Below are 53,088 nucleotides of genomic sequence, written 5' to 3' on the forward strand. Positions count from 1 at the left end.
CATCCGCAGTGCCTGGCGGAAGACCATCACCGGCCATGTGAAGGGCAGCATGCCCTATCCCTGGGGCGTGCGCCCGGCGTGACGTGACGTTAGCCCCTCTCCCCCCGACGGGGGGAGAGGGCTTCGCCTTACGCCGCCGGCATCGCCTGGCTCAGCCGCCCGCCCATCCGCAGCGGCTCAATCCGCTTCGCCAGGCCTGTGGCATCGTCCGTCTCCACGAACACGCCGCAGACCGTCGCCACGCCCTCCGCCGGCGCCAGCTTCTCGCCGGGCACTTTCTTCCAGAAGCGCAGCGCGGCGCCGCCCTTCTGCATGCCGATGACGCTGTCATAGTCACCGCACATGCCGGCATCGGTCATGTAGCCGGTGCCGCCGACCAGGATCTGATGGTCGGCGCTCGGTGTATGGGTATGGGTGCCCACCACCAGAGAGACCTTGCCGTCGAAGCTATGGCCCATGGCCAGCTTTTCGGAGGAGGCCTCGGCGTGGAAATCCACCAGGATCGCCTGCACCGTGCCGCCTGGGCCCATGCGATGCGAGGCCAGGGCGGCCTGGACGCCGCGGAACGGATCATCCAGCGCATCCATGAACAGCCGCCCCATAGCCTGCACCACCAGCGCCTTGCGGCCATCCGACAGCACCGCGACGAAGGCCCCCTTCCCCGGCGTACCCGGCGGATAGTTGATCGGCCGGATCAGCCGGGGTTCCGTTTCGATATAGGAAAAAATTTCCTTGCGGTCCCAGGCGTGGTTGCCCAGCGTCAGCACATCGGCACCGGCGGTGAACAGGGCACGTGCCATTTCGGGGGCCAGGCCGAAGCCATGACTGGCGTTTTCCGCATTCACCACCACCAGATCGAGCGCCAGGCGCTGGCGCAGTTCGGGGATAGCGGCGCCGGCGGCGTCGCGGCCGCTGCGGCCGACGAGGTCGCCGAGGAACAGGATTCTCAAACCGCGCGGGCTCCGCAGAAGATGACGCCGCCTTCCGTCACGATGGCGGCCAAGGGGGCGTCGTCCACGCCCACGGGCACTTCGTCAACCTCCTGGCAGGCATAGGCGACCCCGATCGCCGTGGCGCTGGGCAAAGCGGCCAGCGTCCGGTCGTAATAGCCGCCGCCATAGCCGAGGCGTTGGCCGGCGCGGTCGAAGGCCAGAAGCGGGACCAGCAACCAGTCCGGCGTCAGCGGCGGCGCCTCCGGCCCGGGATGGCGGGTGCCCATGGGGCCGGGTGCGAGGGTGTCGCCGGGTGCCCAGGCGCGGAAATGCAGCGGGTTGCCGCGCCGGGGCGTGACCGGCAGGGCGATGCGGTGGCCCTTTTCGTGCAGAGCGAGCAGCAGGGGGCGGATGTCGATCTCGGCGCCCATGGGCCAGAAGCCGGCGACAATGGCGCCGGGCGGCGGTGGGCAGTCGCGCAGGAGGTGGGTGGTGAGGCGCGCGCCCAGGGCGGGGTCGCAGGCGGCGCGGCGGGTGAGCGCGGCCTTGCGGGCTTGGGCCTTCAGGGCGGCGAGGAGGTCGGGACAGAGCATCATGAGGCGGGGTGTGCCCGGCCGGAGCAGGCCCTCCCACCCCGACCCTCCCCCCAAAGCGGAGGGGAGGGAGAAGCAGGCGAAGAGTGGTCCGACCTGCGGCGCGCACGGCGCGCCGAGGCCGCGAATGCGGCCCGCGCCCAGAGGGAGCGCAGGCCGGGCGCCCGAGCGCACGGCGCGAAGGCAAGCGCGCGGAGCGCGCGCCCGCCGTCTGAGGGTATAAAGAAGCGCGGAGCCACCATGGCCGTGGGCTTGATAACCCTCCTGAGACCTGCTGGTGCAGGTGGGAGCCAGATACTCGGACCACGGCCCGAACAGCGCCAGCCCCCGGAGGATGCTCATTGGCCCCGGGGGTTAAAGTGCCTCACCAACCGGGCAGCCCCGCAGGGCCTCACTTAGGGTCGGTCGAGGGTCTGGGCAATGCCCTCGATGCGGTCGGCGATGCGCGCCAGACGTTCCGCCAGCTTCGGGTCCGGCTGCGGGGCCGCCATGTTCTGGCCGGCGCGGGCCTGGGACAGGGCGACCTTCAGGTCGTGCACCTCATCCGCCAGCAGCAGCGCGCCCAGCAGCAGCAGGCGGCTTTCGCCGAACTGGCCGCCCATCGCCTTGATGGAATTGACCCTTTTATCCACCTCGGCGGCCAGGGAAACGAGATGCGCCTCCTGCCCATCCTCGCAGGATACGGGGTGGCTGTAGCCGCCGACGCGGACGGTGACCTGACCCATCTACTGATCCTCTCCGAGCGCCGCGCGCAGGCGCGCAATCGTCTCGTCCAGCCGGTCGGCGATGGCGGTCACCGCGGCGCGCGGCACCCCTTCCCCGGGCGCCGCCACGACGCGCGGCTGGGCCGCGGCTTCCGCCAGGCGCTCGACGGCCTGTTCCAGCCGCGCCAAGGCATGGCTGGTCGGGTCGCCCGTCTCCACGCGTGTGCCTGACACCCGAAACCCCCAGCTCAAAAACCCAGATTCGCCCAGCGGCAGCCTATGCGCCACGCGCGCCTTGTCGCCACCGGTTCCGGCATGCTGCAACGCTTTACATGCACGGCGCGGCGGGTCAACGGTGAGCGATGGGTCGGTGCGGGGGCTGCCGCCTGCCGTGATACTGCGCGGCGGGGCGGAGCTGGCGTGGCTGCGGGCGGCGGCGCCGGCGGGCGGCGTGCTGCTGCTCTCCGCCCCCGGCGCGGCCGGCTTTCTCGGCCCCGGTCCCTGGCGGGCGCTGGTGGCGCAGGCGCCTGGATTCGCCGATGCGCTGTGCTGCGGCGATGCGGCCGGGGACGCGCTGACGGCCTTGCGAGCAGGCTGCCGGCTATTGGTGCTCGACATCGCCTGCCCGGCTTACCAGATGGTGAAGGGCGCCGCGGCGGAGATCGGGGCCAGCCTACTACCCGCCCGCCCACCGGCCCTGGACCTTGCGGGACTCGACCTGCGGCGATCCGGCGCACGCACAAAACTGACCGCCTGGCTGGCGATTTCCGCCGTGCCGGACGCATGACACCGCCGCCACCCTGCGCTAAACGCGCGCAGAGCCGCCCACCGCCGAGAGGAATTCGAACAGATGCGCCTGACGCCCAAGGTCCAGGAAATCCTGTCCTGGTATGAGAGCGACAATCCCGGGACCAAGGCGAACCTCGCCCGCATCCTGATGGCCGGCAAGCTGGGCGGCACCGGCCGCATGGTCATCCTGCCGGTCGACCAGGGCTTTGAACACGGCCCCGCCCGCAGCTTCGCCCCGAACCCCGCCGCCTACGACCCCCGCTACCTGTTCGAGCTGGCGCTGGAAGCCGGGCTGAACGCCTATGCCGCCCCGCTCGGCATGATCGAGGCCGGCGCCGCGCATTATGCCGGCTCTATCCCGACCATCCTGAAGATGAACAGCAGCAACAGCCTGTCCACCACCAAGGACCAGGGCGTGACGGCCAGCGTCGGCGATGCGCTGCGCCTGGGCTGCTCCGCCATCGGCTTCACCATCTACCCCGGCTCCGAATACCAGTTCGAGATGATCGAGGAGCTGCGCGAGCTGGCCGAGGAGGCCAAGTCGGTCGGCCTCGCCGTGGTGGTGTGGAGCTATCCGCGCGGCCCGATGCTGGACAAGGTGGGTGAGACGGCGCTCGATATCTGCGCCTATGCCGCGCATATGGCGGCGCTGATCGGTGCCCACATCATCAAGGTGAAGCCGCCGACCTCCGCCATCAGCCTCGATGCGGCGAAGAAGACCTACCAGACGAGCCCGATCGAGGACGACGCCACGGCGCGCTTCAAGCACATCGTGAACGCCTGCTTCGGCGGCCGTCGCCTGGTGGTGTTCTCCGGCGGCGAGGCCAAGGGCACGGAGGCGATCCTGGAGGAAGTCCGCGCCATCCACGCCGCCGGCGGTAACGGCTCCATCATGGGCCGCAATGCCTTCCAGCGTTCCAAGGAAGATGCGCTGGCCCTGCTGGCCGCGATCATCAACGTCTACAAGCACTGAGAGCCAGGGCCGCGCCCCGGGGAGACCTGGGGCGCGGCCTCAGCGCGGTGCGAGGCTGGCCACATAGGCCAGTAGATTCGTCTTCTCCTCCGCCGCCATCTCGATCGGCGGCATGGTGGCATGCGGGCTTTGCAGGACATTCAGCAGCGCCCGCTGCCCGGTCGGAGTGGCGGCGATCATGACGAAGCTCGGCGCGCCGCCACGGCGCACCGCCTGCGCCGTCCGCGCCACGTCATGGCAGCCGCCACAGCGATTCTCCGCGGTCCAGCGCCCCGCGGCCACCGCCGGATCATCGCCCAGATTGTTATAGGCCAGGATGCTGATGGCGAGCGCCGCCACGACCAGCGCGGCAAGGACGCCGATGCGCCGGGATTGCCGCTCGGGACGGGTGAGGTCGGACATGCTGGAGGGCCTCCTTGCACTTGACCGGCCAGCCGCCAGCCGGTGAGGCCGCAGACTGGATCGTTTCGCGCTGGCAATCCGTGATCTGAATCAAGCCGGCGCCGGAAGGCTTCGGTGGCGACCGAAGCCTTTCCAGCCGATCCACGGCAGATTGCGGCCATGGACCACCTTCCCCTCCTGACCTTCATCTTCCTGGTCTTCCTCCTCGCCGGCGCGGTGAAGGGGCTGATCGGGCTTGGCCTGCCCACCATCTCCATCGGCCTGCTGGCACTGGCCATGCCACCGGCCGAGGCCGCGGCGCTGCTGCTGGTGCCCTCCCTCGTCACCAATGTCGTGCAGGCCATGGGGCCGGGCTGGCGGGACCTGCTGCGGCGGTTCTGGCCGATGTTGCTCGCCCTGCTGCCGGGCACGCTGGCGGGGATCGGCCTGCTGACAGGCAGCAGTGCGCTGGCGCTGGGGCTGCTCGGCCTGGCACTGGCGATCTATGGCGGCTGGGGGCTTTGGGCGCCGCCCTTCCGGCTGACGCCGCGCGCCGAGGCGTTCAGCGCGCTGCCAGTCGGGCTGTTGGGTGGGGTCATCACCGGGGCGACAGGGGTCTTCGTCATGCCGGTGGTGCCCTGGCTCGGCGCGCTGGGGCTTGCGCGGGACCAGCTGGTGCAGGCGCTGGGCCTCGCCTTCCTGGCGTCGACCCTGGCGCTCGGCTTGGCCCTGGCATGGGCCGGGCAGGTCACGCCGCTGGCGGCCGGGGCCTCGCTGCTCGCCTTGCCGCCGGCCTTGCTGGGCCAGGCGATCGGCGGAAGGCTGCGCGGGCGCATCCCGCCGCTGGCCTTCCGGCGGATCTTTTTCGGCAGCCTGCTGCTGCTCGGCGCACACCTGGCGTGGCGGGGGCTTGCCTGAGGGGGCCGCTTGGCGCCACAGACCGCGGCATGTCCGATCCCGCCGGCTGCCGCCTGTATCTCATCACCCCGCCCGCCATCCCGGACCTGCCGGGTTTTGCCGAATCCCTCGCCCGTGCGCTGGACGCGGGCGATGTGGCGGCGCTGCAATTGCGGCTGAAGGGCGCAGCTGATGAGGCCGTACTGCGCGCGGCGGAAGTGCTGATTCCCATTGCCCAGGCGCGCGACGTCGCAGTGCTGATGAACGACCGGATGGACCTGGCGAAGCGCGCCGGCTGCGACGGCGTGCATCTCGGCCAGGGCGATGGCGACCCCGTGGCCGCCCGCAAGCTGTTGGGGGCGGAGGCGATGATCGGCGTGACCTGCCATGCCTCCCGCCACCTGGCGATGGAAGCGGGCGAGAATGGCGCGGATTACGTCGCCTTCGGCGCCTTCTTCCCGACCGGCACCAAGGAAACCGTCCACACCGCAGAGACCGAGCTGCTGGAATGGTGGTCCGACATGTTCGAGATCCCCTGCGTCGCCATCGGCGGAATCACCGCCGCCAATTGCCCGCCGTTGGTCCGCGCCGGAGCGGATTTCCTGGCCGTGGTCGGCGCCGTCTGGAACCATCCCGAAGGCCCGGCCGCCGGGGTGCGGGCGATGAATGCCGCGATCGCCTCAGCCTGAGGCGGGCAGCGGCCGCCAGATGGCGCGGAAGACCAGCGCCGCCGCGAGGCCCGTGGCGGCGCCGAGCACGGGCATGGCCAGGCTGAGCTCCGCCCGCAGCGTGCCGATCCAGCCCAGCGCCAGCAGGCCGGCCAGCGCGCCACCCAGCGCATAGAGCCAGGGCGAGGATCGGCGCAGGCCGACCAGCAGCAGATGCACCGGCAGCCCAGCGGCCAGGGTCAGCATCAGGGCCAATGGAAAAGCCGGCAGCACGCCGATGACGGCCTGCAGCACGTCGCCTAGTGGCACCGCCGGCTCAGCACCGAGGGTCAGGACCAGCACCAGGATCACCGGCACCAGATTGGCCAGCAGCGATGCCGCCAGCACCCCCAGCAGCAGCCGCCCCGCCTTCGCGCCCAGCAGCCTCCGCCCGAAGCCCATCCCTTCCGCCATGCCGCACCCTTCCATCCATGCCGGAGCATAGGCGCAGCGCTGGCCGGGCGACACCGAGGGCGGCGCCGTTCAGGGTGCGCGGAAGCGGGCGCCGTCGTCGCGCAGGAAGACGCGCAGCGGCGTGGTGCCGCCGGACTGCCCATCCCGGCCGCGCCAGCGCCCGTCGCGGCACAGCACGCCGCCCGCCATTGGTACGGCCTGCCATTCCACGACATTGGCGACGCGCTCGCCATTCGGGCCGATGGCGGTGAAATCGGTGCGGCACAGCGTCCCGATCCGCACCGGCTCATAATCGTCGATGATCCAGCCGCCCCCGCCGGTGCTTTCAAACCGCCGCTCCAGCACCGGCCAGCCGGCCGGCTCCTCCGCCAGGGCCGAGGCGGCCAGGCAGGAGGCGGTGAGGCTGGCCAGGGCCAGGCCAGGCAAGGCGGCGCCGAGCAAAGCGGTCCATCGCATCGCGATCTCTCCAAAAAGTGATGAAGGACCTATGCAGGGCCTCCGCAGGCGCTACGCTGCGGATGGCCGGGTGGATGCGGCGGATGTTGGGGTCCGCGCAATCTCATCCAGGCCATGCCCTCCGCCACACGGTCCAAGAAAAAAACCGGAGACATCCCATGCTGTCCCGCCGCCTCGCCATGATCCTGGCGCTGTCCGTGGTGCCCGCGCTTGCCCTCGCGCAGGACTACAACCGCCGCCCCTCCTTCGGCACCGTCAACCTCAGCGCCAATTTCGCGCCGGACCCGACCACGGTGAACGTCACCGCCGGCGGCACGCTGCCGGCCGAGCGGCTGGGCGGGTCGCAATGCGTCGGCTCCATCGCCAATGCGCCGGATGTGCGGCTGAACTACCGCGCCGGGCAGGGCCTGCCGCTGTATCTTTCCGCCACTTCGCGCAGCGATGTGACGCTGGTGGTGAACCTTCCGGACGGAAGCTGGGCCTGCAATGACGACTTCCAGGGCACCGACCCCGGCTTGGTCTTCCGCCGCCCGCAATCCGGCCAGTATGACATCTGGATCGGCCATTACGACCGCGGGTCGCGCGTGCCGGCGCAGCTGCGCATTTCGGAAGTGCCGCCGAACTGAGGCTGCGCCTTTCGGTCCGCGCCCCCACATGCCGGGCTTCCCCAGGCGGAGGCCCGGCACCTTTGGACGAACTGACCTTCCACCGCAGCCTGCACCGCCCCGGCACCATCCTGGATGTCGGCGCGCATGACGGGCTGCTGACTTTGCCGCTGTCGCGCCTGCCCGGCGTGCGGATTCTGGCCTTCGAACCCCTGCCCAGCGCCTTTTCCCGGTTGGAGGCGGCGGTCCGCGCGGCCTACGGCGCGATCCCGCCGCATATCGCCCTGCGGACCGAGGCCCTTGGTGCCATACCGGGCCAGCTCACCCTCTCCGTCCCCGTCCTCGACGGCGTGGCGCAGGAACAATGGGCCTCCACCGCCAAGGATTATGCCGGCTTCACCTCCGTCACCGTGATCCGGCACGAGGTGGCGGTGGTGACCATCGACTCCCTTGGTCTGACCGACCTGCAACACATCAAGCTCGACGCCGAGGGCTTTGAACAGGAAGTCCTGGAAGGCGCCCGCGCCACGCTGACCCGCTGCCGCCCGTTGCTGAGCCTGGAGCTGGAGGAGCGCCACCGCCCCGGCAGCTCCCGCGACGTGCCGGCGCTGCTCGCCAGCCTCGGCTACGAGAGCTGGTTCATGCTGGATGGCGGCTGGCGCCCGCATGCGGCGTTCAATGCGGCGACAATGCAGGTCGCCTCCCCCGACCCGGCGGTCTTCGCGGCCAGCGATCCTTACGTCTTCACTTTCTACGCCTGGCCGGCGGAACGGTCGGCGGAGATCAGGGCGGTGCTGGCGGGCTGAGCTACTCCGCCGCCTCGGCCGGGGCTGCCAGCAGTTTTGGCGGCGCCGCCAGGGCCTGTTGCGCCTGGCGCGGCAAGGCGGGCAGCCAGAGCACATCCTCGATGTCGCTCGCGCCGCTGGCCAACATCGCCAGCCGGTCGAAACCGAGCGCGAGGCCGGAGGCGGGCGGCATGCCGGCCTCCAGCGCCGCCAGGAAATCCTCATCCACGTCCCAGCCGGCCTCGCCGGTTTCCGCGCGGCGCTGGGCGACGTCGCGTTCGAAGCGGGCGCGCTGTTCCACTGGGTCGGTCAGTTCCTCGAAGGCATTGGCGAGTTCCAGCCCGGCCGCGAACAGCTCGAAGCGCAGCGCCACACGGCCGTCCCGCGGATCGCGCCGGGCGAGGGCCGCCTGGGGGGTCGGCCAATGGGTGAGGAAGGTGGCGCGGCCCTTTCCGATCGCCGGTTCGACGTAGCGCATCATCAGTCGAAAAAAGCCATCTTCCCAGCTGTCGCTCTCCGGCACATGCAGCCCGGCCTTCGCCGCACTGGCACGCAGCTTCGCCGCGTCCCCCTCCCCGGTCGCGGCATCCACCGTGCCCAGAATGTCCATGCCTCGGCAGTGGCGCCCAAAAGCCTCCGCCATGGTCAGGCGCTCGAAGGGCAGCGAGAGGTCCGCCGTCGCCTCCCCATGGCCCACCAGGCCGGGACAGACGGAGCGCAGCAGCAGCTCCGTCTCCTCCATCAGCCCAGCAAGGTCGAGGCTCGGCGCGTACCATTCCAGCATGGTGAATTCCGGCGCATGGCGCGGACTCGCCTCCCCATTGCGCCAGACCCGGGCGAGTTCGAAGACGCGCCCCGCGCCCCCCACCAGCAGCCGCTTCAGTGCCAGCTCCGGCGAGGTGCGCAGCCATAGCGTGCGGTCCTGGCCGATGCCGAGATGGGGGCGGTAGTCGGTGGCGAAGCCGCGCAGATGCACCTCCATCCCCGGCACCGGCACCAGGCAGGGGGTCTCGACCTCCAGATAGCCGCGGCTGGTGAAGAAGTGGCGGGTGGCGGCGGTCAGCTCCGCCCGGCGGCGCAGGAAGGGCAGGCGCGCGGCGAGGCTTTCGCGGCTCCAGGCGCGGCGCGGGGATTCGGGCATGGACGCGGTTTCCCCTGGATTGGGGCGCCCCTTGTTGCGGCGCCCGGGTTGAGGTTTAGCACCCGCAACCATGCCCGATCACGCCCCCGCCCGAAACCTTCAACCGCCCCATCGCACCCTGCGGGATGCCTCCGCCCTGGCCGAGGCCGGGCTGCTGCCGCCGGGCACCGACCTGGCGGGGCTGGAGGCGGTGGCGGCGCGCTATGCCATCGCGGTGACGCCCGCCATGGCCGCGCTGATCGACCCCACCGACGCGCGCGACCCGATCGCCGCGCAATACATCCCCGACCCGGCGGAGCTGCACACCGCGCCGCATGAGATCGAGGACCCCACCGCCGACGCGCCCTTCACCCCCGTGCCCGGCGTGGTGCATCGCTACCCCGACCGCGCGCTTCTGAAACCGCTGCTGGCCTGCCCCGTCTATTGCCGCTTCTGCTTCCGGCGGGAGGTGGTAGGGCCGGATGGCGGGCTGCTTTCGACCGAGCAGTTGGAGGAGGCCCTCGCCTGGTTCGAACGCACGCAACAGGTGCGGGAGGTGATTTTGACCGGCGGCGACCCGCTGATGCTGAGCCCACGCCGCCTGTCCTGGCTGCTGGAACGGCTATCCGCCATTCCGCATATCGAGATTCTGCGCATCCACAGCCGGGTTCCGGTGGCCGATCCGGGGCGGGTGAATGCGGCGCTGGCGGCGGCGCTGACTTTGGAAAAGCCGCTGTATCTGTGCGTGCATGCGAACCACGCGCGGGAATTTTCCTCGGACGCCATGGGCGCGCTGCGGCGACTGACCGGAGCGGGGGTGGTGCTGCTGGGGCAGAGCGTGCTGCTGCGGGGGGTGAATGATTCGGCCGAAGCGCTGGAGGAGCTGTTCCGGGCGATGCTGCGGGGGCGGGTGAAACCCTACTACCTGCACCAGTTGGACCCGGCGCCGGGGACGGCGCGTTTTGCAGTGCCGGTGGAGGAAGGGCGGGCGATCCTTTCCGCGTTGCGCTTCCGGGTGACGGGGCTGGCCTGGCCGACCTATGTGCAGGAACGGCCGAATGGCGGGGGGAAGGCGCCGATTGGGCCGGGATGGGCCGGCAGCTTCTGATGGACCGGGCGTCGCCTCATCCCATATAGTCATCTCAGATGACCAGTCAGGCTCCGCCCATGCCCAAGCTCATCACCGCCACCGAGTTCAAGGCCACCTGCCTCGACATCCTCGACCGCGTCGGCGCCGGCGAATGGGATCGGGTGGAGGTCACCAAGCGTGGTCGTGTCGTGGCCGTGCTGATCCCGCCGACCCCCACCGTCACCGCCGTCGCCGGGTTGCACGGCTTCATGCGGGACAGTGTGGTGATGTCGGACAGCCTCGACCTGACCGCGCCCATCGCCGACGAGCCTTTCGCCGCCGCCGAGGGCAAGCTGCACCAGTGAGCCAGGACGGCGTGCTGCTGGACACCTGCGCGGTGATCTGGCTGGCGACCGGCGCGCCGATGGCCGCCGCCGCTTTGGCCGCGATCCAGCAGGCCGGCAATGGCGCGGGCATCTTCGTCTCGCCGGTCTCCGCCTGGGAAATCGGGCTGCTGAGCCGCCCCCGGCCCACCCGCCCCCCGGCACTTACCTTGCTGCCGGACCCCAAAACCTGGTTCGCCCGGTTGATGGCGGGCCCCGGCATCCGGGAAGCGCCGCTGTCACCAGGCGCGGCCGTGGATGCCAGCTTCCTGCCCGGCGACCTGCACGGCGACCCCGGCGACCGCCTCATCATCGCCACTGCCCGCGACCGCGGCCTGCCTCTGGTCACGCGGGATGGGCTGATCCTGGCCTATGGCCGTGCCGGGCACCTGGCCACCATCGCCTGCTGAACTCGGCCCGAAAGGTTGCCCCTGGCCGCCCGGCGTTGTATCCGCGCCCCCTCAATTCCCCACCGCTCATTCAGGACGACGCAAGCCATGGCGAAGATGCAGGCCAACCAGATGCGCGCCGGCATGGTCATCGAGTTCGAGGGCCAGCGCTACACCATCATCCGCCAGAACATCATGATCCCGGGCAAGGGCAACGCGATCATCCAGGTGGACATGCGGAACATCAAGACCGGCGCCAAGAAGGACCAGCGCTGGCGCACCGCCGACACGGTCGAGCGTCTGCAGACCGAGGACAAGGAGTTCACCTTCTCCTACGCCGAGGGCGACATGATCGTCCTGATGGACCCGGAAACCTACGAGCAGACCCAGGTGCCGAAGGATATCCTGGGTGAGCGCCTGCCCTTCCTGGTCGAGAACATGACCGTCGGCGTGCGCCTGATCGAGGGCGAGCCCGTGGCCATGACCCTGCCGGAACAGGTGACGCTGGAAGTGGTGGAGGCCGATCCCGTCGTGAAGGGCCAGACCGCCACCAGCAGCTACAAGCCCGCCATGCTGTCCAACGGCGTGAAGACCATGGTGCCGCCCTTCATCACCGTCGGCGAGAAGATCGTGGTGAAGACCGAGGACGGCAGCTACTACGAGCGCGCCAAGAGCTAAGACCAAAGCTACCGCTTCTACGCGCAGCCCCCCTCACCCGCTTCGGCTAGGCGCTGCACGCCAAGCCTGCGCAGCCCTCTCCCCCCGACGGGGGGTGAGGGTTGGGTGAAGGGGGGCTTCGCCACATCTGCTCATTCAATCCGGAATCGCTTCTCCCATGGCCGTCTCCCCCCGCCTGTCCGCCTCCATGTCGGTGCTGCAGGCCGCCGTCCAGAAGGCCGCGCGCCGTCTGCTGCGCGACTTCGCCGATGTCGAATCCTTGCAGGTCACCTCCAAGGGCGCCGGCGATTTCGTCAGCCAGGCGGATATCCGCGCCGAACAGACCCTGCGGGAGGAACTGTCCCGCGCGCGTCCCGGCTGGGGCTTCCTGATGGAGGAGTCGGGCACCTCCGGCGCGGATGACTGGGAATGGCGCTGGGTTGTCGACCCGCTGGATGGCACCACCAACTTCCTGCACGGCATCCCGCATTGGGCGATCTCGGTCGGCGTGGAAAAGCGCACCGGCGAAAACACCTCCGAACTCATGGCCGGCTGCATCTACAACCCGGCGGGCAACGAGCTGTTCTGGGCCGAGAAGGGCATGGGCGCCTATCTCAACGACAAGCGCCTGCGCGTCTCCGCCCGCCGCGACATGACCTCCGCCCTCTTCGCCACCGGCATCCCCTTCGCCAAGATCCCCCGCAAGGCGGAATTCGCCGCCACCCTCGGCCGGCTGATGCCGCAGGTGGCCGGCGTGCGGCGCTTCGGCGCTGCCGCGCTCGACCTCGCCTGGGTCGCGGCCGGCCGCTATGACGGCTTCTGGGAACTCGGCCTGAACAAGTGGGACATCGCGGCGGGGCTGGTCATCGTGAAGGAAGCCGGCGGCTTCGTCTCCGACCCCGCGGGCGGCGAAACCCATTACGAAACCGGCGATGTCGTCGCCGGCAACCAGGCGCTGCACCCGAAGCTGCGGGAAGTGGTGGCGGAGGGTATCGCCGCCGCCCAGGCCCACCGCGCCGCCAGCGCAGGCTGAGACGCCCGAAGGATATCCCCAAAGGATATCATTGAATCACAAGCATAGCGCCGCGCCGGATGATTTCATCCGCGCGGCGTTTGCTTTAGCCTGCCCGGCATGACCCGCCGGATGCATCTCGCCACCCTTCTGCTGCTGCTCGCTTTGCCCGCGCAGGCCGATCAGGCGCTGTCCACGCGCGCCGCGGGCGGCTGGCGGATCGGCTTCGACCCTGGCCAGGCCACACTGACCGAGCCGAGCCGCACCGCCCTGGTCCGCCTCGCCCCGCAGCTCGCCGCCACGCCGCGCGGCCGCATCACCGTCGAAGCCCAGGCGAGCGGCCCCACCAACGACGCCTCCGCCGCCCGCCGCCTGTCCCTGGCCCGCGCCGGCGCGGTGCGGGACGCCCTGGTGGCGGGGGGGCTGGAGGCGACCCGCGTCGATATCCGCGCCCTCGGCCTGCTGACCCCGCCGGCGGATGCCGCGGATATCCTGCCCCCCGGCGTCGCGCGATCCGGTTCCACGAGGTAGACGCATGACCAACCCCACCGTCTTCCTCTGGCGCATGCTCGCCTTCCTCGCCGCGGTCGCGGTGCTGGTCGGACTGCTGGCCGGCGAACTCACCACCGCTTTCGCCGCCAACCCCATGCTGAACGGCGTGATCGCCCTGGTGCTGCTGCTCGGCATCGCCTGGAACATCCGCCAGGTGTTGGTGCTGACCGCCGAAGTCGAATGGCTGGAAGCCTTCCGCAACCCCACCCCCGGCGCACCCGCCCGCAAAGCTCCCCGCCTGCTCGCCGCCATGGCCAGCATGCTCTCCGGCCGCCGCTCCGAGCGCCTGTCCCTCTCCGCCATGGCCATGCGCAGCGTGCTGGACGGCATCTCCTCCCGCCTCGATGAAAGCCGCGAACTGTCCCGGTATGCCACCGGCCTGCTGATCTTCCTTGGCCTGCTCGGCACCTTCTGGGGGCTGCTGATGACCATCGCCGCCGTCTCCGACGTGATCGGCGGCATGTCGGTGGGCTCGGGCGACATCAACGCGTTGTTCAACCAGCTCAAGACCGGCCTCGCCCAGCCGCTGCGGGGCATGTCGATCGCCTTCTCCTCCTCCATGCTCGGCCTCGCCGGCGCCCTGGTGCTCGGCTTCCTCGACCTCACCGCCGGGCAGGCGCAGAACCGCTTCTATTCCGAGCTCGAGGACTGGCTGGCCGGCGCCACACGCCTGTCCTCCGGCGCCCTCGGCGGCGACGGCGAAGGCTCCATGCCCGCCTACGTCCAAGCCCTGCTCGAACAATCCGCTGAAAACATGGAAGAACTCCAGCGCGCCATCGGCCGCGGGGAAGACGGCCGCGCCCAGTCCAACCAGGCGCTGATGACCCTCACCGAACGCCTCTCCATCCTCGCCGACCAAATGCGCGCCGCCCAAGTCCTGATGAGCCGCATGGCCGAAAGTCAGTCCCAGCTGGCCCCCACCCTGCAACGCATGGCCGACGCCACCAGCCAAGGCGCCCTCGACGACGCCTCCCGCAACCACATCCGCAACCAAGAACTCTACCTGGCGCGAATCCTGGAAGAAATGACCCAGGGCCGCATGCAAGCCACCACCGAAATCCGCAACGAAATCAAAATCCTCGCCCGCACCATCGCCGCCCTGGCGGAAGAACCGCCGCGATGAGGGGGGAGGGTTGCGCTGGTGATTGCCAGGGGGCTTTGCCCCCCGGCACCCCCCACCAAAGGGACAGTGGTCCCTTTGGAATCCCATCAAGGAGCAGGAGGGAGGAGGGGCACAGCGCGCGTGCTTGGCCCGTCGGTACCGCCTCGCCCCTCCTCCCTCCTGCTCCTCCATACCGGGGTTCGAAGGGTCCACTGACCCTTCGTGGGGGGAGCGCGAGGGGGGCAACGCCCCTCTCGCATCGCCCGCGCGACCTCCCCTCCTCCTCCCGGCGGATCTAGCGCCATGGCGATGGGGGGGCGCAGGCGGCGGGGTGGGGGGGAGATGAATGCGTGGCCGGGTTATGTGGATGCGTTGTCCACGTTGCTCATGGTCATTATTTTCGTCTTGTTGGTGTTTGTTTTGGGGCAGGGGTTTTTGTCGGTGGCTTTGTCCTCGCGGGACAGGGCGTTGGATCGGTTGAATCGGCAGGTCAGTGAGTTGTCGGAGTTGCTTTCCCTGGAGCGGGGGCAGGCGGAGGAGTTGCGGGGGTCGCTGGGTCGGCTGACGGAGGATTTGCGGGCGGCGATCGCGGCGCGGGATGGGGCGCTGGAGGGGTTGTCGGCGCTGCGCGAGGAGCGGGACCGGCTGTTGGGGGAGCGGGACGCGGCGCGGGGGGAGAGGTCGCGGCTTTCGGCGCGGCTGGCGGATCTGGAGGTGTCGGCGCGGGACGGCGGGGCGCGGATTGCGGAGTTGGAGGCCAGGCTGGCGGAGGCTCAGGCGCGGGCTGAGGCGGCGGGGGGTGACACGGCGCGGACGGTGCGGACGCTGACGGATGCGCAGCGGCTGCTGGCGGCGGAGCGTGCGGCGCTGGAGGCGGTGCGGCGCGATCTGGCGACGGTGCGGGGCGAGGTGCAGGTGCTGGGCCAGGAGCTGGCTGGGGAGCGTCAGGCGCTGGCGACGGTGCAGCGTGATCTGGCGGAGACTCGCGCGGCGCGGGATGCGGCCGCGCAGGAGTTGGCGACGCGGCGGCAGCAGGCGGAGGCTCTGGCGAGGGATCTGGCCGGGGAGCGTCAGGCACGCGGCGCGACGGAGCGGGAATTGGCGGAGGCCCGGGCGCTGTCGGCGGCGGAGCTGGCGGCCAGGCGCCGGGAGCTGGCGGCGCTGTCGAGCGATCTCGCGGCGACGCGTTCGGCGCTGGAGGTGGCGCGGCGCGACCTGGATGCGCAGACCCAGGCGCGCGCGGCAACGGCGCGGGAGCTGGCCGAGGTGCGGGCGCTGACCGCGCAGCAGTTGGAGGCCAGGCGGCGGGAGGCGGAGGCGCTGGCGGCGCAGCTTGCCGAGGCGCGGGCCAGCCTCGAAGGTGCGCGGCGCGATGTGGCGGCGCTGCGGGCAGAGGCGGAGCGGATGGACCAGACGGTCACCGCCGATCGCGCCACGATCCAGGCGCGGCTGTCCGACATCGCGCGGCTCACCGCGCAGATCCAGGGGCTGGAGGCGCTGCGCGAGCAGTTGGAGCGCCAGGCGGAACAGGCACTGGCCCGTGCAGGGGATGAGGCGCGGCGGCGCGCCACGGCGGAGACGGCGCGGCGGGAGGCGCTGACGATGCTGGAGCAGATGACGGGCCGCGCCACGCAGGCGGAACGCGCGCGTGACGCCGCGGCGCAGCTCGCGACCGAGTCCGGTCGGCGCGCGGCGGAGGAGGAGCGCCGGCGCGTGGCGGCGGAGGCGCAGGCCGGGGAATATGGCCGCTTGTCCGAAAGCGCCCGCGTGGAGGTTGCGCGGCTGACCCAGCAGTTGGAGACGTTGCGGGCGGAGCTTTCGCGGGTTGCCCGTGCGCTGGATGCGGCGGAGGCGTCGGAGCGGGACAAGGACGCGCAGATCGTGGCCCTCGGTCAGCGGCTGAACGTGGCGCTCGCGGCGCGGGTGGAGGAGTTGCAGCGCTACCGCTCCGACTTCTTCGGCCGTCTGCGCCAGGTGCTGGGTGACAGGCCGGAGGTGCGGATTGTCGGCGACCGCTTCGTCTTCCAGTCGGAGGTGCTGTTCCCGGTGGGCTCGGCCGATCTGTCGCAGGCCGGGCAGCAGCAGATCCGCGACCTGGGCCATGTGCTGCTGGACATCGCGCGGCAGTTCCCGGCGGATCTCGGCTGGATCCTGCGGGTGGATGGCCATGCGGATCGCAGCCCGATCCGGGCGGGCGGGCGCTTCGCGAGCAATTGGGAACTATCCTCGGCGCGGGCCATCGCGGTGGCGCGGCTGCTGATCGATGCCGGCCTGCCGTCCAACAAGGTGGCGGCGGTGGCCTTTGGCGATACCCAGCCGCTGGATGACAGCGACAGCCCGGATGCGCTGGCGCGGAACCGGCGCATCGAGTTGCGGCTGGAACCGGCGCCGACGGGTGCCGCGCCGGTGCGCCCCGCGGGTGAGTTGCGCCGCATATTGGGCGAGGTGGTGGAGGCCCAGGCCTGTGCCCGGCTGTCCGTGGCGGAGGCCGGCAATGCCGCGCGCATCACCGGCCTCGCCCGGCGCGGCACGGAGGCGTCGCTGCGCAGTGCCTTGCAGGCGCGCGGCGCGCCGGCGGCGGGGATCGATCTGCGCGGCTTCGACGGCCCCTATTGCGAGGTGATCGAGGCGCTTCGGCAGGTGCCGCCGGCGACCGGGCCTGCCTCCGCGCGCCTGGATCTGGTCGGGCGGGCGCCGCTGGTGCGTGGCACGCCGCTGCGGATCGATCTCGGAATGCCGGATTGGGGGGGTCAGGTGGCGCTGCACTACCTCTCCGGCTCGGGCAATGCCTATCGGCTGGAGCAGATGCCGGCGCAGCAGCCGGGGGCGCGGCTGCGGCTGGGCGAGCCCCGGCCAGGCTTCCCGGGCTGGCTGGTGGACGAGCCCTTCGGCACGGATGTGGTGCTGGCGGTGGTGACGGAGGGGCCGCTTTTCGCCACGCCGCGCCCCGCCTCCGAGCCCCAGCCCGCCTTCGCCGCCGCGCTTGCCGCCGCGATCGAGACGGCGCGGCGGGAAGGTCGGCGCGTGGCGGTGCAACTGCTGCCGGTGGAGACCGTGGCGCGATGACAGTGGTCGGCAAGGTCGTGGCGCTGGCGCGCTTCCCGGTGAAGTCCATGGCCGGTGAGGCGATGGAGGCGGTGGAGCTGCGCTGGACCGGCCTAGCCGGCGACCGGCAATACGCCTTCGTGCAGCAGGGCAATCACGGCCGCTTTCCCTGGCTGACCGGGCGGGAGCTGTCCGACCTGGTGCGCTACCACGCGCGCTTCACCGACCCTGCCGATCCGCGCGCCTCCCCGGTGACGGTGGAAGCGCCGGATGGGGTGAGCTTCGACCTGCGGGACCCGGCGCTGGCCGCGCGGCTCTCGGCGGAATCCGGCAAGGCCTCGGCGCTGATCCAGATCGGGCGCGGCATCTTCGATTCCATGCCGGTCTCGGTGATCACCACGGAAAGCCTGGCGCGGCTGGAGGCGGCGCATGGATCGGCGCTGGACCCACGGCGCTTCCGCATCAATATCCTGATCGAAAGCGACCAGCCGGAGAGCGCCTGGGCCGGACGGCGCCTGGGCTTTGGCGACGGCACCGAATTGCTGGTGAACGACCCGATCCCGCGCTGCGCCATGGTGACCATCTGCCCAGACAGCGCCCGGCGCGATCCGTCCGTGTTGCGCACCGTGGCGCAGCGCTTCGACAATCACCTCGGCCATTATGCCGCCGCCGCGCGCCTCGGGATGATCCGCCCGGGCGATACGGTGCGGCTGCTGGACTGAACGGTTTGTTTAAACGCATGATTCAGACCTCCGGTGCGTTCGCACCTGCGGTCATCAGGCTTTGACCCCTGCCCCGGATGTCGCCCCCATGTTGCATGTCGTCGACCATGTGCTGCTCGCCCACCGGCTGGCGGAGCTGCGCGATGCCGCCACCTCCTCCGCCCGCTTCCGCCGGTTGCTGGCCGAGATCGGCGCGATCCTGACGCTGGAGGCGACACGCGGCCTGCCGGAACGCGTGACGCGCATCACCACCCCGCTGACGGAGATGGACCACCGGATGCTGGCCGCGCCCGAGCCGGTGCTGGTCGCCGTGCTGCGCGCCGGGCTGGGGCTGATGGAAGGCGGCATGCAGATACTGCCGGAAGCGCCAGTCGGCCATGTCGGGCTGGTGCGGGACGAGCACACGCTGAAGCCCAGCCAGTACATGCTGCGCATGCCGCCGGAGGTGAAAAGCCGCGGCGCCATCCTGTTCGACCCGATGCTGGCCACCGGCGGCAGCGCCGTGGCGGCGGTGCAGCGGGTGAAGGAGGCCGGCGCGCCGCATCTGCGCTTCATCTGCGTGGTGGCGGCGCCGGAAGGCGTGGCGCGGCTGACCGAGGCGCATCCCGACGTGCCGATCTACACCGCCGCGCTGGACGAGAAGCTGGACCATCGCGGCTTCATCGTGCCGGGCCTCGGCGATGCCGGCGATCGCTGCTTTGGGACGGTGGAGTAGCCGCTACAGGATCCGCGCCTCGAAGGGCGTCTTGAGGTCGGGCGAATCGAATTCCACCACCCAGAGATCCGGGTCGCGCTTCACTTGGCGCTCAATATAGGAATCGGCGGTCTGCTGGTCCACCGGCGCATCCCCGGTGCCGCGCATCCAGGCGGCACGGCCTTCCGCGTCCCGCACCTGGGTCAGCACCACCAGCTGGTCCCGTGCCTTCAGCAGCACGCAGAGAATGCCGCCGCTATCCGGGTCGCCCTTGCGCAGCACCGCGCCGGACCGCCCGGCAATGTCGGAAAGCCGCAGCGCCATCGACACCCAGATGCCGGCCTTGATCTTAGGATCCATGGCCGCAATGTCGGCGTCGCACGAGGCGGGCGCAAGCCCGGCGTATCCCACCTTGCGAAGCCGCCGCCGCCGCGCCATTCACCCCAGGAATGGAGAGATCGCGCCATGGCGAAGACCCCGGATAAGATTCAGGCGAAGCCCGCCGCCGCGCCCCTGACCGAGGGCCAGCGTGCCTATGAGGCAAAGCGCGCCGCCAAGGCCGGGCTGAGCCTGGAGAAGTGGCTGGCGGAGAAGGAGCGTCTGCGACGCGCCGATGAGGTTGCGGCGGCCAAGCAGGCCGCCGAGGCGGTGAAGCAGGCGCCGGCAGCGAAGGGCTGGCTCGGCCGCCTGCTGGACCGGGCGCACAAGCCGATCAAGTAGGCCCTACAGCATCCGCAGCAGGGTGCCGTCGCGGCGAATCGCATGGTGGTAGATGGCGCCGCCGATATGGGCGGCGAGCAGGAAGGGGAAGGCCCAGCCGATCAGGCTGTGCATCCAGTGCAGCACCCCGGCCAGGCCGGGCGCGGCCTCCATGAATTTCGGCAGGTCGATGAAGCCGAGGAAGGCCGTCGCGCCCTGCAAGGGAAAGCCATAGGCATTGGTGGTGAGGAAGCCGAGCAGCGGCTGCACCACCAAGGCCGCATAGAGCGCATGATGCACCGCTGCCGCGACCCTGCGCTGACTTTCGGGAATATGCGCCGGCAAGGCGGGCGGCCTGCTGATGCCGCGAAAGGCCAGCCGCGCCAGGGCCAGCGCCAGGATCAGCAGGCCCAGGCTTTCATGCAGCGCATAGAAGGGCATCTTGGCATCATCCTTCATGAATCGGATGACCAGCCCGGTGGCGAGCGCGGTGAATAGCAGCGGCACGGTCAGCCAGTGGAACCACTTGGCCAGCGATGCATATTGCCCATCCGGATGCCGCGCATCCTGGCCCTTGAGAGGCTCCTGCGACGACAATCCCGTGGCCAGATCCATGCGGCGAAGCCTCCCCTTTGGCGGACAGTATGACATGAGACCGCCGGCGGAATGGAAGTGAAACCGGGCGGCATGATCGCGCTGCATGCGGATTGGAGCCTGGCGTCGGCCAAGCGCTGGATGGCGCGGGCGGAGCGCCAGGGCAACCGCTGGCTGGCGCAGGCGCCGCGCCTGGTTGGCGATGTCACGGCGTTGCTGCCGGGGCTGCTGGCGGAGGGACGGCCGGTGGCGCTGGGCCTGGACCTGCCGCTCGGCGTGCCGCGGGACTGGGCGATGGCGCGGCCGGAGCCTGACTTTCCGGCCTTCCTGGCCGGGCTGGTCGACGATCCCGGCTTCTTCCGGGTGGCAGCGACGCTGGAGGCGGTATCCGCCGCGCAGCCCTTCTACCCGGCGCGCGGCATCAAGGGCATGACGCGGGCGGCGCATGCGGCCGCGCTGGGGTTGGCCGGGCCGTCCTCCCTGTCCCGGCTGTGCGACAGGGCGACGGCGCTGCGCCCGGCCGGCGCGCCGGTGTTCTGGACGCTGGGCGCCAACCAGTCCGGCAAGGCCGCCATCGCCGCCTGGCGAGACTGGATCGCGCCCGCCTTGGCCGCTGGCGCACCCATTTCGCTCTGGCCCTTCGCCGGCCCCCTGCATGGTCTGCTCGCCCCGGGCCGCGTCGCCCTGGCCGAGGTCTATCCGGCGGAGGCGCTGCGCCAACTCGGGCTGAAGCTGATCGGCAGCAAGCGGATGCAGGGACCACGCCGCGCGCTGGCGGAGACGTTGCGCGCGGCCATGGCAAGGCTGCGTGTGGACCCCACCCTTGCCCTCTCAGCCATCATCGCCGAGGGCTTCGGCGCCGATGCGGCCGGGGAGGACCGGATGGACTGCGTGCTCGGCCTGCTCGCGCTGATCGCGGTGCTGGATGGCGCGCAGCCGGACCACATTCCCGACGACCCTTGGATCCGCCGCTGGGAAGGCTGGGTGCTGGGTCAGACGGAGATGCCGCGAAGCGCCGCGTGATTGGGCAGGAAGGCCCCCCCCTACGCGATCTCGGGATAGAGCCCCGCGGCGCGCGCCGTCTGCTTCGCCAGCGCCACCAGTAGGTCCAGCTGCGGTGTCGGCGTGCCGGTCAGCCGCGCCAGATGCAGCGGCATGGCAAACAGCCCGTCGATCTCCATCGGCCGGCCCAGTTCCAGATCCTGCAGGATGGAGGGCTTGTGCATCATGTTGGATTTCGACACGCGCTCGATATGCTGATCCGGCAGCACGACGCCCAGCGCCGCGGCGATTGCCTGCGCCTCCATCGCGCTGCGCCGCCCGGCCTCCCGCAGCAGCGGGTCGGCGAAGGTGTCGCGCACGCCACGGCGCGACAGCACGCAGAGCGGACCATTGGCGAGATTGCCGAGCAGCTTGGCCCAGACCTCGAAGCGGATATCGGGCGTCACCGGGCTCGGCATGCCGCCCGCCTCCAGCGCGGCGGAGATCGCCTTGGCGCGGTCGGAGATTCGACCATCGGGCTCGCCGAGAATGACGCGGATATTGCCGTGCTCGGAATGCACCACGCCGGGCGCGATCACCTCGCTGGCCGAATAGACCACGCCCCCGATGGTGCGCTTCAGGCCGATGGCGGATTCCAGCGCGCCGCCAGGATCGACGGCGGGCAGCCGCATGTCACGATGCGGTCCCTCCTGACCCATGAAGTACCACCAGGGAATGCCGTTCATGACGAAGGCCACAGCGGTATCCGGACCGAGCAAGGGCGCGATGCCGGATGCGACATCGGGCAGCGCCGGCGCCTTCACCGTGACGATCACCGCATCCTGCGGACCCAGTTCGCGCGGATCGGTACTCGCCTTGGGGCGGCTGTGATGCGTGCCGTCATGCGCCTGTACCGTCAGCCCATTGGCCTGGATCGCGGCGAGATGCGCGCCGCGCGCAACGATCGAAACCTCCGCGCCGCCGCGCGCGAGCCGGCCCGCGAGATGTCCGCCGATCGCACCGGCGCCATAGACGCAAATCTTCATGCCAGGATCTCCAGCGCGGCACGGCTCAGCGCCTGCACGCCATTCTCGATACAGGCTTCGTCCGGCTGATAGAAGGCGTTGTGCAGCCGGTCGTCACGCCCCGGCGCGCCACTGCCGATGCGCAGATGGAAGGCAGGCGCGCGGGCGGCGAATTCCGAGAAATCCTCCGAGCCCATCGAGGCCTCGCCCTCATCCAGCACGCCATCACCGAACTGCGCGCGCACCGCCGCCAGCACCGGCGCCTGCACGCGCGTGTCGTTCACCAGCGGCGGCACCATGCGTTGATAGTCCAGCGCGCAGTCCACGCGCATCGCAACCGCGAGGCCTTCCGCCAGGCGACGGATCGCAGCCTCCGCCGTGTTGCGCGCGGCCTCATGCAGCGTGCGCACCGTGCCCTTCAGATGCACGCGCTCGGGGATGATGTTGTAGGTAGTGCCGCCGTTAAAGGCGCCGATGGTGACGACGGCCGGATGCAGCGGCTTCACCTCCCGGCTCACCACCGTCTGCACCTGCGCGACAAAGGCGCTGGCGGCGACGATGGGATCGATGGCGGCGTAGGGATGCGCCGCATGGCCCGACTTGCCGCGCACCACAAGATCGAAACGATCGGAGGCGGCGAGGCAGGCGCCGGGGGCGAAGCCGAAGCGGCCGACCGGCAGGTCCGGCTGGTTGTGGAAGCCAAGCGCGATGTCGATACCCTCCGCAGCGCCATCCGCGATCATCGCGGCGGCGCCCTGCAGCACCTCCTCCGCCGGCTGAAACAGCAGCACGATGCGGCCGGCCAGCATCGGCGCGAGATCCTTCAATAGCGAAGCAACGCCAAGCAACGTCGCGGTGTGGATGTCATGACCGCAGGCATGCATCTTCCCTGCGTTCCGACTGGCGAAATCGAGCCCCGTCTCCTCCTGGATCGGCAGCGCGTCCATATCGGCGCGGATCGCCAGGGTGGGGCCCGGACGGCCACCTTCGATGGTGCCGATCACGCCGGTGCCGCCGACGCCGGTGCGATGCACAATGCCGAGGCGCGCGAGCTCAGCCGCGACGATACCCGCGGTGCGTGTCTCTTCGAAGGCGAGTTCGGGATGGGCGTGGATGTCGCGGCGGATGGCGACGAGGCCCGGCGCGATGCCGGCGGCGTACTCCCGAATTCGCCGTTCCGGATCATTGATGCGCATCGACCGTCACTCCACGCAATTTCATGGCCTCAGCCTAGGTGAAGATGTGGTCATCAGAAAGTGTCCGGCTTGCAGCGCGGGAAAGCTACGTGCATTAGGCAGCCCAAGAGCAGGTGAGGGACTTCCATGACAGACCGATTGACGCGCCGGGCGCTGGCCGGTGGCGCGTTCGCCACGGGGGCAGCGCTGCTGGTCGCGCCGAGGTCTGCGCGGGCGCAAACCTGGCCATCCGGCCCGATCCGCCTGGTGGTGCCCTTCGCCCCCGGCGGCAGCACGGATCTGACAGCGCGGCTGGTGGCGGACGGACTGGCGCAGCGGCTCGGCGTGCCGGTGGTGGTTGAGAACCGGCCGGGCGCCGGCGCCACCACGGGCAGCCAGATGGTCGCCGATGCGGCGCCGGACGGGCAGACGCTGGTGATGAGCAACATCGCCAGCCATGCGATCAGCCCGGCGCTGTATTCGAACCTGCGCTACAATGCGGTGACCTCCTTCACCCATATCGCCATGGTCATCACCAACCCCTCCGTCTGGGTCGTGAACCCGCGCAGCGAAATCGCCAACCTGGCCGATCTCGTGCGGGCGGCGAAGGCACGGCGCGGCGGGCTGGACATGGCCTCCTCCGGCGCCGGCTCCTCGAACCATCTGATGCTGGTGCGCTTCTGCGAACTGGCCGGCATCGAGCACACCCACATCCCCTTCCGTGGCGCCGGTCCGGCGATGACGGCGGTGATCGCCGGCCAGGTGCCGATGATGTCGGACAGCCTGCCCTCGGCCGCCGGCCATATGCGCCAGGGCAGCGTGCGCGCCATCGCCATCTCCAGCGCGGAGCGGCACCCATCCTTCCCGGATGTGCCGACCTTCCGGGAGCAGGGCTTCGACCTGTCCAGCACCTCCTGGTTCGCGCTGTCCGGTCCGGCCGGCATGCAGCCGGCGGTGGTGCAGCGGCTGCACCGGGAGATCATGGCGGTGATCGCCACCCCGGAAAGCCGGCAGCGATTCGCCGAGTTGGGCGGCACGCCGGGCGACATGTCGTCGGCGGAGTTCACCGCTTTCGTGGCGTCGGAAGTGGCACGCTGGGCGCCCGTGGTGCGGGCATCCGGTGCGACCATTGATTAATTAACGACTTGTAATCTGCAAGTCGAATGTCCGGACATGTCTTGGTTGGCGAGCGCGTCCCGGATGATTAGTGTCCCTCGCGACTTGGCCGCCGGCGAAATCCGGTGGTTCGTCGTGTGGGGAGTGACGGTGGTGGGTGGCCACGCCGTTATGGTGTCAAGGACTTGTCCCCGCGGCGGGGCGGGCAAAACGAGGTGCGGATGAAGATCAACGCGAAAGACCTGACGGCGGGGTTGCTACTCCTCGCCTTCGCTGTAGCGGGGCTGTGGCTCAACATGGACCACACGCTGGGCACGGCGCGCCGCATGGGCCCGGGCTACATGCCGATGCTGTCCCTGGGGCTGCTGTTTGGGCTCAGTGTGCTCATCTCGGTCATGGCGCTGTTCAACGGGCCGGATCCCCTGGAACGATGGGCGTGGCGTGAACTGTTCCTGATCCTGGCAGCGATCTGCGTGTTCGGTCTGATCCTGGAGAAGGCCGGTCTGATTTTGACGCTGGCCGTGACCATCGGCATCTCCACGCTGGCCGACCGAACGCACAAGCCCTTGGGCGTGCTGGGTCTGGTGGCCTTCCTCGTGGCGCTGTGCTGGCTGGTGTTCATCTACTGGCTCGACATCCGCATTCCGGTCTGGCCGACCTACTTCTCGCCCTGAGGGATAACGATCCATGGAAACCCTTTTCTCGAACCTCGCCCTCGGGTTCAGCGTCGCCTTCAGCTTCGAAAACCTGATTTTCGCGCTGCTGGGCGCCTTCATCGGCACGGCCATTGGCGTGCTGCCGGGCATCGGCCCGGTGGCGACCATCTCCCTGCTGCTGCCGATCACCTTCGGCATGTCGCCGACCACCGCCATCATCATGCTCGCCGGCATCTATTACGGCGCGCAGTACGGCGGCTCGACCACGGCGATCCTGCTGAACCTGCCAGGTGAAGTCAGTTCGGTCGTCACCGTCATCGAAGGCTACAAGATGGCGCGTAACGGCCGCGCCGGTGCGGCGCTGGCCACCGCGGCGCTGGGCAGCTTCTTCGCCGGCTCGGTCGCCACCATCGTCGTCGCGGCCTCCGGCCCGCTGCTGACCTCGGTCGCGCTGTCCTTCGGCCCGGCCGACTACTTCTCCCTCATGTTCCTCGGCCTGGTGATCTCCGCCGTTCTGGCGCAGGGCTCCATCGTCAAGGGCATCGGCATGGTGGTGCTGGGCGTGGCGCTCGGCCTGGTCGGCACGGACGTGCAGACCGGCCAGCAGCGCTTCACCTTCGGCGTGCCGGAACTCTCCGACGGCGTCGGCTTCGTCGCCATCGCCATGGGCATGTTCGGCATCGCCGAGATCATCCTGAACCTGGAGCGTCCGGAATCCCGCAACGTGCTGACCCACAAGGTCGGCAGCCTGTTCCTGACGCGTGAGGAATTCCGCCGTGCGGTCCCCTCCGTGCTGCGCGGCACTGTGCTCGGCACCGTGCTCGGCATCCTGCCGGGTGGTGGCGCCTCCCTCGCCTCCTTCGGCTCCTACATGCTGGAGCGGAAGGTCTCGAAGTATCGCCACCAGTTCGGCACCGGCGCCATCGAGGGCGTGGCCGGTCCGGAAGCGGCCAACAACGCCTCCGCCCAGTCCAGCTTCATCCCGCTGCTGACGCTGGGCATCCCGGCCAATGCCGTGATGGCGCTGATGGTCGGCGCGCTGATCATCCAGGGCATCCAGCCCGGCCCGCGCATGGTGGAAGCTCAGCCCGACCTGTTCTGGGGCCTGATCTGCTCCATGTGGGTTGGCAACCTGATGCTGCTGGTCATCAACCTGCCGATGATCGGCATGTGGGTGAAGCTCCTGGAAGTGCCGTATCGCCACCTGTATCCGGCGATCATGGTGTTCTGCGCCATCGGCATCTACTCCATCAACAACAACGTCTTCGACGTGTACTTGATGGTTCTGTTCGGCATCTTCGGCTACCTCTGCTCCAAGCTGAAGCTGGAAGGCGCCCCGCTGCTGATCGGCTTCGTGCTCGGCCCGATGATGGAAGAACATCTGCGCCGCGCCATGCTGCTGTCCCGCGGCGACGTGATGGTGTTCCTGGAGCGGCCGATCTCCGCCTCCATGCTCGCCATCGCCGCGATCGCCCTGCTGGCGATGCTGCTGCCGAACCTGCGCTCCGGCAAGGAAAAGGCCATGGCTGAAGGCGGCTGACGCCGCCTCGGCTTAGCTCAAAGCCAACCAGGAAGGGGCCGCTCCGCAAGGGGCGGCCCCTTTCGTTTGCGCGGCAGCCGGCGCAGTTTGCGCGCCGCAATCACGGAGCCAACGGCATGGACCTGCAACTCACGGGCAAGGTCGCCCTCGTCACCGGCGCCTCCGCCGGCCTCGGCCGCAGCATCGCCCGGCTGCTGGCGGAGGAAGGCTGCCGCCTGGCGCTGCTCGCCCGCCGCATGGATCGGCTGGAGGCCTTCGCCGACACCCTGCCCGCCAGCGCCGAGCCCCTGCTGCTGGCCGAGGACATCACCGATCCCACCGCCGCGGAGCGCACGCGCGACGCCGTGCTGGCCCGCTTCGGCCGCTGCGACATTCTGGTGAACAATGCCGGCGGCAGCCGCCCGCAGGCGGATCTGGGGCCGGAGGCGGTCTGGCAGGAATCGATGGAACTGAACTTCCACGCCGGCCGCCGCATGGCCCATGCGCTGATCCCCGCCATGCAGGCCCAGAAATACGGCCGCATCGTCAACATCACCGGCAGCGACGAGCCGCATATCATCAACGCCGCCAATGCCCCCAACGGCGCGGTCCACATCTGGGCCAAGGCGCTGTCCCGCCAGCTCGGCCGGGATGGGATCACGGTGAATTCGGTGCCACCTGGCCGGCTGCGCTCCGAGCAGATCGACGCCCGCATCCTGACCAGCGAGGAAGCCCGCCAGGACTGGGCCGCGAAGGAAGTGCCGGTCGGCTTCATTGGCGAGCCGGATGACCTCGGCGTGCTGGTCGTGTTCCTCTGCTCCCCCCGCGCCCGCTACATCACCGGCCAGGTGGTGCATGTGGATGGCGGCACGACGCGGTTCAGCCACTGACCCGCGCGGCACCAAGGGTATAGGCTGGCGATCCTCGCAGGACTTTGAGAATGGCCGAATCCCATCCCACCCATCTGCGCCGGACAATTGCCCGCGCCAAGCAGCGGCGCGCGAAGGTCGCGCTGCCGCGCGCGCTTTCCCTGCCCGACCGGCTGGCCGATGCCGTGGCGACCCTGGTCGGGTCCTGGCGCTTCATCCTGATCCAGTCGGCGCTGCTCGGCACCTGGATCGTGGCCAATGCGGTGATCGGCAGCGAGGCCTGGGACCCCTACCCCTTCATCCTGCTGAACCTCGTCCTGTCCTTCCAGGCCGCCTACACCGCGCCCATCATCATGATGAGCCAGAACCGCCAGTCGGAGCTGGATCGCGACCGCTCCGTCGCCGACTATCAGGTCAATCTGCGGGCGGAGGCGGACATCACCCTGCTGCACGAGAAGATCGACCTGTTGCGGGAGCGTCAGCTCACCGAGATCACCGACATGCTGCGCCGTGCCCTCGACCGGATCGAGGTGCTGGAGGCCCGCCAAGGCAAGGGAGACGCGACATGAGCCTGCTGCTGCGCGGATTGCTGATCGCGGCCGGCGCCATCACCGCGCTGTTCGTGGCACGGGATGCGCCGAACTTCGCGGTGGTGGAAGGCATGGTCGCCGTCCTCATCATCGCCGTCATCGTGCTGGTGCTGGCGCTGACGCGGAAGCGGTAAGGCCTCACCAGACCAGCGGCAGCAGCGAGGCCGCCAGCAGCAGTGCCATGGCGATGTTGAAGCGCCGTAGTCGCCGGGGATCGGCCAGCAGGTCGCGCAGCGCGACCCCCATGCCGGCCCAGAGAAGCAGGCTCGGCAGCACGCCCAACGCGACCGCCAGGCTGACCACCAGCACGGAGAGCACCGGCGAATCAGGCCGTGCGTAGACCGCCATGGCGGTCATCGCGGCGAGCCAGGCCTTCGGGTTCGTCCACTGGAAGCCGGCCGATTCGAGAAAGCCGATCGGCCGCGCCGGCGCCTGCCCGGCGCCGCCCATGGCCCGCGCCGTGCCGATCCGCCAGGCCAGGCGCAGCAGCCAGGCGGCGCCGGCCAGCTTCACCGCCAGCGCCAGCGCCGGCACAGCGGCCAGCAGCAGGCCGAGCCCGGCCCCGACCCCGAGCATCACCGTGCAGAGCCCGGCGCTGACCCCCAGAAGCTGCGGCAGCGTGCGCCGAAGGCCGAAATTGGCGCCGGACGCCAGCAACAGGAAATTGCTGGGGCCCGGCCCCAGGGAACTCACCACGGCAAACAGGCCGAGCGCGAGGATGGTCTCGATGGGCATGGCGGCACCTCCGCCCGCCTGATGCCGCAGGCGCGGCCGCGCCGGGGGTCCGAAATCCGGACCGCCGGTCAGGCGGGCGCCACCTCGGCGAAGGTGTAGCGCGCGAACCATCCGGGAAAGGCGCGCGTCAGGCTGCGCGGCCCCTCCAACCCCAGCCCCATGCGCTGTGCCGCGGCGAAGCTGGCATCGCCGCGCCACCAGGCGGCCAGCGCCGTCAGCGGCCCGTGCAGGCGCAGCGGTTCGGGAAAGCCCGGATTGCGGCGGCACAGCGCCACTTCCCGCGCGCTTAGCAGCAGGAAGCGTGGTGTGTGGCCGGCAAGGTCGAAGCGCACCACCAGCGGCTGCCGTGGCAGGGCCTCCGGCCGCACGCGGCGCTGCATGTCGATCAGTACCGGCTCCAGGTCCAGATCCTCGGCCTGGATCTCCCGCACCAGCCGGCGCTGGCCCCACAGCGCCAGCGCGGTGATCACCGGCGCCAGTTCCAGGCCAGACTGGGTCAGTGCATAGCCATCCGGCTGCCGCGCGACGCAGCCCAGTGCCTGTAGCGCCTCCAGCCGCTCCGCCAGCATGGTGCGGGAAATGCGTGGGATGCCGCGGCGGATGTCGTTGAACCGCCGTGCGCCGGAGAGCAGTTCCCGCACCACCAGCAGCGTCCAGCGGCCGCCCACCGCCTCATGCGCGCGCGCGACGGCGCAGAATTGTCCATGGCCCGCCATGCCGCGCTTCTAGCATGGCCGGGCGGCAGATCCGGTCCGGAATCCGGACCGACTTGCCTAGCGCTCCGCCGGCACCACGCGCAGCCGCCGCAGGTCGCCCCGGCGCAGCACCACCGCCTCCGCCACCGTGCCCACCCTCTCGCCGGTCAGCCAGCGCAGCAGGTCGTCGACGCCCGCCACCTGCTGGCCACCGATCGAGACCAGCAGGTCGCCGCGCTCGATGCCCGCGCGATCCGCCGGGCCACCCTTCACCACATCCCCCACCAGCAGGGCCGTGGCCTGCACCAGGCCATGCGCGCGGGCGAAGCGGCGCGGCACCGTCTCCCGCTGCCCGGTCAGGCCGAGCACCGCACGCCGCACTCGGCCGAAGCGCACCAGATGGCCTAGCACCAGCTGCGCGGTATTCGCCGCCACCGCGAAGCACAGCCCCTGCGCGCCGCCGATCATCGCGGTGTTGATGCCGATGACGCGGCCCTGCGTATCGACCAGCGCGCCGCCGGAATTGCCGGGGTTTAGCGCCGCATCGGTCTGGATCAGATCCTCGATCGGCCGCCCGCCCCGCCCCGCCAGGGTCCGCCCCAGGGCGCTGACCACGCCTGCTGTGACGGTGGAGGAAAAGCCGAGCGGATTGCCGATGGCCACCGCCACCTGGCCCACGCGCAAAGCGGCGCTGTCACCCAACTCGGCGGCCGGCAGCGCGGCCGCGGATTCGGCGCGCAGCAAGGCGAGATCGGTGTCGGGATCGTCGCCCAGCAGGCGCGCCGGAAAACGCGCGCCTTCCGCGGTGGTCAGCAGGATGCGCGCGGCGCCGGCCACCACATGGCTGTTAGTCAGCACCAGCCCATCCGGTGATACGATCACACCGGACCCGCTGCCGCGCCCCGGCAATTCGACATGCACGACCGAAGGCGCGGCACGGGCCACCGCCTGGGTGACGGCGGTGGAATAGGCATCGAGAAGATCCCCGGCAGTCGCCGGGATCGGAGCATCCAGCATGGAGGAATTCCTTTCGCCCTGCCAAGATGGGAAGCCCGCGCCGGCGCCCCAAGCCCACCCCTAATTGGCCTTGCCAGCCGTCACGCTTCCCCGGATAGGCTAGACCCATGGAAATCGTGCAGGCCGTCCTGGCCCTGATCGCGGCCTGCATAGGCTTCGCACTGCTCGCGCGGCGGCTGAACCTGCCCTACGCCATCATCCTGGTGGTAGGCGGCATGGTGTTGGCCTTCGTTCCCGGCCTGCCGAGCGTGACGCTCGACCCGCAAATCGCGCTGGCCTTCTTCCTGCCGCCACTGCTGCTGGCCAGCGCCTGGCGGACCGACTGGCGGGCCTTCCGCAGCAATCTTCGCCCCATCCTGTTCCTGGCGATCGGCGCCGTGCTGTTCAGCGCCATCTGCGTCGCCGTCGTCGCCAAGCTACTGATCCCCGGCCTGCCCTGGGCCGCCGCCGTGGCGCTCGGCGCCATCGTCGCCCCGCCGGACGCGGTCGCCGCCTCCGCCATTCTCGGCCGCCTGCCCATGCCGCGCCGGCTGGTGACGGTGCTGGAAGGGGAGAGCCTGGTGAATGATGCGACGGCATTGGTGCTCTACCGCTTCGCCATCGCGGCGGTGGCCGCGGGCGGCATCGCGCTGGAGGAAGCCGCGGGCAGCTTCGTGCTGGTGGCGATCGGTGGCATCGCCATGGGCGCGGCGGTGGGCTTGCTGACGGACCGTGTCTTCCGCCGGCTGCGCGACCCGCTGCTGGAAGTCGCCGCAAGCTTCGTCGCCTGCTTCGCCAGCTTCCTGGCAGCCGATGCGCTGGGCCTGTCCGGGGTGATCGCGGTGGTGACCACGGGGCTGCTGCTCGGCCAGTTGCAGCACCGTTCCCTGACGCCGGCCAGCCGCATCGCCGCGGTCGCCGTCTGGAACTTCGTCGAATTCGTGCTGACCAGCCTGATCTTCCTGCTGGCCGGGCTGCAATTGCGCGCCATCCTGGATCGCATCGCCGAACGCGGCGTGCTGGACTTGGCAGTGCTGGCCCTGGCGCTGTCACTGGTGCTGATCCTCAGCCGCTTCCTCTGGGTCTTCCCGAGCGCGCTGGTGCCCGGTGCGCTGCCCGGGCCGGCCCCGGGGCAACGCGCGCCGCTGTCGCATCTCCTCGTCGTTTCCTGGTGCGGCATGCGCGGCGTGGTCTCGCTGGCCGCGGCGCTGGCGCTGCCGCTGGATTTCCCGGAACGCGACCTGATGGTCTTCCTCGCCTTCTGCGCCATCCTGGCGACGCTGGTGCTGCAAGGCACGACGCTGGAATGGGTGATCCGCCGCCTCGGTGTCGCGGAGGCGCGCATCGCCGGGATGAAGCCGGAGGAAGCCCAGGCGCGCCGCCATGTCGCCCGCGCCACCCTGGCCGAGATCGAGCAGCGGTCGGAGGATGTGCTGGAAGGCGCCGTGGCGCGCGACCTGCTGAGCGAGTACCAGGACAAGGCGCGTGTCTTCCAGGGCGTGGCCACCGGCAGCGGCCAAGCGGAGCTGGAGGCGCGGCTGCGCATCCGCCTCGCCGCGCTGCGTGCCGGTCGCAAGGCCCTGCTGGATCATCACGGCCAGGGCTCGCTGGGGGATATGATGCTGGCCAGCCTGGAGCATGAAATGGATCTCGAGGAACTGCGCATCCTGCGCCTGCTCGGCGCCAGCCCCGCCGCATGAGCACGGACCAGACCCTTCCGCCGCAATTGGAGGCGGCGCGGCGCGGCCTTCTCGATCTCTCCACCCGCAATCGCCTGCTGGCCCTGCCGAAGCCTGGCCGGTCGCGCGGCGTGCTGCTGCTGGATGGGGAGGAGGCGGATTTCGTCCTCGGCGCGCTGCAGGCCGGCCGCGTTTTCAGCTTCGAGGCCGCACCGGATGCGGAGCCGGCGCCGGAGGCCGCGCCACGCCGCGGCCGCCGCACGGCACGGGTGGATGGCGTGGCGACGGCCGATGCGGCGCAGGATGCCGCGGCGGCGCGGCGCGATGCGAAGCTGCGCGTGCGCCTGCCGGCGGAGGATGTGGCGCGCCGGCTGCGCGACCTGATGCAGGATGCCCGCACGGCGCGGGAGGAGACGGGCATCGCCACCCTCTCCCTCGCCCTCGGCGCGCTGGCCTGGCGCGACCCGGCGACGCCGGAGACGGAACGCCTGGCGCCGCTCGCCCTGCTGCCGGTGGTGCTGGAACGCCAGGGCGTCACCCAGGGCTTCCGGCTGCGCGCGGCCGGCGGCGAGGTGGAGGAAAACCTCTCCCTGCGCCAGAAGCTGCTGGCCGAATTCCGGGTGGAACTGCCGCCCTTCCCCGAGGAGGGTTTTGCCGTCGGCGCCTGGGCGGACCAGATCCAGGCAGCCATCGGCGAACGCGAGGGCTGGCGGTTGGAGGCCGATGCGCTGGCGCTCGGCCTGTTCTCCTTCCAGAAATTCCTGATGTGGCGGGACCTGGACCCGGCGGTGAATCCCGGCCTGCTGACCCATCCGATGATCCGTGCCCTGGTGGGCGGAGAGGCACTGGAGGCACCACCACCCTTCCCGGCCGATGCCGATGTGGATGCCGAGATTCCGGTCGAACGCCAGGACCATGTGGTGGAGATGGATGGCAGCCAGGCGCTGGCGGCGGAGGCGGTGCGCCGGGGTGGCCATATCGTTATCCAGGGGCCGCCCGGCACCGGCAAGAGCCAGACCATTGCGACGCTGATCGCCCAGGCGGTGCTGGATGGGCGCAGCGTGCTGTTCGTGGCGGAGAAGCTGGCGGCGCTGGAAGTGGTGGAACGCCGCCTCGGCCAGATCGGCCTGGGCCGCGCCTGCCTGGAACTGCATGCGGAGAAGCAATCCAAGCGCGCCGTGCTGGACGAGCTGCGCGCCACCTTCGCCGCCCCGCCGGCGCCCGCGCCGAACCGCGCCCCGGTGCTGGAACGGCTGGGCGCGCTGCGCGGCCGCCTGAACCGCCACGCCGAGGCCATGGCCCGCGAGGTCGGCGCGACGGGCCGGCCGCTGCATGCCGTGGTCGGCGCGCTCGCCGCGCGGCGCGGTGCCGGTCTTGGCGCGCCGGACATCCGGTTGCCCGCCGGGGACTGGGACGCCGCACGTCTCGCCGCCGCCAAATCCGCGGTGGCGGAGCTGGCGGCCTGCGCGGAGGCCGGCGGCCCCGCCAGCATCTGGCGCGGCATCGGGCTTGACCTTCAACCCCTGGCACAGGACCGGCTGCTGGCGCGGCTGCCGGCGCTGATCCGGGCCATGGCCGGCGGCGCCACGGCGCTCGCCCCCGCCGCGATGGTGCTGGCGGAGCCGGGGCCGGCCGGCGCGGCGCGGCTGCTGGCGCTGTCGGCCGCCATCGCCGTCGCCCCCGCGCATGATCGGGCGGCGATGGCCGACCCGGCCTGGGCCGCCGACCCCGCGCCGCTGCGCGCCTTGGCGGAGGCTGCCGCCACCCAGGCCGCCGCGCAACGCGACCCGCGCCTGAAGCCGGGCGCGCTGGCGGTGCCGGGCCTGGCGGAGGCGCGCGCCACGCTGGCGGAGGGCAGCGGCTTCTTCAGCTTCCTCTCCCCCAGCCAGCGCGCCGCCAAGGCGCTGGCCGCGCAGGTGGTGGCGGAGGGCGCGGCCGTGCTGCCGGCGCTGGAAGCCGCGATCACCGGCCAGCAGGCCGCGCAGGTTTTGGCGCAGGGAGAGGCCAGCGGCCGCGCCGCCTTCGGCCCTATCTGGGGCGACGCCCCGGCCATGGCCGCGCTGGTCGCCTGGCGCGAGGCCCATGGCGCGGAGGCGGCCGCCGCGCTCGCCGCCGGCATGCCCGTGCTGGACGCGACGGCCATCGAGGCGGCGCTGGCGGCCTGGGCAGAGCTGGGCGAGGCCACCGCGCTCGACACCGCCCAGGCCTTCGCGGTGGAGGACCCGCCGCTGACCGCCATCGCCACCCGCCTCGGCGATTGGGCGGCAGAGCCGGAGGCGCTGGGACCCTGGCTCGCCTGGCGCCGCGCCGTGGCCCTTGCGGGGGCGGATCTGGCGCCGCTGGTGGAGCGCCTGGCCGATGGGCGCCTGCCGGCCAGCGAGGCCGTCGCGACCTTCGAGGCGGCGCAGGACGAGGCGCTGCTGAAGGCGGCGATGCGCGCCACGCCGGAACTCGCCGCCTTCGACGGCCCCGGCTTCGACCGCCTGCTGTCGGACTTCGCCGTGGCCGACCGCGCCCGCATCGAGCTGGCGCGGCGCGAGGCCGCCGCCGCTCATGCGGCGCGGCTGGGCGAGGCGCGCAACCTGCCGGGCTATCGCATGCTGCTCGGCGAATTCGAGAAGAAGCGCGGCCATCTGCCGGTGCGCGAATTGTTGCTGCGCGCCGGCGGCGCGGTGCAGGCGGCCAAGCCGGTCTTCCTGATGTCGCCGCTCTCCGTCGCGCAACTGCTGGCGCCACCGCATGGGCTCAAGCCTGGGCTGAGCTTCGACCTGCTGGTCATGGACGAAGCCTCCCAGATCGAGCCCGTCGATGCGCTCGGCGCCATCGCCCGCAGCCGACAGGTGGTGGTGGTGGGCGACGACAAGCAGATGCCCCCCACCCGCTTCTTCCAGCGCATGACCTCGGAGACGGAGGAAGCGCCCGAGGAGGTCGTGGAAGACAACGTCGCGGCGCGGGAGGTGGAGAGCATTCTCGGCCTGGCCAATGCGCGCGGCGTGCCGAACATCATGCTGCGCTGGCACTATCGCAGCCGCCACGAAAGCCTGATCGCCACCAGCAATGCCGAATTCTATGGCGGGCGGCTGGTGGTGCTGCCCTCCCCGCGCGGCCGGTCTCCGGCGCTGGGCCTGTCGATGGTGCGCGTCGATGGCACTTGGCAGGCCGGCGCGGGCGTGAACCGGGCGGAGGCGCAGGCCGTCGCCGAAGCCGTGCTGCGCCATGCGAAGGAAAGCCCGGGCGAGACGCTCGGCGTCGCCGCCTTCTCCCTGCGCCAGCGTGACGCGATCCTGGATGCGGTGGAGGCGCTGCGCCGTGCGGATGATTCAGCGGAAGGCTTCTTCACCGCGCATCCGCACGAGCCCTTCTTCGTGAAGAACTTGGAGAATGTGCAGGGCGACGAGCGCGACGCGATTTTCATCAGCCTCGGCTATGCGCGCGACGCCGATCGCAAGCTGGCCATGCGCTTCGGGCCGCTCTCGGCGGAAGGCGGGGAGCGGCGGCTGAACGTGCTCATCACCCGCGCCAAAACCCGCTGCGTCGTCTTCAGCGCCCTGACCGCCGAGGATATCGACCTGGAGCGGGCCGCTGGCGCCGGCGTTGCGGCGCTCAAGACCTTCCTACGCTTCGCCGAATCGGGCGAGGACCGACGCGCGACCGGTGGCGATGCGCTGGCCCCGCTGGCACAACTGATCGCCGGCGAGATCACCTCCGTGGGGCTGGAGCCGGTGGCGCGGATTGGCAGCGCCGGCCTGTTCCTGGACGTCGCGGCGCGGCGGGACGGGGATTTCGTGCTGGGCGTGGAGGCCGATGCCGCCGACTGGGCATCGCTGCGCGGCGCGCGGGACCGCGACCATGGCCGCCCGGCCGCCCTCGGCCGCATGGGCTGGCGGCTGCACCGCGCCTGGAGCCTCGCCTGGCTGCAAAGCCCGGAAAGCGAGCGCGCCCGCCTCCGCGTGGCGCTGGGCGCCACGCCGGCGGAGGCCCCGCCTGTGGCGGCGACGCCGGACCCCGGCCTCGCCATCCCCTACGCCGAGGCGGCGCCCGAAATCCCGACCGGCGTGGCGATCCCCGACATTCCCTTCGCGCAGCTGGCGGAGATCCTGGCGGAGATCATCCGCGTCGAGCAGCCCGTGCATGGCGATGCGGTGCTGGAGCGCGTACGGCTGATCTTTGGGCGGGAGGGACTTTCGCCGGATGAGCAACGCGCCCTGCGACAGGCCCTGGTGCTGGCCAAGGGCCTGCAAGGCGTGGCGGAGGCGGGCGGCTTCTGGGTGTCGGAACAACTCGGCCCGGTGCAACCGCGCGACCGCCGCGCCGCCGCCCCGCATCTGCGCCGCGCCGCCCTGCTGCCGCCGGCGGAAGTGCGGGCGGCGGCGGAGGCGCTGCTCGCCGCCCTGCCCGGCAGCACGGAGGCGGAGGTGGTCTCCGGCGTGGTCCGCCTGCTGGGGCTGGAGGCTTCCGCCGCCCCCGCGGTCGCCGCCCGTATCGCGGGAATGGTGGGGGCCGGCAGGCTGCGGCCCGCCGGCGCCTGAAACCCGGTTGCAACCATTCCTTCTCCTGTCGCGTTCGTCCGACATCTAGGGGCCGCGCCCAAGGGCAAAGCGGCATAACGGAAGGAGCGACGGGATGAACAACAAGGCACGTTTGCTGGGCGCGGCAGCGCTCGGCCTGATGGTCGCGGCCTGCGGCACCGACCCGCAGGAGCGGGTGTCCGGTGGCGCCGCGGCAGGTGCGGCGACGGGTGCTGGCGTTGGCGCGCTCGGCGGGCCGGTGGGCGCTCTGGCGGGTGCCGCGATCGGTGGTGGGGCCGGCGCCGTGACCGGTGCGACGACCTCCCCGCGTGACGTCAATCTGGGCCGCCCGATCTGGAATGACCCGGAAACCCGCGTTCCCGGCGCGAACAACACGACCCGCAGCGCAGGCGCATCGACCACCCGACAGGCGCAGCGCGCTCTGACCGCGCGTGGCTTCAATGCCGGCGGCGCGGATGGCGTGATGGGTCCCCGGACCAGCCAGGCGACGTCCGACTTCCAGCGCGCCAACAACCTGGAAGTGACCGGTCGCCTCGATGGCGCCACCCTGGCGGCGCTGAACGTTGGCTCGGGTCGCACCGGGATGCGCGGCGCGGCGCGGGCCAATCCGAACGCGGCCTATCAGGGCGGCGGCGCGTTGATGGCGCAGCCGGCCAATCAGGCGCGCATGGGCACCAACCCCGATCGCAGCGGCACGGCGACGGATGCCGATCCGGGCACCGGCGGCACGGGTGGTTCGGGCGGCAGCAATCGCGGCGCGACCAGCCCGAATTACGGCGGCACCGGCACCACCAACCCGATGGAGCGTAGCGGCACGGCGACCGGCGCTGATCCGGGCACGGGCGGCACCGGTGGTTCCGGCGGCGGCGCGATGACCCGGCCGACCGGCCCCGGCGTGATGAGCCAGCCCGGCCCGGCCGGCGGCCCGCTGGAGCGCAGCGGGACAGCGACCGATGCCGATCCGGGCACCGGCGGCACGGGTGGTTCGGGTGGCGGTGCCACCGGCCTGCCGCGCTAAACCATCAGGGCCGGGGGAAACCCCGGCCCTTTTTTGTCGCTCAGCCGCCCATCATCGTATTGGGCAGCCAGGTCACGATTCCCGGGAACAGCGTGACTATGGCAACTGCGACGACCAGCAACAGGAAGAAGGGGAACGTGTGGCCAGCCACCGTCATCAGCCCCTTTCCTGAGAGCCCCTGCAATACGAACAGGTTGAAGCCCACGGGCGGGGTGATCTGCGCCATCTCCACCACCAGCACGATGAAGATGCCGAACCAGATCAGGTCGAACCCAGTCTGCGCGATGATCGGCAGCACGACGGAGGCGGTCAGCACGATCATGCTGATGCCGTCGATGAAGCAGCCCAGCACCAGGTAGATCAGCGTCAGCACGGCGATGATCATGAAGGGGCTGAAGCCCTGGCTGCCGACCCAGGTCGCCATCGCCGCCGGAATGCCGGAATAGGCCATCGCCTTGGTCAGGAAGGCCGCCCCCGCCAGGATCAGGTTGATCATGCAGGAGAGCTTCACCGCGCCCATCAGGCTGGCGGCGAAGGACTTCCCGTTCAGCGTGCCGCCCCAGGCAGAGAGCGCCAGCGCGCCAGCCACACCGAAGGCCGCGGCTTCCGTCGCCGTGGCCCAGCCAAAATAGATGCTGCCCATGACGAAGGCGATCAGCAGCATCACCGGGAACAACTGGCCACTCGCGCGCAGCTTCTCCCGCAGCGGCATCGGCGGATCGGCCGGCGGCACCAGCTTCGGGTTCAGCAGCGACCAGACGGCGATATAGCCACTGAACAGCAGGATCAGCAGCAGGCCCGGACCAAGGCCGGCCATGAACAACCGGACGATCGAAACCTCCGCCGCCACGCCATAGACGATCATGACGATGGAGGGCGGGATCAGCAGCCCGAGCGTGCCCGCCCCGGCGAGAGAGCCGATCGCCATCGGTTCGTGATAGCCACGCTGCTTCAAGGCGGGCAGCGACATCTTGCCGATGGTCGCGGCGGTGGCGGCGGAGCTGCCGGAGACGGCGGCGAAGATGCCGCAGCCGATCACATTCACATGCATCAGCCGCCCCGGCAGCCACTGCACCCAGGGGGCGAGGCCGCGGAACATGTCATCGGACAGCTTCGTCCGGAACAGGATCTCGCCCATCCAGATGAACAAGGGCAGGGCCGCGAGCGTCCAGCTCGCCAGCGATCCCCAGACCGCGCTGCCCAGCACCTTATCCGCGGGGAAGCTGGCCATGCCGGACATCAGCATCGGCATCACCACGACGCCGACCAGCCCCGTCGCCAGCAGCCCCAACCCGATCCAGACACCAAGGCCGAGGATCAGGAACAGCACGCCAAGCAGCAGCAGGCCGGCCTCGGTCTGTGCGAGGTCCATGCTCAGATCTCCCCCATGGCGCGTTCGACCGCGGATTCCTCGGCGACCTTGCGGTAGGAGGGCGTGCCGCCGGACAGATGCACGACCAGGTCGTCCAGCAGCGCGATGCCGAACAGGGCGCAGCCGATCGCACAGGCGGCCTGCGGCACCCAGAGCAGCCAGGGCACCGTTCCCTGCGCCACATCCTCGAACTGCCAGGAGTCATAGGCCAGGTCGCCGACCGACCAGGCGAGGAAGATCGCCAGCCCCGCCGCCAGCACCAGGGCCAGCGTTTCCATCGCGAAGCGCGCCGCGCCCTTCACATGGCCGATGATGAGGTCGACGCGGATATGCGCGCCGGACCGAAAGGCATAGGCCAGCGGCAGAAGCGCCGAGCCCGCGACCGCGAAGGCGGTCAGGTCGTCGGCGCCATCCAGCGAAAGGCCGAACTGGCGGCCGATCACCTGTGCCGCGATGATGCCGCCAATGGCGGCCAGCGCGACGCCACCGGCGATGCCGCCGGCGAGATACAGCAGGTCGAGCCCGCGCCGCAGCGCGCCCATCTCAGCCCGCGGCCCGCAGCGCGGCGATGACGCGGCGGCCATCTTCCCCGGCGCGGCCCGCCCATTCATCGGCCATGGTGGCGCCGGTGCGGGCCATGCCCTCCATCAAGGCGGGGGAGGCCGTGGTGACATTCATGCCGCGGCTGGCGAGCGTTGCCTGCGCCGAATCGCGCGCCGCCTCGCTCATCGCCCAGCCGCGCGTCTCGGCTTCCGCCGCCGCGCTGCGGATGGTGGCCTGCACCTCGGGGGGCAGCGCCTCCAGCGCCCGGCGGTTCACGAAGACCGCGTTCTTGGTCCAGGTGAAGCCGATCGGCGTGAAGAAGCGCGCATAATCCCAGGCGGCGCTGTCGACGCCCGTGGCGGCGGAGGTGACCATGGAATTGACGACGCCCGTCGCGAAGGCCTGCGGAATTTCGGCCGCCTGCACCAGGGTCGGCGTGGCGCCGATCAGCGTGGCGAAGCGGTTGGTCATGACATTGAAGGTGCGCATCTTGGTGCCGCGCAGCGCTTCCAGGGAATCGACCGGGAAGTTGGTGTAGAAGCCGGAGGGCGGCCAGGGCACGGTGAACAGCAGCGACATCCCCTGCCGCGCCAGCCGCGCCTCCACCATCGGGCGGGACAGGTCGGCGAGCTTCTTCGCCTCCGCATAGCTTGTGACGAGCTGGGGGATGCTGTCGACCTCCAGCAGCGGATCCTCATTGCCATAGGCGGAGATCAGGATTTCGCCGAGCTGCACCTGGCTGGTCTGCACGCCGCGCTTGATCTGCGGCAGCGGCAGCAGCGCGCCATTGCTGTGAAGCTGGATCGACAGCTTGCCGCCGGAGCCGGATTCCACCGCCGCGATGAAGTCGCGGATATTGCGGGTGTGGAAATTGCCGTCCGGATAGGGCGTGGCGAACTGCCAGCGGGTCGCCTGGGCCTGCGCGATGCGGGGCAGCGCGGGCGCGGCAAGGCTGGCCGCGAGGATGGCGCGGCGAGAAAGGATCATGTTGGAAGCCCCCGAATGGCAGTGCGTTATGCTGCGATCATCGGGGCCAAACGGCGCCGCGCGCAAGGCCCTGTTGCAACGCAGCGAAAGTTTGCGTGACCCCGACCCTCTCCCCCGTTGGGGGAGAGGGCTTTCGGGTTCAGGCCTTGTAGTCGGCGATCAGCTTGGCGCCGTCGGCGCCGGCGCGCGCCACCCATTCATCCGTCATGGTGCCGCTGATGCGGCGCAGGCCGGCGAGGAACTCCTCAGTCGGCGGCACGATCTGCATGCCGCGCTGGCCGAGCGTGGCTTCCGTGCCGCGCTGGGCCTCCGCGCTGAGTTCGTAGCCACGGGTCTCGGCCGCCGCCGCCGCCGCGCGCACCGCCGCCTGATCCGCCGCCGACAACGCATCGAGCGCGCGGCGGGAGACGATGACGGCGTTCTTGGTCATGGAGAAGCCGAGCGGCGTGAAGACCTTCGCATAGTCCCAGGCGGCGGTGTCGACGCCCGTGGCGGCGGAGGTGATCTGCGCCTGCACCACGCCGGTGGCGAAGGCCTGCGCCAGTTCCGCCGACTGCACCAGCGTCGGCTGCGCGCCGACCAAAGCGGCGAATCGGTTGGTCGCCGGGCTGAAGGTGCGGAAGCGCAGGCCGCGCAGCCCCTCGATCGTCGGGATCGGGTTCTGCGCATAGAGACCGGCCGGCGGCCAGGGCACCATGTACAGCAGGCTGAGGCCCTGCCGCGCGAGGCGCGTCTCGATATAGGGCTTCTGCAGATCGGCCAGCTTCTTCGCCTGGGCGAAGTTGGTGACGAGCTGCGGAATCGCGTCGGCGTCGAAGAAGACGTCCTCGTTGGAATAGGCGGTGAGCAGGATCTCGCCGACCTGCACCTGGCTGGTCTGCACGCCGCGCTTGATCTGCGGCATCGGCAGCAGCGCGCCATTGCTGTGCAACTGGATGGACAGGCGGCCACTGGTCGCGGCCTCCAGCTCCGTCAGCATCTGGCGGATATTGCGGGTGTGGAAATTGCCGTCGGCATAGGGCGTGGCCATCTGCCAGCGGGTCTGCGCCTGGGCGCCGCGCGACAGAGCGGGCGCAGCCAGGGCGGCTCCGGCGGCGGCGAGAAGGTGGCGGCGTAAGGTCATGATGAAGCTGTCCCCCGGATGTTGATCTCCGTGGGCTGAAGCATCGCCCCCAACCGACCGCCCCGGCAAGTCCCCGCGTTACAGCGGGTAATCGCGCACGGGGTCCACGCCGGCGGTGACCAGGAACTTGCGCAGCGCCACCACCTCCTCCTTCGCCAGGCTGTGGCGGGTTTCGTGGAAGCCGTGGGTATGGCCGTTGAGGCTGACCTTCATCTGGCCATGCCCCCCGGCGCTGACCTCCGCCCCGAGGGCCTCGAACACCGCGGCAACGTCGCGAGGGTCGATGTTGGAACTGACGGGATGGGCAAAGAGGGCATGCAGGACCTTGCGGTGCGGATGGTTCATGCCGGGACTCCTGGCGTTATTTTCCCCGCATCCTCCCGCCTGCCGCGCCGCAGGTCGTTGATATGTATCAACGAGCCGCCGTCAGGGCGCCGGCCGCGTGCCCATGGCGACGGTACGCTCATCCATCCGCGGCTCATGCACCAGCCCGCGCCGCGTGGCCCAGGAGTTGCTGATGTTGAACAGCGGGATCATGGCGACATCATCGGTCGCCAGCTTGATCGCCTGGCGCAGCACCGCCGCGCGATCCTCCAGCCGCAGCATCGTCGCGGCGCGGTCGGTCAGCGCGTCGAGCTCCGGATTCGAATAGCGGGAGGCATTGGCGGCGCCACGCTGCGCCGCGCGGTCGAAGGTGCCGATGACGCTGATCAGCACGCTGCCCGCCTCCCCGGTGCTGCTGCCCCAGCCGGCAAGGCGGATGGGGAATTCCTGCCGCGCGGAGCGGGCGGAATAACTGGTCCAGGGCACCGCCTCCACCGCCGTGCGCAGGCCGATGCGGCTCCACATCTGCGCCACGGCCTGGGCGGTGCGGGCGTCGTTGGGGTAGCGGTCATTCGGCGTGAACAGCGTCATCCGGAAGCCGTTCGGATAGCCCGCCTCCGCCAGCAGGCGGCGCGCCGCGTCGACATCATAGGCCGGCACGGGCACGTCCGGCGCATGGGTGGTGGTGCCGGCCGGCATCCACTGGCCGGCGGGGGCGGCCGCGCCCTCCATCACCCGCTCCACCAGAGCCTCCCGATTGACCGAGATGTTCAGCGCGCGGCGCACACGGACATCATCGAAGGGATTCGTCTCCAGCGGCCGGCCGTCATTGTCGGTCACGAAGGGCAGGTTGCCGCGGCGGGACCGGTCCGGCGCGATGAAGATCAGCCGCAGCCCCTGCACCTCAGCGACGGAGACGCGATTGTCGCGGCGCAGCCGCACCAGATCGGTGGAGGGCACCTGGTCGATCAGATCGACATCGCCGGCCAGCAGCGCGGAGACGCGCGCCGTGTCATTGGCGACGACGCGATAGGTCACACGTTCCCAAGGCTGGCGCGGGCCGTGCCAGGAATCGTTGCGCGCGAGCTCGAAGCGGTCGCCAGGGATGGCGCTGGTGATGCGATAGGGACCGGTGCCCACGGCGGCGCGGAGCGCGTTGAAATCCTCCGTCCCACGTCCCTCCGCCGCATGTTTCGCGACGATGGCGATGGAGCCGAGTTCCACCGGCAGCAGCGGATGCGGCGCGGCGGTGTGGAAGCGGATGGTGCGGGCATCGACGATTTCCGTGCGCTGGATGGCGCGCACGAAGGGACTGAAGCTCGCCGGGCTGTTCGGCACCAGCGGCGGCCGCGCGACGGAAAAGGCGACATCTTCCGCCGTGAAGGGCCGGCCGTCATGCCAGGTCACGCCCTGGCGCAGCTTGAATTCCCAGATCGTCGGCTCCACCGCCTCCCAGGATTCGGCGAGACCGGGATAGGGCGTCACTTCCGCATCGCGTTCGACCAGGCGGTCGAAGATGTGCATGGACAGCGCGAAGTTGGGCGCCGCGTTGTAGAAATGCGGATCCACCGAAGTGGGCGGCGCGCCGGTCGCGACCGTCAGGTTCTGGGCGAAGGCCCCTGTGCAGACAGCGCCAGAGGCAGAAATCGCCAGAACCGTGGCCAGGATCGCACGCCGCATCATTTCACCCCGCGCTTTCGACGTAATGCCGCAACTCTTCAACCTCATGCACCGCATCCTCGATCCGCGCCTTCACCAGGTCGCCGATCGAGACCATGCCGGCGAGGCTGCCATCCTCCTCCAGCACCGGCAAGTGACGAACGCGCCGATCGGTCATCAGGCCGAGCGCTTCCGGAATGCGGGTGCGTGGCGTCACGGTGTGCAAAGCGCGGGTCATCAGCTGCGCCGCCGGCATGGTGACGGCCTCCGCCCCATGCGCGCCGAGGGCGCGGACGATGTCGCGTTCGCTGACGATGCCGAGCACGTCGCCACCCGGATCGCGCACCAGCACGGCACCGATGCGGTTCTGCGCCAGCACCTGGGCGACATGGCCGGCCTGGTCCTGCGCGGCGACGGAGATCACATCCGCGCCCTTGCGGCTCAGGATGATGGCGATGGTCATGGTTGTTGTCCTCCCGTTTCGGCAGGACCGCCCCCGCGGGGCGACCCACCGCTGGGGGGATGGTGACAGGCCGGCGGGTCGGAGTTCAAGCATGGCGTGCACAACGTCCGGCGACACAGCCGGACGTTGTGCATCGCAGCAGATCAGGCGGGGGCGACCTCCGTCCCGGTCAACTGCGTCCTGACCAGATCCGCGAAGCGCCCGCCCTGTGCCACCAGCTCGGCAAAACCACCGCGCTCCATCACCTGGCCCTGCTCGAACACCAGGATCTCATCCGCATCGCGCACCGTGGACAGGCGATGCGCGATGACGAAGGTGGTGCGGCCCGCCATCAGGGCGCGCAACGCGCGCTGCACGCGCGCTTCGGTCGCCGCGTCCAGCGCGCTGGTCGCCTCATCCAGGATCAGCACGGGCGGGTCCTTCAACAGGGCGCGGGCGATCGCCAGGCGCTGGCGCTGGCCGCCGGACAGCATGCTGCCGCGTTCGCCCACCAGCGTGTCGTAGCCCTGCGGCTTGGCCATGATGAAGTCATGTGCCTCCGCCATCCGGCAGCAGCGCTCCAGATCCTCCTGCGTCGCATCGGGGCGGCCGATCAGCAGGTTGGCGCGGATGGTGCGGTTGAACAGCAGGCTTTCCTGGAACACCACCCCGATATTGCGCCGCAGGCTGTCCAGCGTCAGGTCGCGCAGATCATCCCCATCCAGCGTGATGCGTCCCTCCACCGGGTCCCAGAGCCGTTGCAGCAGGGCCATGGCGGTGGATTTGCCGGCGCCGGTCTGGCCGACCAGGGCGATGGTGCGGCCCGGCGGCGCATCCATCTCCACATCCTTCAGGATGGCCGGGCCACCGGGATAGGCGAAGGTGACATTCTCGAAGCGCACCGCGCCCGTGGCGCGCCCGATCACCTTCGCATCCGGCTTTTCCGGCACCGAGGTGCGCGCATCCAGCACCGCGAAGAATTCCACCAGCGAGGGCATCTGGAACACCAGGCGGGAGACGAAGCCCACCGCCCCTTCCAGCCGGCCGATCAGCAGCGTCGCGAAACCCATGAAGGAGACGATGTCCCCCACACTCGCCATGCCCTGCACATGCAGCGTGGTGCCGAGGATGAAGATGGCGATGACGGTGATGGTGGCGGAGGCATTGGTCAGCACCGACACCACGGCCCACCAGGTCAGCACCGGGAATTGCCGGTCCAGCACCTGGCGGATGATGTCGCCGAACTGCCGCGCCTCCGATTCCAGGCGGGAGAAGGACTGCACCACCACGACGTTGGACAGCGCATCCTGCGCATTGCCGGCGAGGCGCGTGTGCAGCGTTTCCACCTGGCCCTGCGCCGCCTCCGTCTTGCGGATCACCCAGGCGGAGACCAGCGCGAAGACGATGACCAGCACGATCAGCAGAAGGCCAAGCCGCCAGTTCATCATCAGCGTCAGCGGCAGCAGCACGACCGCGGCGATGAAGGTGGTCAGGTGCTCGCGGAAGAAGGACAGCCACAGGCCGAACAGATTGTCGGCGCCGACCAGCATCACCTTCATCAGCCGGCCCGACTGCGTGTCGCCATGAAAGGACAGCGGCAGCGACAGCACATGCTCGAAATAGCGCGCCATCAGGCTCAGCCGGTTGCGATGCGCCATGCGGTCGGAAAGCAGCGCCACGGCGACATTGGCGCCAATGGCCGAAAGCCCGACGGCGGCCCAGAGCACCAGCAGCGACAGCGCCTCCCGCCACAAGGCGGAGGTTTCCATGCGGTCGGAGCGCGACAGCAGGTCGATCACCCGGCCGAACAGAACCGGTTCCAGAAACTGCAGCCCGGCCAGGGCCAGCGCGGCAAAGCCGAGCCCATAGGCAATCCATCGGTCTGGCCCGAGGAGTTGCAGCACCCGCAGATACAACCCCATGAAACGCATGCGACCAGCCCTTTCCGCGCCTGCTTCCGCCCCCCTGATGGAGTCGGGCGGACAGGCACCGGCTAAGTCGCCAATATCCGATGCCCTTGCAAGTTGTCGTCCGCGCACGGCAAGGTCAGTTTGGTTTCGTAAGGTGGGCCAGAGCCCCGCCGACAGCCAACGGAGGAGTTTCCATGACTGCCACCCGCCGCGCCCTGCTCGGTGCCGCACTCGCCACGCCTGCCCTGCTGCGGTCGGGCCTGGCCCAGGCCCAGAGCTGGTCGCCCAGCCGCCCGATGCGTATCGTTGTCGGATTTCCGCCAGCCGGCACCACGGATATCGCGGCCCGCCTGCTGTCCGAGCCGCTCGGGCGCCGCCTCGGAACCCAGGTGGTGGTGGAAAACCGCCCCGGCGCCGGCGGCAATATCGGCAATGACGTCGTCGCCAAGGCGGAGGCGGATGGGCATACGCTGCTGATGCAGACCATCAGCGGCGGCGCGATCAATTATGCGCTGTATGGCGCCCGTATGCCGGTGAAGCCCGAGGATCTGGCCGCGGTCGGGCTGATGCTGCGGGTGCCCAATGCGATTTTCGTCAGCAATGACGTCCCCGCCCGCACGCTGGGGGAGCTGGTGGCGCTGGCCAAGGCGCGGCCGGGCGTGTTGAACCACGGCTCCTCCGGCGCCGGCACCTCGCTGCACATGACGGGCGAATTGCTGAAGCTGGAGGCCGGGATCGACATGACCCATGTGCCCTTCCGCGGCGCCGGGCCGATGTTGCAGGAAATCATCGCCGGCCGGGTGGAGGTGGGCGTGGACAACCTGCCCTCCGTCATCGGCCATCTGCGCGACGGCCGCCTGCGGCCGCTGGCCGTGACCACCAAGGAAAGGTCGCCCGCGATGCCGGAGGTGCCGACCACGGCGGAGGCCGGGTTCCCCGGCGTGGAGGCGACCGCCTGGTTCGGCGTGCAGGCGCCGGCGCGCACCCCCGCGCCCGTGCTGAAGCGCATTTCGGACGAGTTGAACCTCATCATCCGCGATCCCGACATGCAGCGCCGCCTGGCGGATCTCGGCGGCATGCCGCCCAACCTGACACCGGATGGCGGCACCAGCCCGGAGACCTTCGACGCCTTCGTGAAGGCCGAGATCACCAAATGGGCCGAGGTGGTGCGGCGTTCGGGCGCGCGGGTGGAATAGACAAAGCGGGGCGGCCTTGCGCCGCCCCTCCATGGCCCCATGATAGTCGCATATCGACAAGGAAACGTGCCGCAATGACCCTGACCCGCCGCGCCGCGCTTGGCGCCGCCCTGGCCTTGCCTGCTTTGCGTTCCGGCCAGGCGCAGACGCCCTGGGCGCCCTCCCGCCCCGTGCGGCTGGTGGTGCCCTTCCAGGGCGGCGGCGCCACGGACCTGACGGCACGACTGCTGGCGGAACGGCTGACGCCGATGCTCGGCCAGCCGGTGGTCGTGGACAACAGGCCCGGCGCCGGCGGCAATCTCGGCGCCGACCTGGTCGCCAAGGCGGAGCCGGATGGCCACACGTTGCTGATGTGCACGATCGGCACCGCCAGCATCAACCAGTTCCTCTACAGCCGCATGCCCTACCGGCAGGAGGAACTGGCGGCGGTCGCGCTGGCCAATCTGGTGGCGAACGGGATCATGGTGCATGCCTCCGTCCCGGTCTCGACCTTCGCGGAATTCGTGGCCTATGCGAAGGCCAATCCCGGCAAGCTGAATTACGGCACGCCGGGCAACGGCACGTCCGGCCATCTCTGCGGCGAATATCTGAAGGTGCGCGGCGGGTTCGAGATGTCGCATGTGCCCTATCGCGGCACCGGCGGCGTGGTGCCGGACCTGATCGCCGGCAATATCCAGGTCGCGGTGGACAACCTGCCCGCCTATCTCCAGCATGCGCGCGAAGGCCGCATGAAGATCCTGGCCGTGACGAGCAAGGACCGCTGGTTCGCGGTGCCGGAGGTGCCGACGGTGCAGCAGGGCGGCATCGCGGATTTCGAGGCGGTGGCCTGGTTCGGCGTGCAGGCTCCGGCGCGCATGCCCGCCGCGATCCAGACCCGCTATGCCAACGCCATCGCCGAAATCTCCCGCAACCCGGAGGTGATCGAGCGTCAGCGCGGCTTCGGCGCCGAGCCGCATCCGCTGGGCCCGGCCGAATTCGCCGCCTTCATCGCCGCCGAGAACACCAAGTGGCAGGAGGTGGTCCGGCTGGCCGGCGCGCGGCTGGATTAGACCGGGCGCAGCCAGTCCGGCGGCACGTGCCGGAAGGGCAGCGCCGCCAGGTCCAGCGCCGCCGGGCCGGGCACGTCGCATTCCACGATGGCGGCGCAGCGCCCAACGAAGGCCGCCCGGAAGTGGTTCTTGGCCTTGTTGGCCAGCAGCCGCGTCGCGCCGAGGTCGATGCCGTGCAGGGCGAAGAAGGCGGGGTCCACCGCCGCCTCCTTCCGGCTGGTCAGGATCACGCGCAGCGCCTCGCCGATGCGCAGCACAGCGGTGGCGCCGAGATCGACGGGCGCGCCGCGTTCCATCGGACCCTCATTGGTGAAGCGGCCTTCCGTCAGACGCTCCACCACGGCCTCCACCGCCACCGGCGGGCCGAAATCCGCAGTGGTATGGCCGCCGAGCTCGAAGCGCCCCTGCCCGCCTACCCCCAGCGCCGCCGCCGCGGCAACGCCCGCGGGATCGTGCAGGAAGGCGAAGACGGTTGGGACGCCAGGCGCGGCCTCGACCAGGGCGCGCAGCAGGCCGGGGGTGTCGGCGGTGCCGCCCGACAGCGGATTGTCGGCGGGGTCCAGCAGCGCCACCAGCCCGGGCGGCGCGGCCAGCGCGCTGGCCAGCGCGGCCTGGGGCGTTGGCAGGGTCACGGCGAAACGCGGCAGCCGAGTCTCGATGGCGCTCAGCACCGCTTGCGCCGCGCGTTGCGCTGACAAGGGATCGGTCGCCCAGGCCATGCCGCTGGGGCCGGCATAGGGCGTGTCGCCCCAGGAAAAGCCGCCGAAGGGCGCGGCTTCCAGCACCACCCCGTCCTCAAGCGCCGCCGCTTCCGCCCAGACCTCCGCCATCGGCCCCTCGGCGGAGCGCATGTGGAAGGAGTGCAGCACGCGCGGCAGCTTCGCGAAGGCGCCATACAGCCGCTGGCCCGACAGCCGGCGCTCCAGCAGAGCCAGCGCCCGCAGCGCCGTCGCATCCATGTCGAGATGCGGATAGGTGCGATAGACGCTGGCGCCATCCAGCAGCGTCGCCAACTCCGGTGCCATATTGCCGTGGAAGTCGAAACTGGCGACCAGCGGCGTCGCGCCGACCAAGGCGCGGATGCGCCGGACGATGGCGAGGTCCGCCGCCGGCACCCCTTCCGCCACGCAGGCGCCGTGCAGGGAAAGATAGACCCCGTCCCAAGGCCCGCCGACGCGCAACCCCTGCTCCACCTCCGCCAGCCAGCCCTCGAAGGCGTCCGCGGTCAGCGGGCCGCCGGGCTGGGCGGAGGTGCAGCGCAGGATGGTGGCGCGCCAATCCGGCCGCGCGGCCAGGAAGGTCGCCAGACCACCCAGCTCCGTCGCCGTGCCGGCATAGGCGGTGAGTGCTGCGGGTCCCTCCACCCATTCGCGCGAGCGCAGGGCGTCGAGTCCGGTGGCGGTGGGGGAGAAGGAATTTCCTTCGAACCAGAGACGGGCAACGGCGATATGGGGCATCCGCCGAGTGTAACCGCCGCCGCCGTCGGGCTGAAGCCGGGCTCAGCTCTCCATCTTGCGCGCCATCTCCACCAGCTGGTCCAGCGCCGTGCCCCAGCCCTGGTGGAAGCCCATGGCGGCGTGGCGGTCACGGTCCTCCGGCGTGCGGTGCATCGCGGTCGCGGTGTAGCGGGTGCCGCCCTCGACGGGCTCCAATGCGATGATGGCGGTGAAGAAGGGTTCGGGCGCCGGGCGGAAGCCGGGCAGAAGGGCATCGGTGAAGACCAGGCGGCGCTCCTCCACCACCTCCAGCCAGCAGCCGGGGCTGTCCATCCGCTCGCCATTCGGGCCTTCCATCACGGTGCGGAAGATGCCGCCGGGGCGCAGGTCGATCTCCGCCGCCGTGGTGCGCCAGGGGGCCGGGGTGAACCACTTCACCAGATGCTCCGGCCGGGTCCAGGCCAGCCAGACCAGGCGGGGCGGCACCGGCACGATGCGGGTCAGCACCAGGTCGAGCGAAGTCTCTTCAGCCATTCTCTTGCTCCTTCAGGGTCAGGACATAGGCGTCCAACTGGTCCAGCCGGGCTTCCCAGACGGCGCGCTGGCGGCCGAGCCAGGCCTCCGCCTGCCGCACCACCTCGGGGCGCAGGTGGCAGATGCGCTGCCGGCCCCGCTTTTCCGTGGCGATCAGCCCGCCGCGCTCCAGCACGCGGAGATGCTGCAACAGGGTGGGCATCGCCATGCGGATCGGCGTTTCGAGCTGACCGACAGCGGCCGGTCCCTGGGCCAGCCGCGCCAGGATGGCGCGGCGGCTGGGGTCGGCGAGGGCGTGGAAGGCGTGATCCAGTTGGTTAGTCATATGACTCACTATAGCCATCCCATCGATCCGCACAAGTTCACTTAATTGATAGGTTATGTTTTTCGCTGGCTTGCGATACCTACCGCTAAATGCAATGTTATATTATAACATTTACTAGGCCACCCATGCTGATCGAAGGCTTCTGCCCCGCCGCCGGCCCCGGCAACCTCGCCAGCCCCCTGCCCCTCGTGCTCTCCGGCATCGCCAGGCCTGGCACGCATATCGCGATCTGGCCGCGCACCCTGCCCGGCCCGCTGATGCGCGACCTGGGCAGGCTCGCCGCCATGGCGCCCTTCACCGTCACCGCGGAGGACACGCCGGAAGCGGCCATGGATGCGCTGGTGGCGGCGCTGCCGGGCGCGGCGCCGCTCGACCTCTATCTCGACATGCTGCACTTGGCGACGATCTTCACCCAGATCACCGGCGCGCCGCGCCTGCGCATCCGGCTGGAGGCGATCGACGGCCCCGGTTGCCGCTACTGGCATGCCGATGCGGTCGGGCTGCGGCTGCTCTGCACCTATCGTGGCGCCGGCACCGAATGGCTCGCCATGCCCGGCGGCGCCCAGGCCGCACGGCTGCTGAACCGCGCCGGCGACCCCGGCGTGCCGATCCAGCGCCTGGGCACCGGCGATGTCGCCCTGCTGAAGGGTGAGGCCTACCCGGGCAATCAGGGCGCCGGCTGCATCCACCGCTCCCCGCCCCTCACCCCCAAGGCGCCCCCGCGCCTTTTTCTCTGCCTCGATGAAGCCGGACGGATTCCCCTCGAATGACCAAGCTTCCCGTCACCGTGCTCTCCGGCTTTCTCGGCGCCGGCAAGACCACGCTGCTGAACCACATCCTCGCCAATCGCGAGGGCCGTCGCGTCGCCGTCATCGTCAATGACATGTCGGAGGTGAATATCGACGGCGCGCTGGTCGCCCATGCCGGCATGCTCTCCCGCACCGAGGAGCGGCTGGTGGAGATGTCGAATGGCTGCATCTGCTGCACCCTGCGCGAGGATCTGATGCAGGAGGTGACGAAGCTGGCCGCGGAAGGCCGCTTCGACGCGCTGCTGATCGAAAGCACCGGCGTCGGCGAGCCCATGCCCGTCGCCGCAACCTTCGATTTCCGCACGGAGGATGGGTTTTCGCTGTCCGATGTGGCGCGGCTCGACACCATGGTGACGGTGGTCGATGCCCAGGCCTGGCTGCGCGACTACGCCTCCGCCGACACCCTCGCCAAGCGCGGCCAGGCGACCGGGGAGGAGGATACGCGACTGCTGGTCGACCTTCTGGTCGAGCAGGTGGAATTCGCCGATGTGCTGGTGCTGAACAAGGCCGATCTGGTCAGCGAGGAAGACCTCGGTCGCCTCTCGGCCCTGCTCGCCACCTTCAACCCCCGCGCCGAGATCATCGCCAGCACCGAGGGCCGCGTGCCCCTGCACCATGTGCTGAACTCGGGAAAATTCGACTTCACCCAGGCGAGCCAGGCGGCCGGCTGGTCGCAGGCACTGGCCGGCGGGCATCTGCCGGAGTCCGAGGAATTCGGCATCGCCAGCTTCGTCTGGAAGGCGCGCCGCCCGCTGCACCCCGCCCGATTCAAGCGGCTGATCGAGGGGCCCTTGCCCGGCGTGGTGCGTGCCAAGGGCTTCTTCTGGCTGGCCACGCGCATGCCCTGGGCCGGGTCCTGGCAATTGGCCGGCGCGGTCGGGCGGCATGAGGCGGCAGGCTTCTGGTGGGCCGCCACCGATCCCAGCCGCTGGCCGGAGGACCCGACTTGGCGCGCCGGGGTGCGGGCCAATTGGCAGGAGCCCTTCGGCGACCGCCGCCAGGAAATCGTCTTCATCGGCATCGGCATGGAGGAGGCCGAGTTGCGTCGCCAGCTCGACGCCTGCCTTCTGACGGAGCGGGAGATGAAGGGCGGCCCAAAGGCCTGGGCGAAGCTGGAGGACCCCTTCCCCGGCTGGCGGCAGGGCTAGACTTCGGCCAGCACCCGCAGCACCGCATCCCCGTAGCGGTCCAGCTTGGTCCGCCCCACCCCGGCGATCTGGCCAAGCTGGTCCAGGCTGCGCGGGCGCTGGGCCGCGATCTCGGCCAGGGTCTTGTCCTGGAAGATGACATAGGCCGGCACCGACTGGGTCTGCGCCTCGCCGCGCCGCCAGTCGCGCAGCGCCTCGAACACCGAATCGCCGACCGGCGCGGCGCTGCCGCCGCCGGCGCTGCGGGCATTGCGGGCGGGGGCGGCGGAGGCCTGCACCAGATCCTCCCGCAGCATCACCTTCTCCTCCCCCTTCAGCACGGGGCGGGAGGCATCGGTCGGCACCAGCTCGCCGTGGTTCTCGATCGCCACATC

The 53,088-nt window shown here is 70.4% G+C and carries 59 protein-coding genes and 1 other RNA gene (2 of these 60 running past the window's edge); 32 read left to right on the plus strand and 28 right to left on the minus strand.

Annotated elements, in window-relative coordinates; genetic code table 11:
- Positions 1-82, plus strand: partial view of an ABC transporter substrate-binding protein gene (locus ACVFYP_RS20235; RefSeq protein WP_499202027.1) — the end only. The gene continues 1,508 nt to the left of window position 1, outside the view; the window shows 82 of its 1,590 coding nt (coding positions 1,509-1,590); the start codon falls outside the window, past its left edge; the stop codon is at positions 80-82.
- Between the two features lie 46 nt (positions 83-128).
- Here ACVFYP_RS20235 and ACVFYP_RS20240 read toward each other — a convergent pair whose 3' ends face one another.
- The 5 genes from ACVFYP_RS20240 to ACVFYP_RS20260 all read right to left on the minus strand — a co-directional run bounded on the left by ACVFYP_RS20240 (position 129) and on the right by ACVFYP_RS20260 (position 2,463).
- Positions 129-950 (minus strand): TIGR00282 family metallophosphoesterase, encoded by an 822-nt coding sequence (locus ACVFYP_RS20240; RefSeq protein ID WP_499202028.1) that lies wholly within the window; start codon positions 948-950, stop codon positions 129-131.
- Positions 947-1,528 (minus strand): 5-formyltetrahydrofolate cyclo-ligase, encoded by a 582-nt coding sequence (locus ACVFYP_RS20245; protein ID WP_499202029.1) that lies wholly within the window; start codon positions 1,526-1,528, stop codon positions 947-949. The genes ACVFYP_RS20240 and ACVFYP_RS20245 overlap by 4 nt, the downstream gene beginning before the upstream one ends.
- Before the next feature lie 225 nt (positions 1,529-1,753).
- Positions 1,754-1,910, minus strand: a non-coding RNA gene (gene ssrS / locus ACVFYP_RS20250) — 6S RNA.
- Positions 1,911-1,920: 10 nt separating this feature from the next.
- Positions 1,921-2,250 carry a cell division protein ZapA gene (zapA, locus tag ACVFYP_RS20255; protein ID WP_499202030.1) on the minus strand — a complete coding sequence of 110 codons (330 nt, stop codon included), beginning with the start codon at positions 2,248-2,250 and terminating at the stop codon, positions 1,921-1,923.
- Positions 2,251-2,463: a hypothetical protein gene (locus tag ACVFYP_RS20260; protein WP_499202031.1), complete on the minus strand. Its 213-nt coding sequence runs from the start codon at positions 2,461-2,463 to the stop codon at positions 2,251-2,253. It abuts the gene before it with no gap.
- A 121-nt stretch (positions 2,464-2,584) separates the two neighbouring features.
- Here ACVFYP_RS20260 and ACVFYP_RS20265 point away from each other — a divergent pair, with 121 nt between their 5' ends.
- Together ACVFYP_RS20265 and ACVFYP_RS20270 are read left to right on the plus strand one after the other, a co-directional pair.
- Entirely contained in the window at positions 2,585-3,016 is a 432-nt protein-coding gene (locus ACVFYP_RS20265) for a hypothetical protein (RefSeq protein WP_499202032.1), read from the plus strand.
- Positions 3,017-3,079: 63 nt separating this feature from the next.
- A complete protein-coding gene (locus tag ACVFYP_RS20270) occupies positions 3,080-3,991 on the plus strand; it encodes a class I fructose-bisphosphate aldolase (protein ID WP_499202033.1) in 912 nt (303 codons plus the stop codon).
- A 39-nt stretch (positions 3,992-4,030) separates the two neighbouring features.
- Here ACVFYP_RS20270 and ACVFYP_RS20275 read toward each other — a convergent pair whose 3' ends face one another.
- Positions 4,031-4,393, minus strand: coding sequence for a c-type cytochrome (locus ACVFYP_RS20275; RefSeq protein WP_499202034.1), 363 nt, complete (start codon positions 4,391-4,393; stop codon positions 4,031-4,033).
- 159 nt (positions 4,394-4,552) lie between these two features.
- On the opposite strand from ACVFYP_RS20275, the gene ACVFYP_RS20280 reads away from it, so the two are divergent.
- Together ACVFYP_RS20280 and thiE are read left to right on the plus strand one after the other, a co-directional pair.
- Positions 4,553-5,290: a sulfite exporter TauE/SafE family protein gene (locus ACVFYP_RS20280; RefSeq protein WP_499202035.1), complete on the plus strand. Its 738-nt coding sequence runs from the start codon at positions 4,553-4,555 to the stop codon at positions 5,288-5,290.
- 29 nt (positions 5,291-5,319) lie between these two features.
- The gene (thiE, locus tag ACVFYP_RS20285) at positions 5,320-5,958 is read left to right on the plus strand and encodes a thiamine phosphate synthase (protein WP_499202036.1); all 639 of its coding nucleotides are present in this window, start codon (positions 5,320-5,322) and stop codon (positions 5,956-5,958) included.
- Here the strand turns inward: thiE and ACVFYP_RS20290 are convergent.
- Both ACVFYP_RS20290 and ACVFYP_RS20295 read right to left on the minus strand, forming a co-directional pair.
- The gene (locus ACVFYP_RS20290) at positions 5,950-6,390 is read right to left on the minus strand and encodes a hypothetical protein (protein WP_499202037.1); all 441 of its coding nucleotides are present in this window, start codon (positions 6,388-6,390) and stop codon (positions 5,950-5,952) included. The genes thiE and ACVFYP_RS20290 overlap by 9 nt on opposite strands.
- 69 nt (positions 6,391-6,459) lie before the next feature.
- Complete coding sequence (locus ACVFYP_RS20295; RefSeq protein WP_499202038.1) at positions 6,460-6,846, minus strand: hypothetical protein; 387 nt, start codon at positions 6,844-6,846, stop codon at positions 6,460-6,462.
- A gap of 158 nt (positions 6,847-7,004) precedes the next feature.
- On the opposite strand from ACVFYP_RS20295, the gene ACVFYP_RS20300 reads away from it, so the two are divergent.
- A complete protein-coding gene (locus tag ACVFYP_RS20300; protein ID WP_499202039.1) occupies positions 7,005-7,472 on the plus strand; it encodes a hypothetical protein in 468 nt (155 codons plus the stop codon).
- A gap of 62 nt (positions 7,473-7,534) precedes the next feature.
- Entirely contained in the window at positions 7,535-8,257 is a 723-nt protein-coding gene (locus tag ACVFYP_RS20305) for an FkbM family methyltransferase (protein ID WP_499202040.1), read from the plus strand.
- A 1-nt stretch (position 8,258) separates the two neighbouring features.
- Here the strand turns inward: ACVFYP_RS20305 and epmA are convergent, their stop codons facing one another.
- Entirely contained in the window at positions 8,259-9,377 is a 1,119-nt protein-coding gene (epmA, locus tag ACVFYP_RS20310; protein WP_499202041.1) for an EF-P lysine aminoacylase EpmA, read from the minus strand.
- A gap of 70 nt (positions 9,378-9,447) precedes the next feature.
- On the opposite strand from epmA, the gene ACVFYP_RS20315 reads away from it, so the two are divergent.
- The 10 genes from ACVFYP_RS20315 (at position 9,448) to upp (ending at position 19,002) form a co-directional block, all read left to right on the plus strand.
- On the plus strand, positions 9,448-10,464 hold the full coding sequence (locus tag ACVFYP_RS20315; protein WP_499202042.1) for a lysine-2,3-aminomutase-like protein: 1,017 nt from the start codon (positions 9,448-9,450) through the stop codon (positions 10,462-10,464).
- 59 nt (positions 10,465-10,523) lie between these two features.
- Positions 10,524-10,790 (plus strand): type II toxin-antitoxin system Phd/YefM family antitoxin, encoded by a 267-nt coding sequence (locus tag ACVFYP_RS20320; protein WP_499202043.1) that lies wholly within the window; start codon positions 10,524-10,526, stop codon positions 10,788-10,790.
- Positions 10,787-11,218 (plus strand): type II toxin-antitoxin system VapC family toxin, encoded by a 432-nt coding sequence (locus ACVFYP_RS20325; RefSeq protein WP_499202044.1) that lies wholly within the window; start codon positions 10,787-10,789, stop codon positions 11,216-11,218. The genes ACVFYP_RS20320 and ACVFYP_RS20325 overlap by 4 nt, the downstream gene beginning before the upstream one ends.
- An 87-nt stretch (positions 11,219-11,305) precedes the next feature.
- Entirely contained in the window at positions 11,306-11,875 is a 570-nt protein-coding gene (gene efp, locus ACVFYP_RS20330; RefSeq protein WP_499202045.1) for an elongation factor P, read from the plus strand.
- 157 nt (positions 11,876-12,032) lie between these two features.
- A complete protein-coding gene (locus tag ACVFYP_RS20335; protein WP_499202046.1) occupies positions 12,033-12,887 on the plus strand; it encodes an inositol monophosphatase family protein in 855 nt (284 codons plus the stop codon).
- 99 nt (positions 12,888-12,986) lie between these two features.
- Positions 12,987-13,397 (plus strand): OmpA family protein, encoded by a 411-nt coding sequence (locus tag ACVFYP_RS20340; protein WP_499202047.1) that lies wholly within the window; start codon positions 12,987-12,989, stop codon positions 13,395-13,397.
- A gap of 4 nt (positions 13,398-13,401) precedes the next feature.
- Positions 13,402-14,541 carry a flagellar motor protein MotA gene (locus ACVFYP_RS20345; protein ID WP_499202048.1) on the plus strand — a complete coding sequence of 380 codons (1,140 nt, stop codon included), beginning with the start codon at positions 13,402-13,404 and terminating at the stop codon, positions 14,539-14,541.
- A gap of 447 nt (positions 14,542-14,988) precedes the next feature.
- Positions 14,989-17,586, plus strand: a complete 2,598-nt coding sequence (locus ACVFYP_RS20350; RefSeq protein ID WP_499202049.1) for a peptidoglycan -binding protein — start codon at positions 14,989-14,991, stop codon at positions 17,584-17,586.
- Complete coding sequence (locus ACVFYP_RS20355) at positions 17,583-18,287, plus strand: MOSC domain-containing protein (protein WP_499202050.1); 705 nt, start codon at positions 17,583-17,585, stop codon at positions 18,285-18,287. The genes ACVFYP_RS20350 and ACVFYP_RS20355 overlap by 4 nt, the downstream gene beginning before the upstream one ends.
- 88 nt (positions 18,288-18,375) lie before the next feature.
- Positions 18,376-19,002: a uracil phosphoribosyltransferase gene (gene upp, locus ACVFYP_RS20360; protein WP_499202051.1), complete on the plus strand. Its 627-nt coding sequence runs from the start codon at positions 18,376-18,378 to the stop codon at positions 19,000-19,002.
- A gap of 3 nt (positions 19,003-19,005) precedes the next feature.
- On the opposite strand, the gene ACVFYP_RS20365 is transcribed toward upp, so the two are convergent.
- Positions 19,006-19,341 carry a DUF1491 family protein gene (locus tag ACVFYP_RS20365; protein WP_499202052.1) on the minus strand — a complete coding sequence of 112 codons (336 nt, stop codon included), beginning with the start codon at positions 19,339-19,341 and terminating at the stop codon, positions 19,006-19,008.
- A 105-nt stretch (positions 19,342-19,446) separates the two neighbouring features.
- Between ACVFYP_RS20365 and ACVFYP_RS20370 the strand changes: the two genes are divergently transcribed.
- On the plus strand, positions 19,447-19,701 hold the full coding sequence (locus ACVFYP_RS20370; protein ID WP_499202053.1) for a hypothetical protein: 255 nt from the start codon (positions 19,447-19,449) through the stop codon (positions 19,699-19,701).
- Positions 19,702-19,704: 3 nt separating this feature from the next.
- Here ACVFYP_RS20370 and ACVFYP_RS20375 read toward each other — a convergent pair whose 3' ends face one another.
- Positions 19,705-20,295, minus strand: a complete 591-nt coding sequence (locus ACVFYP_RS20375) for a cytochrome b (RefSeq protein WP_499202054.1) — start codon at positions 20,293-20,295, stop codon at positions 19,705-19,707.
- Between the two features lie 51 nt (positions 20,296-20,346).
- On the opposite strand from ACVFYP_RS20375, the gene ACVFYP_RS20380 reads away from it, so the two are divergent.
- Entirely contained in the window at positions 20,347-21,297 is a 951-nt protein-coding gene (locus ACVFYP_RS20380; RefSeq protein ID WP_499202055.1) for a hypothetical protein, read from the plus strand.
- Positions 21,298-21,317: 20 nt separating this feature from the next.
- On the opposite strand, the gene ACVFYP_RS20385 is transcribed toward ACVFYP_RS20380, so the two are convergent.
- Complete coding sequence (locus ACVFYP_RS20385) at positions 21,318-22,301, minus strand: ketopantoate reductase family protein (protein WP_499202056.1); 984 nt, start codon at positions 22,299-22,301, stop codon at positions 21,318-21,320.
- Positions 22,298-23,476, minus strand: coding sequence for a M20 metallopeptidase family protein (locus tag ACVFYP_RS20390; protein WP_499202057.1), 1,179 nt, complete (start codon positions 23,474-23,476; stop codon positions 22,298-22,300). Before ACVFYP_RS20390 ends, ACVFYP_RS20385 begins: the two co-directional genes overlap by 4 nt.
- Positions 23,477-23,602: 126 nt before the next feature.
- On the opposite strand from ACVFYP_RS20390, the gene ACVFYP_RS20395 reads away from it, so the two are divergent.
- The 6 genes from ACVFYP_RS20395 (at position 23,603) to ACVFYP_RS20420 (ending at position 28,339) form a co-directional block, all read left to right on the plus strand.
- Positions 23,603-24,592, plus strand: a complete 990-nt coding sequence (locus tag ACVFYP_RS20395) for a Bug family tripartite tricarboxylate transporter substrate binding protein (protein WP_499202058.1) — start codon at positions 23,603-23,605, stop codon at positions 24,590-24,592.
- A 200-nt stretch (positions 24,593-24,792) separates the two neighbouring features.
- Complete coding sequence (locus ACVFYP_RS20400; protein WP_499202059.1) at positions 24,793-25,245, plus strand: tripartite tricarboxylate transporter TctB family protein; 453 nt, start codon at positions 24,793-24,795, stop codon at positions 25,243-25,245.
- Between the two features lie 13 nt (positions 25,246-25,258).
- Positions 25,259-26,767 carry a tripartite tricarboxylate transporter permease gene (locus tag ACVFYP_RS20405; RefSeq protein ID WP_499202060.1) on the plus strand — a complete coding sequence of 503 codons (1,509 nt, stop codon included), beginning with the start codon at positions 25,259-25,261 and terminating at the stop codon, positions 26,765-26,767.
- Positions 26,768-26,883: 116 nt separating this feature from the next.
- Positions 26,884-27,636 (plus strand): SDR family NAD(P)-dependent oxidoreductase, encoded by a 753-nt coding sequence (locus tag ACVFYP_RS20410; protein WP_499202061.1) that lies wholly within the window; start codon positions 26,884-26,886, stop codon positions 27,634-27,636.
- A gap of 50 nt (positions 27,637-27,686) precedes the next feature.
- Positions 27,687-28,184, plus strand: coding sequence for a DUF1003 domain-containing protein (locus ACVFYP_RS20415; protein ID WP_499202062.1), 498 nt, complete (start codon positions 27,687-27,689; stop codon positions 28,182-28,184).
- Positions 28,181-28,339, plus strand: a complete 159-nt coding sequence (locus ACVFYP_RS20420; RefSeq protein ID WP_499202063.1) for a hypothetical protein — start codon at positions 28,181-28,183, stop codon at positions 28,337-28,339. Before ACVFYP_RS20415 ends, ACVFYP_RS20420 begins: the two co-directional genes overlap by 4 nt.
- Before the next feature lie 4 nt (positions 28,340-28,343).
- On the opposite strand, the gene ACVFYP_RS20425 is transcribed toward ACVFYP_RS20420, so the two are convergent.
- The 3 genes from ACVFYP_RS20425 to ACVFYP_RS20435 form a co-directional block, all read right to left on the minus strand.
- Entirely contained in the window at positions 28,344-28,940 is a 597-nt protein-coding gene (locus tag ACVFYP_RS20425) for a LysE family translocator (RefSeq protein ID WP_499202064.1), read from the minus strand.
- Positions 28,941-29,008: 68 nt separating this feature from the next.
- Positions 29,009-29,656 (minus strand): winged helix-turn-helix transcriptional regulator, encoded by a 648-nt coding sequence (locus ACVFYP_RS20430; protein ID WP_499202065.1) that lies wholly within the window; start codon positions 29,654-29,656, stop codon positions 29,009-29,011.
- A 57-nt stretch (positions 29,657-29,713) separates the two neighbouring features.
- A complete protein-coding gene (locus ACVFYP_RS20435) occupies positions 29,714-30,652 on the minus strand; it encodes a S1C family serine protease (protein ID WP_499202066.1) in 939 nt (312 codons plus the stop codon).
- 107 nt (positions 30,653-30,759) lie between these two features.
- On the opposite strand from ACVFYP_RS20435, the gene ACVFYP_RS20440 reads away from it, so the two are divergent.
- The 3 genes from ACVFYP_RS20440 to ACVFYP_RS20450 all read left to right on the plus strand — a co-directional run bounded on the left by ACVFYP_RS20440 (position 30,760) and on the right by ACVFYP_RS20450 (position 37,857).
- Positions 30,760-32,331 (plus strand): Na+/H+ antiporter, encoded by a 1,572-nt coding sequence (locus ACVFYP_RS20440; RefSeq protein ID WP_499202067.1) that lies wholly within the window; start codon positions 30,760-30,762, stop codon positions 32,329-32,331.
- Positions 32,328-36,839, plus strand: a complete 4,512-nt coding sequence (locus ACVFYP_RS20445; RefSeq protein WP_499202068.1) for a DUF4011 domain-containing protein — start codon at positions 32,328-32,330, stop codon at positions 36,837-36,839. Before ACVFYP_RS20440 ends, ACVFYP_RS20445 begins: the two co-directional genes overlap by 4 nt.
- Positions 36,840-36,933: 94 nt before the next feature.
- Entirely contained in the window at positions 36,934-37,857 is a 924-nt protein-coding gene (locus ACVFYP_RS20450) for a peptidoglycan-binding domain-containing protein (RefSeq protein ID WP_499202069.1), read from the plus strand.
- Positions 37,858-37,897: 40 nt separating this feature from the next.
- On the opposite strand, the gene ACVFYP_RS20455 is transcribed toward ACVFYP_RS20450, so the two are convergent.
- From ACVFYP_RS20455 to ACVFYP_RS20490, 8 genes are all read right to left on the minus strand, one after another.
- Entirely contained in the window at positions 37,898-39,229 is a 1,332-nt protein-coding gene (locus tag ACVFYP_RS20455) for a TRAP transporter large permease (protein ID WP_499202070.1), read from the minus strand.
- A gap of 2 nt (positions 39,230-39,231) precedes the next feature.
- Positions 39,232-39,771 carry a TRAP transporter small permease gene (locus ACVFYP_RS20460; RefSeq protein ID WP_499202071.1) on the minus strand — a complete coding sequence of 180 codons (540 nt, stop codon included), beginning with the start codon at positions 39,769-39,771 and terminating at the stop codon, positions 39,232-39,234.
- A 1-nt stretch (position 39,772) separates the two neighbouring features.
- On the minus strand, positions 39,773-40,759 hold the full coding sequence (locus ACVFYP_RS20465) for a TRAP transporter substrate-binding protein (protein WP_499202072.1): 987 nt from the start codon (positions 40,757-40,759) through the stop codon (positions 39,773-39,775).
- Positions 40,760-40,898: 139 nt separating this feature from the next.
- Positions 40,899-41,882: a TRAP transporter substrate-binding protein gene (locus ACVFYP_RS20470; RefSeq protein WP_499202073.1), complete on the minus strand. Its 984-nt coding sequence runs from the start codon at positions 41,880-41,882 to the stop codon at positions 40,899-40,901.
- A 78-nt stretch (positions 41,883-41,960) separates the two neighbouring features.
- Positions 41,961-42,227: a hypothetical protein gene (locus ACVFYP_RS20475; RefSeq protein ID WP_499202074.1), complete on the minus strand. Its 267-nt coding sequence runs from the start codon at positions 42,225-42,227 to the stop codon at positions 41,961-41,963.
- A gap of 81 nt (positions 42,228-42,308) precedes the next feature.
- Positions 42,309-43,886, minus strand: a complete 1,578-nt coding sequence (locus ACVFYP_RS20480) for an ABC transporter substrate-binding protein (protein ID WP_499202075.1) — start codon at positions 43,884-43,886, stop codon at positions 42,309-42,311.
- A gap of 4 nt (positions 43,887-43,890) precedes the next feature.
- Positions 43,891-44,328, minus strand: coding sequence for a CBS domain-containing protein (locus ACVFYP_RS20485; protein ID WP_499202076.1), 438 nt, complete (start codon positions 44,326-44,328; stop codon positions 43,891-43,893).
- 143 nt (positions 44,329-44,471) lie between these two features.
- Positions 44,472-46,238, minus strand: coding sequence for a glucan ABC transporter ATP-binding protein/ permease (locus ACVFYP_RS20490; protein ID WP_499202077.1), 1,767 nt, complete (start codon positions 46,236-46,238; stop codon positions 44,472-44,474).
- Positions 46,239-46,411: 173 nt separating this feature from the next.
- On the opposite strand from ACVFYP_RS20490, the gene ACVFYP_RS20495 reads away from it, so the two are divergent.
- Both ACVFYP_RS20495 and ACVFYP_RS20500 read left to right on the plus strand, forming a co-directional pair.
- Entirely contained in the window at positions 46,412-47,413 is a 1,002-nt protein-coding gene (locus tag ACVFYP_RS20495; RefSeq protein ID WP_499202078.1) for a Bug family tripartite tricarboxylate transporter substrate binding protein, read from the plus strand.
- Positions 47,414-47,487: 74 nt separating this feature from the next.
- Complete coding sequence (locus tag ACVFYP_RS20500) at positions 47,488-48,462, plus strand: Bug family tripartite tricarboxylate transporter substrate binding protein (RefSeq protein ID WP_499202079.1); 975 nt, start codon at positions 47,488-47,490, stop codon at positions 48,460-48,462.
- On the opposite strand, the gene ACVFYP_RS20505 is transcribed toward ACVFYP_RS20500, so the two are convergent.
- From ACVFYP_RS20505 to ACVFYP_RS20515, 3 genes are read right to left on the minus strand one after another with little or no spacing between them, the layout of a single operon-like run.
- The gene (locus ACVFYP_RS20505; RefSeq protein ID WP_499202080.1) at positions 48,459-49,919 is read right to left on the minus strand and encodes a M81 family metallopeptidase; all 1,461 of its coding nucleotides are present in this window, start codon (positions 49,917-49,919) and stop codon (positions 48,459-48,461) included. The genes ACVFYP_RS20500 and ACVFYP_RS20505 overlap by 4 nt on opposite strands.
- A 42-nt stretch (positions 49,920-49,961) precedes the next feature.
- Positions 49,962-50,432 carry an SRPBCC family protein gene (locus ACVFYP_RS20510; protein ID WP_499202081.1) on the minus strand — a complete coding sequence of 157 codons (471 nt, stop codon included), beginning with the start codon at positions 50,430-50,432 and terminating at the stop codon, positions 49,962-49,964.
- On the minus strand, positions 50,425-50,757 hold the full coding sequence (locus ACVFYP_RS20515) for an ArsR/SmtB family transcription factor (RefSeq protein ID WP_499202541.1): 333 nt from the start codon (positions 50,755-50,757) through the stop codon (positions 50,425-50,427). Before ACVFYP_RS20515 ends, ACVFYP_RS20510 begins: the two co-directional genes overlap by 8 nt.
- Before the next feature lie 125 nt (positions 50,758-50,882).
- On the opposite strand from ACVFYP_RS20515, the gene ACVFYP_RS20520 reads away from it, so the two are divergent.
- Together ACVFYP_RS20520 and zigA are read left to right on the plus strand one after the other, a co-directional pair.
- Positions 50,883-51,527: a DUF1826 domain-containing protein gene (locus tag ACVFYP_RS20520; protein WP_499202082.1), complete on the plus strand. Its 645-nt coding sequence runs from the start codon at positions 50,883-50,885 to the stop codon at positions 51,525-51,527.
- Positions 51,524-52,714 carry a zinc metallochaperone GTPase ZigA gene (gene zigA, locus ACVFYP_RS20525; protein WP_499202083.1) on the plus strand — a complete coding sequence of 397 codons (1,191 nt, stop codon included), beginning with the start codon at positions 51,524-51,526 and terminating at the stop codon, positions 52,712-52,714. Before ACVFYP_RS20520 ends, zigA begins: the two co-directional genes overlap by 4 nt.
- Here zigA and recQ read toward each other — a convergent pair.
- A protein-coding gene (gene recQ, locus ACVFYP_RS20530; protein ID WP_499202084.1) for a DNA helicase RecQ crosses the window boundary here: on the minus strand, positions 52,711-53,088 show its 3' portion. Its footprint extends 1,479 nt past the window's final position; the window shows 378 of its 1,857 coding nt (coding positions 1,480-1,857); its start codon lies off the right edge, out of view; its stop codon occupies positions 52,711-52,713. The two genes, zigA and recQ, sit on opposite strands and share 4 nt — an antisense overlap.

Source organism: Roseomonas sp. F4 (assembly GCF_053891155.1).

What these genes read in the sequence shown, in the direction of transcription:
- zigA (WP_499202083.1), top strand. Translation starts at nt 51,524, where the DNA reads ATGACCAAGCTTCCCGTCACCGTGCTCTCCGGCTTTCTCGGCGCCGGC.
- efp (WP_499202045.1), top strand. Translation starts at nt 11,306, where the DNA reads ATGGCGAAGATGCAGGCCAACCAGATGCGCGCCGGCATGGTCATCGAG.
- ACVFYP_RS20280 (WP_499202035.1), top strand. Translation starts at nt 4,553, where the DNA reads ATGGACCACCTTCCCCTCCTGACCTTCATCTTCCTGGTCTTCCTCCTC.
- ACVFYP_RS20520 (WP_499202082.1), top strand. Translation starts at nt 50,883, where the DNA reads ATGCTGATCGAAGGCTTCTGCCCCGCCGCCGGCCCCGGCAACCTCGCC.
- ACVFYP_RS20440 (WP_499202067.1), top strand. Translation starts at nt 30,760, where the DNA reads ATGGAAATCGTGCAGGCCGTCCTGGCCCTGATCGCGGCCTGCATAGGC.
- ACVFYP_RS20245 (WP_499202029.1), bottom strand. Translation starts at nt 1,528, where the DNA reads ATGATGCTCTGTCCCGACCTCCTCGCCGCCCTGAAGGCCCAAGCCCGC.
- ACVFYP_RS20405 (WP_499202060.1), top strand. Translation starts at nt 25,259, where the DNA reads ATGGAAACCCTTTTCTCGAACCTCGCCCTCGGGTTCAGCGTCGCCTTC.
- ACVFYP_RS20475 (WP_499202074.1), bottom strand. Translation starts at nt 42,227, where the DNA reads ATGAACCATCCGCACCGCAAGGTCCTGCATGCCCTCTTTGCCCATCCC.
- ACVFYP_RS20320 (WP_499202043.1), top strand. Translation starts at nt 10,524, where the DNA reads ATGCCCAAGCTCATCACCGCCACCGAGTTCAAGGCCACCTGCCTCGAC.
- ACVFYP_RS20500 (WP_499202079.1), top strand. Translation starts at nt 47,488, where the DNA reads ATGACCCTGACCCGCCGCGCCGCGCTTGGCGCCGCCCTGGCCTTGCCT.
- ACVFYP_RS20395 (WP_499202058.1), top strand. Translation starts at nt 23,603, where the DNA reads ATGACAGACCGATTGACGCGCCGGGCGCTGGCCGGTGGCGCGTTCGCC.
- ACVFYP_RS20485 (WP_499202076.1), bottom strand. Translation starts at nt 44,328, where the DNA reads ATGACCATCGCCATCATCCTGAGCCGCAAGGGCGCGGATGTGATCTCC.
- ACVFYP_RS20435 (WP_499202066.1), bottom strand. Translation starts at nt 30,652, where the DNA reads ATGCTGGATGCTCCGATCCCGGCGACTGCCGGGGATCTTCTCGATGCC.
- ACVFYP_RS20385 (WP_499202056.1), bottom strand. Translation starts at nt 22,301, where the DNA reads ATGAAGATTTGCGTCTATGGCGCCGGTGCGATCGGCGGACATCTCGCG.
- ACVFYP_RS20270 (WP_499202033.1), top strand. Translation starts at nt 3,080, where the DNA reads ATGCGCCTGACGCCCAAGGTCCAGGAAATCCTGTCCTGGTATGAGAGC.
- ACVFYP_RS20470 (WP_499202073.1), bottom strand. Translation starts at nt 41,882, where the DNA reads ATGACCTTACGCCGCCACCTTCTCGCCGCCGCCGGAGCCGCCCTGGCT.
- ACVFYP_RS20370 (WP_499202053.1), top strand. Translation starts at nt 19,447, where the DNA reads ATGGCGAAGACCCCGGATAAGATTCAGGCGAAGCCCGCCGCCGCGCCC.
- ACVFYP_RS20480 (WP_499202075.1), bottom strand. Translation starts at nt 43,886, where the DNA reads ATGCGGCGTGCGATCCTGGCCACGGTTCTGGCGATTTCTGCCTCTGGC.
- ACVFYP_RS20410 (WP_499202061.1), top strand. Translation starts at nt 26,884, where the DNA reads ATGGACCTGCAACTCACGGGCAAGGTCGCCCTCGTCACCGGCGCCTCC.
- ACVFYP_RS20450 (WP_499202069.1), top strand. Translation starts at nt 36,934, where the DNA reads ATGAACAACAAGGCACGTTTGCTGGGCGCGGCAGCGCTCGGCCTGATG.
- ACVFYP_RS20415 (WP_499202062.1), top strand. Translation starts at nt 27,687, where the DNA reads ATGGCCGAATCCCATCCCACCCATCTGCGCCGGACAATTGCCCGCGCC.
- ACVFYP_RS20355 (WP_499202050.1), top strand. Translation starts at nt 17,583, where the DNA reads ATGACAGTGGTCGGCAAGGTCGTGGCGCTGGCGCGCTTCCCGGTGAAG.
- ACVFYP_RS20495 (WP_499202078.1), top strand. Translation starts at nt 46,412, where the DNA reads ATGACTGCCACCCGCCGCGCCCTGCTCGGTGCCGCACTCGCCACGCCT.
- upp (WP_499202051.1), top strand. Translation starts at nt 18,376, where the DNA reads ATGTTGCATGTCGTCGACCATGTGCTGCTCGCCCACCGGCTGGCGGAG.
- ACVFYP_RS20445 (WP_499202068.1), top strand. Translation starts at nt 32,328, where the DNA reads ATGAGCACGGACCAGACCCTTCCGCCGCAATTGGAGGCGGCGCGGCGC.
- ACVFYP_RS20290 (WP_499202037.1), bottom strand. Translation starts at nt 6,390, where the DNA reads ATGGCGGAAGGGATGGGCTTCGGGCGGAGGCTGCTGGGCGCGAAGGCG.
- ACVFYP_RS20315 (WP_499202042.1), top strand. Translation starts at nt 9,448, where the DNA reads ATGCCCGATCACGCCCCCGCCCGAAACCTTCAACCGCCCCATCGCACC.
- ACVFYP_RS20490 (WP_499202077.1), bottom strand. Translation starts at nt 46,238, where the DNA reads ATGCGTTTCATGGGGTTGTATCTGCGGGTGCTGCAACTCCTCGGGCCA.
- ACVFYP_RS20460 (WP_499202071.1), bottom strand. Translation starts at nt 39,771, where the DNA reads ATGGGCGCGCTGCGGCGCGGGCTCGACCTGCTGTATCTCGCCGGCGGC.
- ACVFYP_RS20390 (WP_499202057.1), bottom strand. Translation starts at nt 23,476, where the DNA reads ATGCGCATCAATGATCCGGAACGGCGAATTCGGGAGTACGCCGCCGGC.
- ACVFYP_RS20455 (WP_499202070.1), bottom strand. Translation starts at nt 39,229, where the DNA reads ATGGACCTCGCACAGACCGAGGCCGGCCTGCTGCTGCTTGGCGTGCTG.
- ACVFYP_RS20295 (WP_499202038.1), bottom strand. Translation starts at nt 6,846, where the DNA reads ATGCGATGGACCGCTTTGCTCGGCGCCGCCTTGCCTGGCCTGGCCCTG.
- ACVFYP_RS20505 (WP_499202080.1), bottom strand. Translation starts at nt 49,919, where the DNA reads ATGCCCCATATCGCCGTTGCCCGTCTCTGGTTCGAAGGAAATTCCTTC.
- ACVFYP_RS20345 (WP_499202048.1), top strand. Translation starts at nt 13,402, where the DNA reads ATGACCAACCCCACCGTCTTCCTCTGGCGCATGCTCGCCTTCCTCGCC.
- ACVFYP_RS20340 (WP_499202047.1), top strand. Translation starts at nt 12,987, where the DNA reads ATGACCCGCCGGATGCATCTCGCCACCCTTCTGCTGCTGCTCGCTTTG.
- ACVFYP_RS20425 (WP_499202064.1), bottom strand. Translation starts at nt 28,940, where the DNA reads ATGCCCATCGAGACCATCCTCGCGCTCGGCCTGTTTGCCGTGGTGAGT.
- ACVFYP_RS20300 (WP_499202039.1), top strand. Translation starts at nt 7,005, where the DNA reads ATGCTGTCCCGCCGCCTCGCCATGATCCTGGCGCTGTCCGTGGTGCCC.
- thiE (WP_499202036.1), top strand. Translation starts at nt 5,320, where the DNA reads ATGTCCGATCCCGCCGGCTGCCGCCTGTATCTCATCACCCCGCCCGCC.
- ACVFYP_RS20515 (WP_499202541.1), bottom strand. Translation starts at nt 50,757, where the DNA reads ATGACTAACCAACTGGATCACGCCTTCCACGCCCTCGCCGACCCCAGC.
- ACVFYP_RS20335 (WP_499202046.1), top strand. Translation starts at nt 12,033, where the DNA reads ATGGCCGTCTCCCCCCGCCTGTCCGCCTCCATGTCGGTGCTGCAGGCC.
- ACVFYP_RS20465 (WP_499202072.1), bottom strand. Translation starts at nt 40,759, where the DNA reads ATGATCCTTTCTCGCCGCGCCATCCTCGCGGCCAGCCTTGCCGCGCCC.
- ACVFYP_RS20375 (WP_499202054.1), bottom strand. Translation starts at nt 20,295, where the DNA reads ATGGATCTGGCCACGGGATTGTCGTCGCAGGAGCCTCTCAAGGGCCAG.
- ACVFYP_RS20510 (WP_499202081.1), bottom strand. Translation starts at nt 50,432, where the DNA reads ATGGCTGAAGAGACTTCGCTCGACCTGGTGCTGACCCGCATCGTGCCG.
- ACVFYP_RS20275 (WP_499202034.1), bottom strand. Translation starts at nt 4,393, where the DNA reads ATGTCCGACCTCACCCGTCCCGAGCGGCAATCCCGGCGCATCGGCGTC.
- ACVFYP_RS20380 (WP_499202055.1), top strand. Translation starts at nt 20,347, where the DNA reads ATGGAAGTGAAACCGGGCGGCATGATCGCGCTGCATGCGGATTGGAGC.
- ACVFYP_RS20400 (WP_499202059.1), top strand. Translation starts at nt 24,793, where the DNA reads ATGAAGATCAACGCGAAAGACCTGACGGCGGGGTTGCTACTCCTCGCC.
- zapA (WP_499202030.1), bottom strand. Translation starts at nt 2,250, where the DNA reads ATGGGTCAGGTCACCGTCCGCGTCGGCGGCTACAGCCACCCCGTATCC.
- epmA (WP_499202041.1), bottom strand. Translation starts at nt 9,377, where the DNA reads ATGCCCGAATCCCCGCGCCGCGCCTGGAGCCGCGAAAGCCTCGCCGCG.
- ACVFYP_RS20365 (WP_499202052.1), bottom strand. Translation starts at nt 19,341, where the DNA reads ATGGATCCTAAGATCAAGGCCGGCATCTGGGTGTCGATGGCGCTGCGG.
- ACVFYP_RS20420 (WP_499202063.1), top strand. Translation starts at nt 28,181, where the DNA reads ATGAGCCTGCTGCTGCGCGGATTGCTGATCGCGGCCGGCGCCATCACC.
- ACVFYP_RS20430 (WP_499202065.1), bottom strand. Translation starts at nt 29,656, where the DNA reads ATGGCGGGCCATGGACAATTCTGCGCCGTCGCGCGCGCGCATGAGGCG.